This window comes from Pelotomaculum terephthalicicum JT, assembly GCF_022410535.1.
Classification (GTDB): domain Bacteria; phylum Bacillota; class Desulfotomaculia; order Desulfotomaculales; family Pelotomaculaceae; genus Pelotomaculum_D; species Pelotomaculum_D terephthalicicum.
Genome location: NZ_JAKNBL010000017.1, coordinates 1 through 56,209, shown reverse-complemented (window position 1 = coordinate 56,209; position 56,209 = coordinate 1). Strand labels below are relative to the sequence as shown.

62 protein-coding genes and 2 pseudogenes are annotated in these 56,209 nt (G+C 44.9%); 44 read left to right on the top strand and 20 right to left on the bottom strand.

Annotated elements, in window-relative coordinates:
• The first annotated feature begins 148 nt into the window (after window positions 1-148).
• Window positions 149-349 (top strand): heavy-metal-associated domain-containing protein, encoded by a 201-nt coding sequence (locus L9W92_RS11160; RefSeq protein WP_240083835.1) that lies wholly within the window; start codon window positions 149-151, stop codon window positions 347-349.
• Window positions 350-438: 89 nt separating this feature from the next.
• On the opposite strand, the gene L9W92_RS11155 is transcribed toward L9W92_RS11160, so the two are convergent.
• Window positions 439-693, bottom strand: coding sequence for a zinc ribbon domain-containing protein (locus tag L9W92_RS11155; RefSeq protein ID WP_240083842.1), 255 nt, complete (start codon window positions 691-693; stop codon window positions 439-441).
• A 220-nt stretch (window positions 694-913) separates the two neighbouring features.
• A pseudogene (locus L9W92_RS11150) lies at window positions 914-1,090 on the bottom strand (TetR/AcrR family transcriptional regulator); the annotation flags it as partial.
• Between L9W92_RS11150 and L9W92_RS11145 the strand changes: the two are divergent.
• Window positions 1,079-1,501, top strand: coding sequence for an ASKHA domain-containing protein (locus L9W92_RS11145; RefSeq protein ID WP_240083834.1), 423 nt, complete (start codon window positions 1,079-1,081; stop codon window positions 1,499-1,501). The pseudogene L9W92_RS11150 and the gene L9W92_RS11145 sit on opposite strands and share 12 nt — an antisense overlap.
• A complete protein-coding gene (locus tag L9W92_RS11140; protein ID WP_240083833.1) occupies window positions 1,492-1,731 on the top strand; it encodes a uroporphyrinogen decarboxylase family protein in 240 nt (79 codons plus the stop codon). Before L9W92_RS11145 ends, L9W92_RS11140 begins: the two co-directional genes overlap by 10 nt.
• Before the next feature lie 39 nt (window positions 1,732-1,770).
• Here the strand turns inward: L9W92_RS11140 and L9W92_RS11135 are convergent, their stop codons facing one another.
• The 3 genes from L9W92_RS11135 to L9W92_RS11125 form a co-directional block, all read right to left on the bottom strand.
• A complete protein-coding gene (locus L9W92_RS11135; protein WP_240083832.1) occupies window positions 1,771-2,523 on the bottom strand; it encodes a PP-loop family protein in 753 nt (250 codons plus the stop codon).
• Between the two features lie 119 nt (window positions 2,524-2,642).
• Window positions 2,643-3,014 (bottom strand): SPASM domain-containing protein, encoded by a 372-nt coding sequence (locus tag L9W92_RS11130; protein ID WP_240083831.1) that lies wholly within the window; start codon window positions 3,012-3,014, stop codon window positions 2,643-2,645.
• A 79-nt stretch (window positions 3,015-3,093) separates the two neighbouring features.
• Window positions 3,094-3,276, bottom strand: coding sequence for a hypothetical protein (locus tag L9W92_RS11125; protein WP_240083830.1), 183 nt, complete (start codon window positions 3,274-3,276; stop codon window positions 3,094-3,096).
• Between the two features lie 651 nt (window positions 3,277-3,927).
• On the opposite strand from L9W92_RS11125, the gene bioB reads away from it, so the two are divergent.
• The 8 genes and pseudogenes from bioB (at window position 3,928) to L9W92_RS19160 (ending at window position 9,905) form a co-directional block, all read left to right on the top strand.
• Window positions 3,928-4,920 carry a biotin synthase BioB gene (gene bioB, locus L9W92_RS11120; RefSeq protein ID WP_240083841.1) on the top strand — a complete coding sequence of 331 codons (993 nt, stop codon included), beginning with the start codon at window positions 3,928-3,930 and terminating at the stop codon, window positions 4,918-4,920.
• A gap of 470 nt (window positions 4,921-5,390) precedes the next feature.
• On the top strand, window positions 5,391-6,317 hold the full coding sequence (gene cysK / locus L9W92_RS11115; RefSeq protein WP_240083829.1) for a cysteine synthase A: 927 nt from the start codon (window positions 5,391-5,393) through the stop codon (window positions 6,315-6,317).
• 25 nt (window positions 6,318-6,342) lie between these two features.
• A complete protein-coding gene (gene pdxS / locus L9W92_RS11110; RefSeq protein WP_240083828.1) occupies window positions 6,343-7,233 on the top strand; it encodes a pyridoxal 5'-phosphate synthase lyase subunit PdxS in 891 nt (296 codons plus the stop codon).
• 2 nt (window positions 7,234-7,235) lie between these two features.
• Window positions 7,236-7,664 (top strand): PLP-dependent transferase, encoded by a 429-nt coding sequence (locus L9W92_RS19330; RefSeq protein ID WP_376741804.1) that lies wholly within the window; start codon window positions 7,236-7,238, stop codon window positions 7,662-7,664.
• Window positions 7,665-7,879: 215 nt separating this feature from the next.
• Window positions 7,880-8,083 (top strand): annotated as a pseudogene (locus tag L9W92_RS18885) (nucleotide-binding protein); the annotation flags it as partial.
• Between the two features lie 112 nt (window positions 8,084-8,195).
• Window positions 8,196-8,933, top strand: coding sequence for an N-acyl homoserine lactonase family protein (locus L9W92_RS11095; RefSeq protein ID WP_240083827.1), 738 nt, complete (start codon window positions 8,196-8,198; stop codon window positions 8,931-8,933).
• A 128-nt stretch (window positions 8,934-9,061) separates the two neighbouring features.
• Complete coding sequence (locus L9W92_RS11090; RefSeq protein ID WP_240083826.1) at window positions 9,062-9,628, top strand: pyruvate kinase alpha/beta domain-containing protein; 567 nt, start codon at window positions 9,062-9,064, stop codon at window positions 9,626-9,628.
• Between the two features lie 208 nt (window positions 9,629-9,836).
• Window positions 9,837-9,905, top strand: coding sequence for a DUF2292 domain-containing protein (locus L9W92_RS19160; protein ID WP_286726475.1), 69 nt, complete (start codon window positions 9,837-9,839; stop codon window positions 9,903-9,905).
• A gap of 333 nt (window positions 9,906-10,238) precedes the next feature.
• Here the strand turns inward: L9W92_RS19160 and nifS are convergent, their stop codons facing one another.
• A complete protein-coding gene (nifS, locus tag L9W92_RS11085; protein WP_240083825.1) occupies window positions 10,239-11,432 on the bottom strand; it encodes a cysteine desulfurase NifS in 1,194 nt (397 codons plus the stop codon).
• A 572-nt stretch (window positions 11,433-12,004) separates the two neighbouring features.
• Here nifS and nifU point away from each other — a divergent pair.
• From nifU to hydE, 7 genes are all read left to right on the top strand, one after another.
• Complete coding sequence (gene nifU, locus L9W92_RS11080) at window positions 12,005-12,376, top strand: Fe-S cluster assembly scaffold protein NifU (RefSeq protein WP_240083824.1); 372 nt, start codon at window positions 12,005-12,007, stop codon at window positions 12,374-12,376.
• Between the two features lie 44 nt (window positions 12,377-12,420).
• On the top strand, window positions 12,421-12,876 hold the full coding sequence (locus tag L9W92_RS11075; RefSeq protein ID WP_240083823.1) for an RrF2 family transcriptional regulator: 456 nt from the start codon (window positions 12,421-12,423) through the stop codon (window positions 12,874-12,876).
• Window positions 12,877-12,892: 16 nt separating this feature from the next.
• Window positions 12,893-13,333 (top strand): sulfur carrier protein ThiS, encoded by a 441-nt coding sequence (gene thiS / locus L9W92_RS19155; RefSeq protein ID WP_312038092.1) that lies wholly within the window; start codon window positions 12,893-12,895, stop codon window positions 13,331-13,333.
• A 125-nt stretch (window positions 13,334-13,458) separates the two neighbouring features.
• On the top strand, window positions 13,459-14,586 hold the full coding sequence (locus L9W92_RS11060; RefSeq protein ID WP_312038091.1) for a trans-sulfuration enzyme family protein: 1,128 nt from the start codon (window positions 13,459-13,461) through the stop codon (window positions 14,584-14,586).
• Entirely contained in the window at window positions 14,583-15,719 is a 1,137-nt protein-coding gene (locus L9W92_RS11055) for a trans-sulfuration enzyme family protein (RefSeq protein ID WP_240083822.1), read from the top strand. The genes L9W92_RS11060 and L9W92_RS11055 overlap by 4 nt, the downstream gene beginning before the upstream one ends.
• A gap of 16 nt (window positions 15,720-15,735) precedes the next feature.
• Window positions 15,736-16,053 (top strand): TusE/DsrC/DsvC family sulfur relay protein, encoded by a 318-nt coding sequence (locus tag L9W92_RS11050; RefSeq protein WP_240083821.1) that lies wholly within the window; start codon window positions 15,736-15,738, stop codon window positions 16,051-16,053.
• The gene (gene hydE, locus L9W92_RS11045) at window positions 16,053-17,165 is read left to right on the top strand and encodes a [FeFe] hydrogenase H-cluster radical SAM maturase HydE (protein ID WP_240083820.1); all 1,113 of its coding nucleotides are present in this window, start codon (window positions 16,053-16,055) and stop codon (window positions 17,163-17,165) included. Before L9W92_RS11050 ends, hydE begins: the two co-directional genes overlap by 1 nt.
• A 17-nt stretch (window positions 17,166-17,182) precedes the next feature.
• On the opposite strand, the gene L9W92_RS11040 is transcribed toward hydE, so the two are convergent.
• Window positions 17,183-18,493 carry a S8 family peptidase gene (locus L9W92_RS11040; RefSeq protein ID WP_240083819.1) on the bottom strand — a complete coding sequence of 437 codons (1,311 nt, stop codon included), beginning with the start codon at window positions 18,491-18,493 and terminating at the stop codon, window positions 17,183-17,185.
• 574 nt (window positions 18,494-19,067) lie between these two features.
• Between L9W92_RS11040 and L9W92_RS11035 the strand changes: the two genes are divergently transcribed.
• Window positions 19,068-19,286, top strand: a complete 219-nt coding sequence (locus L9W92_RS11035) for a hypothetical protein (protein ID WP_240083818.1) — start codon at window positions 19,068-19,070, stop codon at window positions 19,284-19,286.
• Window positions 19,261-19,740 (top strand): hypothetical protein, encoded by a 480-nt coding sequence (locus tag L9W92_RS11030; RefSeq protein ID WP_240083817.1) that lies wholly within the window; start codon window positions 19,261-19,263, stop codon window positions 19,738-19,740. Before L9W92_RS11035 ends, L9W92_RS11030 begins: the two co-directional genes overlap by 26 nt.
• On the opposite strand, the gene L9W92_RS11025 is transcribed toward L9W92_RS11030, so the two are convergent.
• Window positions 19,737-20,759, bottom strand: coding sequence for an HD domain-containing protein (locus L9W92_RS11025; RefSeq protein WP_240083816.1), 1,023 nt, complete (start codon window positions 20,757-20,759; stop codon window positions 19,737-19,739). The two genes, L9W92_RS11030 and L9W92_RS11025, sit on opposite strands and share 4 nt — an antisense overlap.
• A gap of 282 nt (window positions 20,760-21,041) precedes the next feature.
• On the opposite strand from L9W92_RS11025, the gene phnG reads away from it, so the two are divergent.
• From phnG to L9W92_RS10940, 17 genes are all read left to right on the top strand, one after another.
• Window positions 21,042-21,464, top strand: a complete 423-nt coding sequence (gene phnG, locus L9W92_RS11020) for a phosphonate C-P lyase system protein PhnG (protein ID WP_240083815.1) — start codon at window positions 21,042-21,044, stop codon at window positions 21,462-21,464.
• A 19-nt stretch (window positions 21,465-21,483) separates the two neighbouring features.
• Complete coding sequence (phnH, locus tag L9W92_RS11015) at window positions 21,484-22,080, top strand: phosphonate C-P lyase system protein PhnH (RefSeq protein WP_240083814.1); 597 nt, start codon at window positions 21,484-21,486, stop codon at window positions 22,078-22,080.
• Complete coding sequence (locus L9W92_RS11010; RefSeq protein WP_240083813.1) at window positions 22,081-23,205, top strand: carbon-phosphorus lyase complex subunit PhnI; 1,125 nt, start codon at window positions 22,081-22,083, stop codon at window positions 23,203-23,205.
• Window positions 23,202-24,044, top strand: a complete 843-nt coding sequence (locus L9W92_RS11005; protein WP_240083812.1) for an alpha-D-ribose 1-methylphosphonate 5-phosphate C-P-lyase PhnJ — start codon at window positions 23,202-23,204, stop codon at window positions 24,042-24,044. Before L9W92_RS11010 ends, L9W92_RS11005 begins: the two co-directional genes overlap by 4 nt.
• A gap of 11 nt (window positions 24,045-24,055) precedes the next feature.
• The gene (locus L9W92_RS11000; RefSeq protein ID WP_240083838.1) at window positions 24,056-24,904 is read left to right on the top strand and encodes an ATP-binding cassette domain-containing protein; all 849 of its coding nucleotides are present in this window, start codon (window positions 24,056-24,058) and stop codon (window positions 24,902-24,904) included.
• An 89-nt stretch (window positions 24,905-24,993) separates the two neighbouring features.
• Window positions 24,994-25,620: a DapH/DapD/GlmU-related protein gene (locus L9W92_RS10995; protein ID WP_240083811.1), complete on the top strand. Its 627-nt coding sequence runs from the start codon at window positions 24,994-24,996 to the stop codon at window positions 25,618-25,620.
• A 145-nt stretch (window positions 25,621-25,765) separates the two neighbouring features.
• A complete protein-coding gene (locus tag L9W92_RS10990; protein WP_240083810.1) occupies window positions 25,766-26,485 on the top strand; it encodes a phosphonate C-P lyase system protein PhnL in 720 nt (239 codons plus the stop codon).
• Between the two features lie 162 nt (window positions 26,486-26,647).
• Window positions 26,648-27,679 carry a PhnD/SsuA/transferrin family substrate-binding protein gene (locus L9W92_RS10985; protein ID WP_240083809.1) on the top strand — a complete coding sequence of 344 codons (1,032 nt, stop codon included), beginning with the start codon at window positions 26,648-26,650 and terminating at the stop codon, window positions 27,677-27,679.
• A 63-nt stretch (window positions 27,680-27,742) separates the two neighbouring features.
• The gene (phnC, locus tag L9W92_RS10980) at window positions 27,743-28,528 is read left to right on the top strand and encodes a phosphonate ABC transporter ATP-binding protein (RefSeq protein ID WP_240083808.1); all 786 of its coding nucleotides are present in this window, start codon (window positions 27,743-27,745) and stop codon (window positions 28,526-28,528) included.
• Window positions 28,518-29,303, top strand: coding sequence for a PhnE/PtxC family ABC transporter permease (locus L9W92_RS10975; protein ID WP_240083807.1), 786 nt, complete (start codon window positions 28,518-28,520; stop codon window positions 29,301-29,303). Before phnC ends, L9W92_RS10975 begins: the two co-directional genes overlap by 11 nt.
• Window positions 29,300-30,175, top strand: a complete 876-nt coding sequence (locus tag L9W92_RS10970; protein WP_240083806.1) for a PhnE/PtxC family ABC transporter permease — start codon at window positions 29,300-29,302, stop codon at window positions 30,173-30,175. The genes L9W92_RS10975 and L9W92_RS10970 overlap by 4 nt, the downstream gene beginning before the upstream one ends.
• Before the next feature lie 53 nt (window positions 30,176-30,228).
• Window positions 30,229-31,434: an alpha-D-ribose 1-methylphosphonate 5-triphosphate diphosphatase gene (locus L9W92_RS10965; RefSeq protein WP_240083805.1), complete on the top strand. Its 1,206-nt coding sequence runs from the start codon at window positions 30,229-30,231 to the stop codon at window positions 31,432-31,434.
• Entirely contained in the window at window positions 31,428-31,871 is a 444-nt protein-coding gene (locus tag L9W92_RS10960) for a GNAT family N-acetyltransferase (RefSeq protein WP_240083804.1), read from the top strand. The genes L9W92_RS10965 and L9W92_RS10960 overlap by 7 nt, the downstream gene beginning before the upstream one ends.
• Before the next feature lie 110 nt (window positions 31,872-31,981).
• Window positions 31,982-32,812: an inositol monophosphatase family protein gene (locus tag L9W92_RS10955; protein WP_240083803.1), complete on the top strand. Its 831-nt coding sequence runs from the start codon at window positions 31,982-31,984 to the stop codon at window positions 32,810-32,812.
• A gap of 15 nt (window positions 32,813-32,827) precedes the next feature.
• The gene (locus L9W92_RS10950; RefSeq protein ID WP_240083802.1) at window positions 32,828-33,541 is read left to right on the top strand and encodes a GntR family transcriptional regulator; all 714 of its coding nucleotides are present in this window, start codon (window positions 32,828-32,830) and stop codon (window positions 33,539-33,541) included.
• A 176-nt stretch (window positions 33,542-33,717) separates the two neighbouring features.
• A complete protein-coding gene (locus L9W92_RS10945; protein ID WP_240083801.1) occupies window positions 33,718-34,812 on the top strand; it encodes a sensor domain-containing diguanylate cyclase in 1,095 nt (364 codons plus the stop codon).
• Window positions 34,813-35,087: 275 nt separating this feature from the next.
• Window positions 35,088-36,659 carry a class I adenylate-forming enzyme family protein gene (locus L9W92_RS10940; protein ID WP_240083800.1) on the top strand — a complete coding sequence of 524 codons (1,572 nt, stop codon included), beginning with the start codon at window positions 35,088-35,090 and terminating at the stop codon, window positions 36,657-36,659.
• Window positions 36,660-36,715: 56 nt separating this feature from the next.
• Here L9W92_RS10940 and L9W92_RS10935 read toward each other — a convergent pair whose 3' ends face one another.
• The 11 genes from L9W92_RS10935 to L9W92_RS10885 form a co-directional block, all read right to left on the bottom strand.
• On the bottom strand, window positions 36,716-38,023 hold the full coding sequence (locus tag L9W92_RS10935) for a TRAP transporter large permease (RefSeq protein WP_240083799.1): 1,308 nt from the start codon (window positions 38,021-38,023) through the stop codon (window positions 36,716-36,718).
• The gene (locus L9W92_RS10930; RefSeq protein ID WP_240083798.1) at window positions 38,020-38,568 is read right to left on the bottom strand and encodes a TRAP transporter small permease; all 549 of its coding nucleotides are present in this window, start codon (window positions 38,566-38,568) and stop codon (window positions 38,020-38,022) included. The genes L9W92_RS10935 and L9W92_RS10930 overlap by 4 nt, the downstream gene beginning before the upstream one ends.
• A 21-nt stretch (window positions 38,569-38,589) precedes the next feature.
• Entirely contained in the window at window positions 38,590-39,678 is a 1,089-nt protein-coding gene (locus L9W92_RS10925; RefSeq protein ID WP_240083837.1) for a TRAP transporter substrate-binding protein, read from the bottom strand.
• Window positions 39,679-40,066: 388 nt separating this feature from the next.
• The gene (locus tag L9W92_RS10920) at window positions 40,067-40,228 is read right to left on the bottom strand and encodes a hypothetical protein (protein ID WP_240083797.1); all 162 of its coding nucleotides are present in this window, start codon (window positions 40,226-40,228) and stop codon (window positions 40,067-40,069) included.
• Between the two features lie 137 nt (window positions 40,229-40,365).
• Window positions 40,366-41,082 carry a LytR/AlgR family response regulator transcription factor gene (locus L9W92_RS10915; RefSeq protein ID WP_240083796.1) on the bottom strand — a complete coding sequence of 239 codons (717 nt, stop codon included), beginning with the start codon at window positions 41,080-41,082 and terminating at the stop codon, window positions 40,366-40,368.
• Window positions 41,075-41,710 carry a sensor histidine kinase gene (locus L9W92_RS10910; RefSeq protein WP_240083795.1) on the bottom strand — a complete coding sequence of 212 codons (636 nt, stop codon included), beginning with the start codon at window positions 41,708-41,710 and terminating at the stop codon, window positions 41,075-41,077. Before L9W92_RS10910 ends, L9W92_RS10915 begins: the two co-directional genes overlap by 8 nt.
• Window positions 41,711-42,009: 299 nt before the next feature.
• The gene (locus L9W92_RS10905) at window positions 42,010-42,129 is read right to left on the bottom strand and encodes a cyclic lactone autoinducer peptide (protein WP_240083794.1); all 120 of its coding nucleotides are present in this window, start codon (window positions 42,127-42,129) and stop codon (window positions 42,010-42,012) included.
• 1 nt (window position 42,130) lies between these two features.
• Window positions 42,131-42,745 carry an accessory gene regulator ArgB-like protein gene (locus L9W92_RS10900; protein ID WP_240083793.1) on the bottom strand — a complete coding sequence of 205 codons (615 nt, stop codon included), beginning with the start codon at window positions 42,743-42,745 and terminating at the stop codon, window positions 42,131-42,133.
• A 2-nt stretch (window positions 42,746-42,747) separates the two neighbouring features.
• The gene (locus tag L9W92_RS10895; RefSeq protein WP_240083792.1) at window positions 42,748-43,452 is read right to left on the bottom strand and encodes a hypothetical protein; all 705 of its coding nucleotides are present in this window, start codon (window positions 43,450-43,452) and stop codon (window positions 42,748-42,750) included.
• 51 nt (window positions 43,453-43,503) lie between these two features.
• The gene (locus tag L9W92_RS10890; protein WP_240083791.1) at window positions 43,504-44,172 is read right to left on the bottom strand and encodes a hypothetical protein; all 669 of its coding nucleotides are present in this window, start codon (window positions 44,170-44,172) and stop codon (window positions 43,504-43,506) included.
• A 117-nt stretch (window positions 44,173-44,289) separates the two neighbouring features.
• Window positions 44,290-47,076, bottom strand: a complete 2,787-nt coding sequence (locus L9W92_RS10885) for an MEDS domain-containing protein (RefSeq protein WP_240083790.1) — start codon at window positions 47,074-47,076, stop codon at window positions 44,290-44,292.
• A gap of 285 nt (window positions 47,077-47,361) precedes the next feature.
• Here L9W92_RS10885 and L9W92_RS10880 point away from each other — a divergent pair, with 285 nt between their 5' ends.
• The 7 genes from L9W92_RS10880 (at window position 47,362) to L9W92_RS10850 (ending at window position 55,287) form a co-directional block, all read left to right on the top strand.
• Window positions 47,362-50,265, top strand: coding sequence for a CHASE4 domain-containing protein (locus L9W92_RS10880; RefSeq protein WP_240083789.1), 2,904 nt, complete (start codon window positions 47,362-47,364; stop codon window positions 50,263-50,265).
• Between the two features lie 117 nt (window positions 50,266-50,382).
• Window positions 50,383-51,093, top strand: a complete 711-nt coding sequence (locus L9W92_RS10875; protein WP_240083788.1) for a ferredoxin-like domain-containing protein — start codon at window positions 50,383-50,385, stop codon at window positions 51,091-51,093.
• A 12-nt stretch (window positions 51,094-51,105) separates the two neighbouring features.
• Complete coding sequence (locus tag L9W92_RS10870) at window positions 51,106-51,552, top strand: hypothetical protein (protein ID WP_240083787.1); 447 nt, start codon at window positions 51,106-51,108, stop codon at window positions 51,550-51,552.
• 145 nt (window positions 51,553-51,697) lie between these two features.
• A complete protein-coding gene (locus tag L9W92_RS10865; RefSeq protein WP_240083786.1) occupies window positions 51,698-52,939 on the top strand; it encodes an HD domain-containing phosphohydrolase in 1,242 nt (413 codons plus the stop codon).
• 114 nt (window positions 52,940-53,053) lie between these two features.
• Window positions 53,054-53,326 (top strand): transcriptional regulator, encoded by a 273-nt coding sequence (locus tag L9W92_RS10860; RefSeq protein WP_240083785.1) that lies wholly within the window; start codon window positions 53,054-53,056, stop codon window positions 53,324-53,326.
• Between the two features lie 73 nt (window positions 53,327-53,399).
• Window positions 53,400-54,929, top strand: coding sequence for a spore germination protein (locus L9W92_RS10855; RefSeq protein WP_240083836.1), 1,530 nt, complete (start codon window positions 53,400-53,402; stop codon window positions 54,927-54,929).
• 109 nt (window positions 54,930-55,038) lie between these two features.
• Complete coding sequence (locus L9W92_RS10850) at window positions 55,039-55,287, top strand: DUF896 domain-containing protein (protein ID WP_240083784.1); 249 nt, start codon at window positions 55,039-55,041, stop codon at window positions 55,285-55,287.
• Between the two features lie 132 nt (window positions 55,288-55,419).
• Here the strand turns inward: L9W92_RS10850 and L9W92_RS10845 are convergent, their stop codons facing one another.
• On the bottom strand, window positions 55,420-55,590 hold the full coding sequence (locus tag L9W92_RS10845) for a hypothetical protein (protein ID WP_240083783.1): 171 nt from the start codon (window positions 55,588-55,590) through the stop codon (window positions 55,420-55,422).
• Between the last annotated feature and the right edge of the window lie 619 nt (window positions 55,591-56,209).

Genomic DNA, 56,209 nt, shown 5'->3' with positions numbered 1-56,209 from the left:
TCCGAATTCCCAATTGGATGCGGATTTAAAAAAAATTCCTCTATGGTAAGTAGGAGGAATTCAATAACGATGGTTCAAGCAAAGCCTTGTGCCATCTGCCTCGGCGAATGCCGAGAGGCTATTTAATTTTCAAGGAGGAATCAGGAATATGGAAACAATTAAAGTTCTAAATGTAGACTGCAACAATTGTGCGGCACATGTGCGCGGCGCGCTGAAAGGGGTAAATGGGGTCAAGGACATTGATATCCGGCTTCCCGAAAAGATTGCCCTGGTGACGTTTGACCCGGGCCAAGTGACCAAAAAAGAAATCGCTGAAAAAGTAGAAGACGTTGGTTACGACGTTGAATAATTGACGTATGTGCTGCCTCCGATTAAATTCCCCAAGCCGTATGCAAAAAGACCTGCCGGGATATTTCTCAGCAGATCTTATAATAAGGTTTATTCTATGTTATTTTCTTTGCCTTTCCACGCAGGAAGCTTTGCTAAAGTACGAATGGCGATCTGATGCGCAGCGTCTTTATCAAGCCCCTGGGTGCGGATGAGAAATTCTGTAGTACCTTCCAGCTTTTCCGGATAGGACTGCATAGAACCATCCGGCCTCGCGCAATAGATGCAGTAATCTTTACTTTCATCCGCCAGTGGATAATCCGGGGGCTTTGTCATTGGCATACCACAGGAAATACATGTTTTCAAGATAAATACCTTCTTTCTTCTTATCAATTTCCATAAGCTTCCAGCGCGGGAAAGACAGTGCGTAATGCCCTGAAACGCTTGCTTGCCAAAATATACCGTTGTCTTGTCTCCGTCCTGCTCAAACCAGCCCTGCTCCAGCGGAGGCTCAAAAAGTCTGCCTCCCAGCATGCCGCCAAGATGTCCATAGCACGCTTTTGCTTTTAGTATACGTAGTGTTTTCTCACTCATCCCTGCCGCCCCTAGTCCGGTGATCTGTTTGAATCAATTTTATATAATTCTCAACCAGAGTATCGCCATACCGTTTGATTACATTTCCTTCCGGAGCAAACAAATCCCCGTTCGCAAGATAATAATGTACCAGTCCCACCCATATATTGAAAAGTAAATGCGTGGGGAGATTTACTGGGAATTCTTTTGGGAAGCTTTGATTCAAGAGAAAAATCTCTCTGCGGAAATTACGGCTGACTATTGTGTTTTGAGAAAAATAGCGTTAACCGGCATCATCGCCAAGAGCGGGCGCTTTAACAAGCACCTGCCGTCGCGCAGGCTGCGCAAAAACGAGTCCGGGAAAACCGAATTTGTCCTGGCCTGGGCGCGTGAAACGGCTATTGACCAGGATATCGTGCTTACTCAGGGGGACGTGAGAGCGGTGCAGTTGGCCAAAGCCGCTCTCTACACAGGGGCGAGATACCTGGTGGAGAAGTTGGATCAGATGACCGCTGCGGAAAGGCTTCAGGCGCTGGCCAAAGGTGAAGCGATTGACCGGCTGCCGTGTGTCCCCATTGTGGGGAACGGCGCGTGCGGGTAATCAGTGTAAAAATATCTTCCCTGCGGGGAAACGGAGATCTTATCGCCAAGGCCCAAATAGAATCATACAAGTATTTCAAGTACGACATTATCAGGATTTTTACCGACCTGTACCAGCAGGCGGAGGCAATGGGGGCAACCGTTTATTATCCGGAGGACGAGACGGCCTACCTGCAAGCTCCGGCAATTAAGGATCTATCTGAAATTGACCGCCTGGAACAACTAACTTGATGGTTTGACTCGCTGCCGCCGCTTGTAAATAATACTCCATCAATTTTTCTTCTTACTCCTGGAACGGACGTCAGGCCATAAATTGCGCTGATCGAACGTTTGTAGTGAGGTAAGAAAGCGCGCTTTTAAATCAGGGAAGCGCTTGACCAGGTCAAATATAAGCTTTTTCACTACCTCTCTGTTAGTAAAACCGTTAGCCGGACAGGGGTTTACAATAAAAGGCAATTCTTCCAGCTTTACAAAGGAAACAATCTCCTCCGCCGGAAGATATACCATTGGTCTGATCATGGTAAGCCCGGTGCGGTCAAGAAATGTAAACGGAGAAAACACACGGATCTGGCCGGTATAAATCATACTCATGAAAAATGTTTCGATCACATCGTCCAAGTGGTGACCAAGGGCAACTTTATTGAAGCCGAGTTCCAGGACTTTACTATGCAAAGCACCGCGGCGCAGATGTGAACAAATGGCACAGGGGTTGTCATCCTGCCTGTCCTCAAAGACAATCTTTGCTATTTCCGTTTCTACTATATGAAAAGGTACATTTAAAGATCGGCAAAAGTTCTCCAGTACAGGTAGATCCATCGGCCAACCGGTTTTAATAAAAACCGCTGCCAGGTCGAACTTAACCGGAAAGGAACGGCCGAGCAGGTAAAGCGAATATAGTAGAGCAACACTGTCTTTGCCTCCGGAAAATCCCACCACTATCCGGTCACCGTCTTCAATCATACCGAAATCATAAATAGCCCGTTTAGTTTTAGCCAAAAACCATTTACGATGATTTTTTATCAATCTTGTCCCTCTTTATCTTAATTTTGGGGGGCCGTATTAATTGCTTTTTCATATATAATAATCGCCTTTTCTGATTAAAACAAGCACATCGGAATTTTCCATATTATTATCAAATGGTTTTATTTATATCGTTTTTTAATTGATCCAAATGTCTTAATCATTGGAATGATTTTTTTATGGACATCGCATTCGACAGATTTTCCTGACGTGGTACCGGTCAATAACAATTTATCGTGCGGACATCCTCCATGACAGGCAGTTCTGGATTCACATTCCCTGCATTCATCCGGGATTTCTGGTTTGGAAATATCATAATGAAATGCGTCACATTGTATTATGCTTAAGGGATCTGCGTCAAATATAGTTCCTGTTTTAAATGAATGGTCCCTAATACATGGTCCAACCGTTCCATCCGGATATACCGCAGCTAGTCTCTTTCCGCAAAGATATGGTGAAGTTTCCACATCCCATGCGGGAATTAATGTATCCAACAAAAAAGTAGTACGAACAAAAATAGAACCACCCATTTTTTAATAATAAACAGAATCGACATTACCTTTACACAAATTTTTATTTATGGGGCAAACAGCCTTTCCTTATCTCCTCCTTTTTCACGTAGTCGAGTCTCACCTCATGCGAACCCGTATTCATGTCCTGGAAGTTTTGCCCGACGAAGCCGAGATGCTTGCCCTTGCCATGGGTGTGGCCGGGCTCCTTGCTCGCTTGTTCTATGACATTGCGGCCGTCGAGCATAGCTCCTTTTTATACAGACCTCTGCACAGAGCATGAGGATGAATTTCTCCTTCCTGCGAAATATCTTTTATCCAGCGGGGATATAACGGACGTTCTGTGGATTAGTTCCACGAGACTCTCTTTAGAAGATTCGTCTGGAGAATGCCTTTTTTGAGGAGTGTTTTGATTTCGTTTGATTATGGCAGTGATGTATCTTATGGCAGGGACTCTATCAGGGGCTTTTGAGCATGCACTTGTCTTCCAAAAGAATAAACTCGATAAACACTGAAGGATTAACTGACTGATCGTCTTGTTATGAGCTGTGAGATCAAAAGCTAACTATAAGCATATGTATACTATGATTATAAGTTTACTATAGCATCTATTTGATGTCAACATACTTATTAGTTTATAACGTGCGGGTGAGTCTGTTTTCCGAATGGACAAAGCAGGGGGCGAAGTATGTATTTTTATAGCTTATGGTGAGAAATAAAGGCTGTTATGACTTGAAAGATAATATACAAGTAGTATAATATTATTGTTAACTTTTCATGTCTTAAGGGTTGACATATAATTATAATAATTTCCTTAGGAAATATCAGTAAATTATTGTCTTAAGATTGTTAACCTGTATAAAATAATTAGTTAACAAAGGAGTGGGTTTCATTGCTAATGAATGGTTATGATTTGGTTTTTTCGTTGGGGAAAAAGGTGTTAGGCGGTGGCGGCATAGTCTTTGATGAAGCAATGGCCCTAGCTGCTCTTGATGACGCTGACACTCCCATATTGCTGGGTGTAGCCAATAAGGTCCGGGAAACCTTTACGGGTAGTCAAATTGATACTTGTGAAATCGTTAACGCCCGTGCAGGCGGCTGTTCGGAAAACTGCAAGTTTTGCGCCCAATCGGCACATCATGAGGCTGAAATTGAGGTTTATCCGTTAATGGGTGAGGAACAGATACTTAACGCCGCTAAAAAGGCGGAAACCGACGGCGCCTACCGTTTTTGCATCGTTACCGCGGGCCGCGGTATGGAGGACGACCCGGATTTTGACGCTATCATCAACGCAATCAAACTTGTCGGCAAGGAAACCGGCCTTAATCAATGCTGTTCACTGGGTACGCTTGGTGATGAGCAAGTTGCGGCGATAAAGGAAGCGGGGATCACTCGTTACCACCATAATCTGGAGGCTGGTCAAAGCTTCTTCGATGAAATATGTACCACGCATACTTATGAGGAACGCGTGACTACAATCAAAAGAATAAAAGCGGCTGGTCTTGAAGTATGCTCGGGTGGGATCATCGGGCTGGGTGAGACATGGCAACACCGCATAGAGATGGCGTTTGCTTTAAAGGAACTGGATGTGGATTCGATTCCCGTCAACGTCCTCAATCCCATCAAAGGAACGGCCCTTGAAAATCAGGAAAGGCTGAGTCCCATGGAAATACTAAAGACCTTCGCCATATTCCGTCTAATTTTACCTGATAAAATAATTCGTTATGCCGGGGGGCGCGAACAGAACCTGGGAGAACTAATGCCTCTCGGTTTGTTGTCGGGTGTCAACGGTATGCTGATTGGAAATTATTTAACTACGGCCGGACGTGGCGTGGCGGAAGACATGGCCACATTAACAGGCCTTGGCCTCAACCCTATGAGTCTAAGATAATTTGCTTATCCTGTTTTTTGTGAGAAAGCCCCCTTGTTATAAACAACAGGAATGCCTTTTAATTTGGTTTGCCGTTTAATGTTAGCAATATAACTATAACGGTTAACGGAGTATTGGACGGAGAAATAATTAAGGTTTCCTCAATCTCAGAAAATTAAACAATCCTTAATCATACCGGGCCAAAACATCCTTGCCATATGTGCGGGGATGTTTTATTTATTTTTTAAATTTCTAGTTGACAAAATGGTTAACGGATTATAAAATTTAATAAACTTATAAAATTACTATCCATTAAATTAGACTATATTACTAAACATTTAAATTTTATTTGGGAGGTGAGATAGAAAGATACATAATATTTTCAACTATGTCCAGTGTTGCCGGGACTAAGTGAATGCCCGATATAAGGCAATGAATAAGACAATGATTTTACAGGGACCAAAATTTAAAAAAACAGGAGGTAAGTAGTAATGGCAAAGATCGCAAACAACCTGACGGGTTTAATCGGGAAAACACCTTTGCTGAGATTGACTAGGATCAACGCCGGATTGGAGGCTGAGGTGGTTGTAAAGTTGGAAGCGTTTAATCCCGGCGGCAGTGTAAAAGACCGTATCGGTCTGAGCATGATCAAGGATGCTGAAGAAAAAGGGTTAATAAACAAAGACACCGTAATTATTGAACCTACTAGCGGCAATACCGGCATAGCTCTGGCTTTTGTCACCGCGGCCAGGGGGTATAAGCTAATCCTGACCATGCCGGACACCATGAGTGTTGAGCGCCGCAACCTGTTGAGCGCTTATGGGGCGGAACTTGTATTGACGCCCGGCGCGGAGGGTATGAAAGGGGCTATCCGGAAAGCGGAAGAACTCGCGGCCCAGGTGCCGAATTCCTTTGTTCCCCAGCAGTTTAAAAACCAGGCCAACCCGGAGATTCACCGGGCCACCACGGCAGAAGAAATCTGGGAAGACACCGACGGCAAAGTTGATATTCTGATCGGCGGGATTGGCACAGGCGGGACGATAACGGGTGTCGGTGAAGTGATCAAAAAACGCAAGCCGGAATTCAAAGTAATTGCGGTGGAGCCCTTTGATTCCCCGGTATTGTCGGGAGGTACACCCGGGCCGCACAAGATTCAGGGGATTGGCGCCGGATTTGTGCCTGACGTGCTGAACCTCCAAGTTGTCGATGAGATCTTCAAAGTTAAAAATGAAGAGGCTTTTGAGACCGGACGGAGGCTGGCCCGGGAAGAAGGCATATTAGTCGGAATTTCATCCGGCGCCGCCGCTTTTACCGCTCTGCAGATTGCCAAGAGACCGGAAAACAAAGGTAAATTGATTGTGGCGGTATTGCCTGATACCGGCGAAAGATATTTAAGCACGGCGCTATTTCAGGAATAGGAGGGGCATAATTAACGCGGGAGGAATGGACGTGACCCAACATGCGACAATTACTGTAAAAAAAGGATTCGCCGAAATGATGAAAGGCGGGGTAATCATGGATGTTACCACGCCGGAGCAGGCAAGGATCGCTGAAGAGGCCGGGGCATGCGCTGTCATGGCGTTAGAGAGGGTTCCCGCGGATATCCGGGCTACCGGTGGGGTAGCCCGGATGGCCGACCCTTCCGTGATTTTACGCATTATAGAGGCTGTAACCATCCCGGTAATGGCCAAAGCCCGCATCGGGCATTTTGTTGAGGCGCAGATACTTGAAGCCCTTGGAGTTGATTATGTCGATGAAAGTGAGGTCCTGACACCGGCGGATAACCTGCATCATATTGATAAACGCCAGTTTAAGGTTCCTTTTGTTTGCGGGGCGCGCAATCTCGGTGAAGCCCTACGCCGGGTCGGCGAAGGCGCGGCGATGATCAGGACGAAAGGAGAAGCCGGCACAGGCAATGTGGTGGAAGCGGTTATTCATATGCGTGCCATCTTGGGGGAAATCCGGCGGTTGCAGTTGCTTCCCAAAGAGGAGCTGATGGCGGCGGCCAAGGAAATGGGTGCCCCCTATGACTTAGTGACTGAGGTTGCCCGGACCGGTCAATTGCCTGTTGTTAATTTCGCTGCGGGGGGAGTGGCAACCCCCGCGGACGCGGCGTTGATGATGCAGTTAGGCGCGGATGGAGCTTTTGTGGGCTCCGGCATCTTCAAGTCGGCTAACGCGCCGGCCAGGGCGAAGGCCATTGTTATCGCCACCACCCATTACAATGACCCGCGGATACTGGCCGATGTCTCCCGTGACCTGGGCGAAGCGATGCCGGGCTTGGAGATCGCGTCTATACCGGCATTGGCCCGGATGCAGGAACGGGGCTGGTAAAAATGCCTGCAGGAAGAATACCTGCCGGTGATTGTTTTTTGGGTGGCAATGTAATAAAGTCACGTTTGTTGACCCCCAAGATCCGGAAAATTTCCGGAAGGCCCTTACCGCTAAGAGACATCGGCACCGCATTAAGCCCTTTCAACGCTTTCTTATTCCTGCAAGGGTTGGAAACTTTACATCTCCGGGTCCAGCGGCACAGCGGAAACGCTCTCGCGGTGGCGCGCTTTCTGGAGACTCACCCCGCAGTAACCTGGGTGAATTATCCGGGCTTGCCCAACCATCCCTCTCACGCCACGGCGAAAAAATACTTAAAAAGCGGTTATGGTGCCATTTTGGCTTTCGGTATTAAGGGTGGGAAAGAGGCCGGCCGGAAGCGGGTCCCGGCGACACCCTGGCTACTGATCATGCGCTGGCGGCCTTTGAATTGATTCATAAGAGATTCCCCCACCTGATCAATTGCTCCCCCAGCATGACATGGAAAGCTACCCTCGATAGAAGCGTTGGCTGCCCGGGGAATCCAGCCATACGTACTTCCCGATTTCATAGAAGATGTTCTAAAACGGCTGATTCGTATAAGGAAGCGTTAAAGAGATTGCCTCCTTTAACATAATAAGAATGACGCTATAATTAGGAGTGATATAATATGCCTAAGAAGATCAAACAAATCGCGATATACGGAAAGGGGGGGATTGGCAAGTCAACTACTACTTCTAATATCAGCGCGGCGCTGGCTAAGGCCGGCTACAAGGTAATGCAGTTCGGCTGCGACCCCAAGAGCGATTCCACCAGGCTGGCTGAAAAGATTGCCCGGCATGAGCATTCCATTTCCCCCTCACCGCTCGGTGTGGCGGAATTAAGAGAATGGGGCAGCGCCTGGGCGGACCATCTGCTGGCCATGGAAACCGGCGAAGTCCGCAGCGCGGCGGCGCATATTTAAAGGCGCCGGCGGCAGCGGCAAAGTGGAGGTTAAGATGAATTACGTTATTAAGCCAATTGCACTGTGTGAAGGTATCCGGGATATGTCGCAATGGACCTATCGGTGGAACATCGGGAAAAAAGTAAAAAGCGCCTGTTATATTTGGTACATTCAAGGTTCAGACCCAGTCACCATAGTTGATGCCGGAGCACAGGGAGAACATTATAACAAAGAGTTTCCCACCACTTCAATTTTTTCCTTGGAACAAGGGTTGCAAAGTGTTGGGCTTAAAGCGGAGGAAATTGAACAAGTAATTGTTACGCATTTACATTTTGATCATATTGCCTTAGCAAGCAAGTATAAAAATGCTACCTTTATCGTTCAAAAAAGAGAGCTGGAATATGCCTGTAATCCGCATGTATTTAACGCTGTGGATTATAACAGAGAGTATTTTGAAAATCTAAAATTTAGGATTATTGATGGCGATTGCGAAATTTTACCGGATGTGAAGGTTTTTTTGACGCCGGGGCACAGTCCGGGCGGCCAGTCGATACAGATCGAAACTTGGCGGGGGAAAGCGATTATAACAGGTTTTTGTTCTCAAATGAGTACATTTACCCAGACGCCGTCTATGAAGGAAAAAGGATTAGAAGTAGCGGCCTGCGGACTCCATACTGATTGCCGGGAAGTTTATGATAGTGCTTTAAAGGTGAAAAATATGGCGGATATCATTGTTCCGCTGCATGACCCAATGTTCATTGATATTAAATCCATTCCTTAATGGTTTTGATCCATTAGACAAGGCGGGAAACATAGATAGGGCAAAAAGTGTTGCAGCAGCGGCGCGTTGGGAAAGGATGACATATATTGTGTTTAGGCATTATACTTAACAAGAAAGGAGCTGTGTTTATGGAAAGCAAGGTAGTTTATTTTGAAGGTTTAAGCCCGGAAAATACCGGGATCGTTTTCGGCTTGGTTAAAGAAAAATTGGCCGCTCTGGGAATCAGGAAATTAGTCCTGGCTTCCACTACTGGTGAAACAGCCCGGAAAGCGTTGGATTTCTTTAAAGATAATAAAGTGAAATTAATTGTTGTGCCGCATCAGTTTGATTTTAAAAGGAAAGAAAATCTATTTCCTCAAGAGTTGGTAAAAACTTTAAGAGAATCCGGGCACGAAGTTCATTTCGGCACGATGCTCTTCCATACGGATAAACTATATGATTCAAACATTCCCACGTTAATGGCCAATCTGTTACGCTGCTTTTCCCAGGGAGTAAAGGTGTGCTTTGAAATCGTGCTCATGTCAACGGACGCCGGTTTATTGGCAAGCGGGGAAAAAGTAATCGCCGTAGCCGGGACCGGCCGTGGCTCCGATACCGCTTTAGTCATGCAGGCGGCTTCTTCTCAGCAGGTTAGGAACCTGCGTGTTAATGAAATTATTTGTAAACCGCTTAATTATCTGAGTAAAGAAGAATAAATTTCCCTTAGTTTTTCTTGACATCCCCAATTATAATAATAGTATTTTTACTGAGTTACTATTAATTAAATGGTTTTAGAAAGGGGCTCGGCTGTATGAGGGCTTCTAAGTTGTTGTTTAAGGGGGGGAGTAAAAATATGGAATATCCTTCTCAAATACCTTGGCTAAAAGGGCTGCTCATATTATTAAAGGACCTGCGTTATGAAGTGTGACTTTGATCGTTCAGGACGGGAAATTAATTCAAATGGAAAAAAAGGGAAAAATTCGTCTTGGTTGATTCCAACTAGTTGATATATTGAAATGGCTGACCTGAAGAACTAGAGGCCAGGTAAGCACGCTTACCTGGCCTCTAGTTCTTTAAGCAATGACATCGCCGGGCTGTCCTGTTTCCGGTCTGCAGGAGTGAGAAGGCTCGCCGGTGGGTGCGCGGCCGACACCGTTGGTGCAAAATATGGTTACCCGATTAAGCATGGATGCAATTCACATAAGCACATAAGTATACCTAAAGAGATACGCTAACTGAAGTTTTGATGAAATGTCATGTTATTTCTCGTGAATGGCCACTTGGGTAAATCTAAAGGCTGCATTTTAACTTTTGGTTTATACAATACTACTGATCAATATTTTTGTTATAGTTAATTTCCTTGTTTAAAGGTGACATGGACCGAAATTTTTCAACAATCGGCCCCATGGTTTCAAGGAAGTAATCCACGTCCTCTTCGGTATTGCCCGCGCCCAGGGTCAAACGGATAGAACCGTGGGCAATTTCATGTGGAATACCCATTGACAAAAGCACGTGTGAAGGCTCTAATGAACCTGAGGCGCAGGCCGAACCGGTAGAAACCGCAATCCCTTTCATATCCAGGCTCAATAGCACTGACTCGCCTTCGATATATTCAAACACAAAACTGGCATGGTTTGGCAGGCGAATGGCGGGATGCCCTGTTAATCTAACATGGCTGAACCGTTTTGTCACTTCTCTGATTAATTTATCGCGTAAAATCAACAGCCGTTTATTTTCAACTTCCATATTTTCCATAAGCAGTTCCGCCGCCTTACCCAGACCCACGATACCCGGAACATTCTCAGTACCCGCCCGGCGCAGGCGTTCCTGCGCGCCTCCGTGGAAAAGTGTTGGTCTCCATCGCGTTCCTTTGCGGACATAAAGGGCGCCTATACCTTTAGGACCGTATATTTTATGTCCTGAGACAGTCAACAAGTCAGCCCCCAGGTCATCCACATTTACCGGGATTTTTCCAAAACTCTGGACCGCGTCGACATGAAAAATTATTCCACGCTTCCTCACCATTTTACCGATCTCGGCAATGGGCATGATCGTACCGACTTCGTTGTTGGCATGCATGATACTAATTAAAATCGTTTTATCAGTTATGGCTTTCTCTACCTCATCGACATTTACCATCCCGTATTGATCAATGGGAAGCACCGTAACGTTGAAACCTTGTTTGGCCAATGCCTTTACTGCATTAATCACCGCATGATGTTCGACTGCGCTGGTTATTACGTGGTTTCCCCTCTTGATATTAGTTAAAGCCACTCCATGAATCGCCATGTTATCCGATTCTGTGCCGCCGCTTGTAAATATAATTTCGTTTGATTGCGCGCCAATGGCCTTGGCCACTTTTTCACGTGATTCATCCAGGGCTTTGCGGGCGATTTGTCCGAAATAGTGTAGGCTGGAGGGGTTGCCATAATTATGATCAATCATGAAACGGTATATTTCCTCCGCCACCAGAGGATGGACAGGGGTAGTTGCGCTATGGTCAAAATAAACTCTCCTCATAATTGTAGCCTCCTTAAATAGTACCCGATTTCATAGTTGGGTACTATACTTTAAAAATTATCCTAGCACAACGCTAGGATATTGTCAATAAGATTAGAAGGCTTTAAATGGCATGTTTTATATCATCAGCTGACAAAAAAATAATATTGCATATTATTTAAATTAAGCTTATTAATATTATATACTTAACTTATCCGGTACGCTCTTTCGGGTTATGCGCATGCGGCTCGCAGAAGCGCCAAGGCAGATGAATTGAACCGTCCCTGGCACAAAAAAATCGTCCCGGCTGGTGGGACCGGATGATCGGGCCTGGGAAATTCTTCGACAACTATAACAGGACTGTCCGGCACCAAAAGAAATTAAAAAAAGAAATTGAATTAGGGTTATTGACAATCTCTTTTTAGTGAAATAGAATTTATTAAAGGATAGTAATTATATTGGATTTATTATTTTTATTGTGTTATTAACTAAATTGCTTATGTACCGTATATCCAGGATAGTTAACAGCCCGACAGCGCTAATGGAAAAAACTAATTCTCAGTTAATAAGTAAAATGAGTGAGGGATGATCTTATGTATAGTGAGAAGGTTATGGAGCATTTCAGCAATCCGAGGAATGTTGGGGAAATACCAGACGCTTGCGGTATCGGAGAAGTAGGTAATCCCGTCTGCGGCGACATCATGAAATTATCAATCAAGGTTGAAGACAACATCATTACTGATATTAAGTTTAAGACTTTTGGTTGCGGGGCGGCTATCGCGACAAGCAGTATGGTTACAGAAATGGCTAAAGGAAAAACTATAGAAGAAGCGCTAAAAATTACCAAAAAGGCTGTGGCCGACATGCTTGACGGGCTTCCCCCGCAGAAGATGCACTGTTCCAATCTGGCGGCGGACGCTTTGCACAAGGCCATTGAGGACTATAAAAACAGCCAGGTCAAGTAGGTTGCTAATTCCAATAACTTATTTATTTAGAGAAGGTGTTAGGTTTGAAATTCACCACACGGGCACGATACGGTTTGCGAGCCATGGTAGATCTGGCGCAAAACTATGCTCCCCATGAACCAGTTCCTCTCGTCCGGGTAGCGGAACGGCAGGAAATTTCCGAAGGGTATCTTGAGCAGTTGATGACTTTTTTGCGCAAAGGGGGTTTGGTCCGGAGCGTGCGGGGAGCCCAGGGGGGCTATCTGCTGGCCCGGGAGCCTGCCCGGATTACCGCCGGTGAGGTCGTCAGGTGCCTGGAAGGGCCGATTAATCCCACAAGCTGCGTGAGCGAAGATGATCCGGAGATATGTGTACGGGCTGAAACCTGCGCCACGCGGGTGATGTGGGAAAGAATCAGAGAATCAATTGCAGATGTGCTGGATAGCACCACCCTGGAGGATTTATGTAAAGAGGCGGAAAAGATGCGCCTGTCGAGCGAAGCCAACATGTATTACATTTAGTCTCCGGATTGATCACATGAGGCATAAAGATTATTCGGTCAGGGCAACGTTAGACATCACCCATGATGTTTGTCCGGTGACATTTGTCAAGACAAAACTTAAACTGGAACAGCTGCAAAAGGGTGATGTTCTTGAAGTTTTCCTTAACAGCGGAGAAGCTGCCAAAAATGTTCCCAAAAGCGTCAAAGGTGAAGGGCATAAAATAATTTTGATTGAGAAGATAGACACAAAATACCGATTATTAATCGAAAAGGGAGAATATGAAGTATTAATCACACTTAACGGTGAGAAAGAATTACTGAGTAAAGGATATACGGTAAATGAACTGATTAAAGAATATGGACTTGCTCCTGAAATGGTGACTGTATGTTTGAACGGTACAATTCTTTTTAAGGAAGCTTTTGGAAATACCATAATCAAATCGGGCGATTCAGTAGACCTGCTGTTTACGGATTGAACAAGTAAATCTGTAGTAACCCGGGGACAGGGGTTTTGAAAGGATGGTGTATTTGGATTTTACAGAAGAGCAAATCATTAGGTACAGCAGACAAATTGTCCTTCCTTAAAACCTCCACAAAAGCCGTGCAATTGGGTGTAGGACAGGACCTTACGGGCGCTTTGTCGATTCCCATTTACCAGACTGCTACTTTCCGCCATCCCTGTTTTGGAGAAAGCACCGGATATGATTATTCCCGCAGCGGCAACCCCACCCGCCGGGTTCTGGAAACGGGGATCGCCCGGCTTGACGGCGGCGCCGGGGGGTTTGCCTACGCATCGGGTATGGCGGCTTTGACAAATCTATTGTTGCTTTTTAAGCGGGGAGACCATCTTATTGTGACAGAGGATCTGTATGGGGGAACATTCAGATTGCTGGACAAGATTTTTTCTCAGTACGGACTGGCGGCAGCTTTTGTTGATACCAGTGATCCGGAACTGGTTGCCCTGGCGATAAAGGATGAAACAAAGGCCATTCTCCTGGAGACACCGACCAACCCCCTCCTGAAGGTGGCCGACATAGGCAAGATCAGCGCTATGGCCAGGGAGAAGGGCCTGCTGACCATCGTGGATAACACCTTTATGACGCCTTACCTGCAACGGCCCCTATCAATGGGAGCTGATCTTGTTGTTTACAGCGCGACTAAATTCCTCGCGGGGCATAACGATGTAGTCGCGGGATTAATTGTGGCCAAGAGTGAAGAGTTGGCGGAAAGACTATATTTTCTTCAGAATTCCGTAGGGGCGGTATTGGGACCCCAAGATAGCTGGTTAGTTATCCGGGGTATGAAAACCCTGGGAGTCAGGCTGGACCGGCAAACAGAAAATGCGCAGACTATAGCCGGTTGGCTGGCGGGCCATAAAGCGGTCCGCCGGGTGTTTTACCCGGGACTGGAAACTCACCCCGGTCACCTTTTGCTCAAAGAGCAGGCCGGAGGATTTGGCGCCGTGGTTTCTTTTGAGTTATTGGACAAATCCGCGGCCGAACAGATTCTCAACAAGGTGAAACTTATTTCATTCGCCGAGAGCCTGGGAGGAGTGGAGACACTGATTACTTTCCCGGCTTATCAGACCCATGCTGATATAGACCCGTTGGAGCGGGAACGTTTGGGCATAAATGATAGATTATTAAGGCTGTCGGTGGGTATCGAAGATGTCGACGACCTGCTGGCGGATTTGGAACAGGCTCTGATTGGAGAGGAGGTCTATGTATGAAATTTGGCACCAGAATTTTACATACAGGCAACGAAATTGAACAAACTACCGGAGCCGTTAGTATTCCTGTATTCCATGCGTCAACATTTAAACAGAATAAGGTTGATGAATTTGGACCGTATGAATACGCCCGTTCAGGCAATCCTACAAGGGATGCCCTCGAAGCGATAATAGCCAAGTTGGAGGGAGGCGCCGGGGGGTTTGCCTTCTCTTCAGGAATGGCAGCCATCTCCAGCGTTTTATTGCTATTTTCACCGGGTGACCATATTGTGGTTTGCGAAGATGTCTACGGCGGCACATACCGGGTGCTGACAGGACTGTTTAACCGGTTGGGGATGGAAGTGACTTTTGTTGATTTCACTGACCCCGCTAAAATCAAGGCGGCTTTGCGGCGTAACACCAAGGCTGTTTATGCGGAAACACCCTCCAATCCTCTTCTGAAGATTACGGATTTGCGGGCTGTTTCCGCCATCGCCAAAGAAAATGGCTTGTTGAGTATGGTGGATAATACTTTTCTAACTCCTTATTTGCAGCGTCCCATTGAACTTGGCATAGATATTGTCATTCACAGCGCCACTAAATATTTGGGTGGTCATAGTGATCTGCTTGCCGGATTGGTGGTGGCGGCGGATAAGCAAACCGCCGGACGCATTAATTATATTCAATCTTCTTTCGGGGCGGTGCTGGGACCGCAGGACTGCTGGCTTTTGATGCGCGGCATCAAGACTTTGAAAGCGCGCATGGACATGCACCAGAATGGCGCGAGAAAATTGGCGGAATGGCTTAGTCAGCGCCCGGAGGTAAAAGAAGTATACTTTCCGGGCTTGCCGGATCATCCCGGCAAGAAAATCCACGACAGCCAGGCCGACGGGCCCGGAGGGATTGTGTCATTTCGCATGCAGTCAGAAGAGATGACCAAAAGGTTGCTTGAAAATGTGAAATTATCTGCCTTGGCGGTAAGCCTCGGCACCGTGGAAAGCATTATCTCCTACCCCGTTACCATGTCTCACGCGGGGATGCATCCCGACCACAGGGCGCGTACCGGGGTGACCGGCGAGTTGATCAGGCTGTCGGTTGGACTGGAAGATCCCGGTGACTTGATTGAAGATTTGGCGGCTGCAATATCCAAGTAGCGGAGGTGTTTATTTAATGCCTGAGTTTGAGTTGAACAACTTGGAAGTGGAAGTTGACGAGGAAGGTTTTATCATAGAGCCGGAATGCTGGAATGAAGATGTAGCCGGGGCTTTTGCCGCGGCCGAGGGTATCAAAGAGCTTAATGACGAGCACTGGCGGGTAATCAACTACCTGCGTGATTATTATCAGCAATTCCAGGTTGCTCCGATGATCTCAAAGTTATGCAAAGAGACCGGCTGCAGTTTGAAGCGCATTTATGAATTGTTTCCCGCCGGTCCGGCGAAGGGCGCCTGCAAAGTGGCAGGGCTTCCGAAACCGAGGGGTTGTGTGTAATGTTGCTAAAGCGGGAAGATAGTTTGCTTAATGATATTTTCAGCAAGATTGATCATGAACAGGAACTCAGTAAAGAAGATTTGGTTTGCCTTATTGCCCTGGAGAATGCTGCAGATCTGACCAGGCTGTATAATTTGGCCGACAGAGTAAGGCAAAAATATGTGGGTGATGAAGTTCACCTGCGGGGTCTAATCGAGTTTTCGAACTATTGCCGGAAAAACTGCGACTATTGCGGTATCCGCAGGGGCAACCGCAAGATTGAACGTTACCGCATGACTATCGAGGAAATCCTGGATACTGTTTATGAAGCGGCAGAGTTGGGATACAGGACAGTAGTATTGCAGTCAGGCGAAGATATGCGTTACACTGCGGATAATCTGGCTGAACTGGTAAGGCGGATCAAGCGTGAGACGGATGTAGCCGTTACTCTCAGCATTGGGGAGCGCTCCCGGGAAGAATATGAGCGGCTGTACGAGGCGGGCGCGGATAGATTTCTCCTGCGTTTCGAGACCTCCAACCGTGAACTGTACCACCGCCTGCATCCTGATTCCAACTATGATGAGCGGATGAAAATACTTGTCTGGCTAAGAGAAATTGGCTATCAGGTAGGTTCCGGGGTGATGATCGGGCTTCCCGGCCAAACAATCGAGGATCTGGCTTTGGATATATTAAAATTTAAAGAACTTGATCTGGATATGGTGGGGGTGGGACCTTATATATGTCATGAGGAGACCCCCCTGGCAGGGCATGCGAACGGGACCGTGGAGATGACTTACAAAGTTATCGCTCTCACCAGGATCGTTACCCGTTATGCTCATATTCCCGCTACTACCGCTCTGGCTACTCTCAGGCCGGATGACGGTCGGGAAGAGGCCCTCCAGTTGGGAGCGAATGTCGTCATGCCTAACGTCACCCCCGTGAAATACCGAGCGCTGTATGAACTGTACCCGTCCAAAGTCTGTATCCGGGAGAAAGCCACGCAATGCCGCGGCTGTATAGGCGGGCGTATATTATCATTGGGCCGTCCGATAAGTCAGGGGTACGGTCATTCTTTATATAAAAAGCTGAATGCCTTAGGTACTGCTAAATTTCTGAAAGAGGATAAAAAATAGCCTGCACAGGATAGGAGTTAATTTCTTTCTTTATTATTCACTAATCCAATTGCTTTTTGGGCATCTATGACACCTGCTCCCTGAATATTTGGATCAAGGTTATCAAAAGCTTTTGCAGTATCCATAAGCCTTTTTTTAACCTGGTCTGGTGTAAGTGAACCGTCAGACTGTAGTATTTGGGTAACCACACCGGAACACACCGGCGTGGCCATTGATGTACCAGACAATGAAAAATACCAGTCGCCAACCCTCGATTCCTTATCTTGCTTGTCAAGCGTTGAACCAGGTGAACGTAATGATATAATATTGACTCCCGGCGATAATATATCAGGTTTTATCAGCCCGTCAATTGTTGGACCACGACTGGAAAAACTGGCCACTTGATCGTCATCCGGGGAAATACTATCATTATCGTCAATTGCCCCCACAGTAATTACCAGGGGATCAATGCCAGGTGAAATAATTGTATTTGATTGTGGTCCTTCGTTCCCCGCTGCAACACAAACCACAATTCCGTTTGACCAAGCCTTCTCCACCGCTTGACAGGCCGGGTCGTCGATATAAGACTCTGTAGCCGTACTTCCAAGGGACATGCTAAGCACCCTAATACCTAAGGACTCTTTGTTGTCGATACACCACTGTATACCTTCAATAACAGTCGAAAGCTGGCCTGCTCCCATTTTATTTAGAACCTTTATTCCTACAAGACTGGCTTCGGAAGCAGGACCCCGGTATTCATAACTGGATTGGCTCCCGTTGGAGCCGATATTTCCGGCAACGTGGGTGCCGTGCCCATTATCATCATAAGGTTGTGTTTTTTGGTTAATAAAATCTTTAAATCCCACGATTCGCCCGGATAGATCGGGATGTTCATAAATTCCTGTATCCAACACTGCCACTATAATTCCCTTACCTGTAATGCCTTTCTCCCATAATGGTGGGGACTGCACTGTTGGAGAAGCCACGTCAAGCACAGCTTTTACTTCACGGTCATACCAAATTTTCTTGACGAGTTTGTTTTGGGCTAACAATTCCATTTGACTTGCACATATTTTGGTTGAAAACGAGTTAATTAGCGGAAGTTCCCGGTGAACAGAGCATTTTGCTGTATTTGCCAGTTCTTTAACGGAAAAAGTTTTATCCCGAGTTTCTTCCACCTGAACTATAACGGGTATTTTACGCCAGCGCTGTTTTATATATTTGAATAGTTTTTGCAAAAAATATGGTACATATTTAAATGGGCGATACCATTCCAGGGCAGCTTTTTTTACTTGCGGGCAAAACTTGTCGATGTTGGAGCGAATCCAATTAACTTCATGGAATATCATTAAATTTCCCTCCATCTAATTAAACCAAGTTACTTAGAATGGTTTGATATTCCATGATATGTATTTTTATCAAAAATGGTTCTCTCTGTAAAGAAGAGGAAGAGAAGAGGAAGGGGTCAGCCCTTGACATTGGACATCTTTGGAGCTTTGCGGGGCATTATTGGACAGACATTATATTTAATCATAAGACTGTTGAATTATTACCCTATTAAAAATGGATCTATGTCATTGTCCAATGTCAAGGGCTGACCCCAATACCACCCAATACCACCAATACCATAATAAAAAGTGTATGGTGGAAAGAAGGCGATGGGCATAGGTAGAAATAATTATTTGTACGATTATTCTCATGAGGATGGATTGACATTATTTGTTGTAAATATTTATTGTAAATTTATAGTATAATAGGGTAGCATTATGGTATAATGCAATTGTTTGGTTATTCTTAGGTTTTAAAAAAAAATATTTTGACTATTAAGAAATGTTTAGTATTTTGATTTTTTAGATTTGCTGACAATTTTCTAAAAAGGAGGGTTGTTGTTATTAAAATCAATCGTAAGAGGAGAGGATGCTTATGACTTTAGAAGATAAAGAAAATATATTGTTAAGAAAGCTAATCGAAGTGAGGGATAGAGAAAGTACCAAGGATTTTTTAGATTGGAGACTAGAGAATAATAGCAATAAAGCTGATATTGACGCCTGGAAACATGGTATTAAGAAATTCATAGCAACTAATCGTTCTTTAATTATTGATGGGGTGTTAAATATTGGAAAAAACCAAAAGTATAAATGATACATTAATAGCTTTGGTTACCGGTTATTATTCTCTGCTAGATTTATTCAATCTGTCAGAAGAAGACATTGCCATGGATTTGGAAAAAGCTAACGAAGTTATTGAAAGGTATTGGAGAGATGTAGACAGACTAAAGAGGTTTCACAAAATACAAGCAATTGATTGTCATAAAATAGCTGGTTACCTAACCTATTGGATATGCAAGATAAAGCCATTGCAAACTAAAGACACATCCAATATAGAGTCAAACGCTGTTAGGGAAGCTAATGAGCTGTTAGCATTAATTGTTGCTGTTGGAAGAATAAATTGCTCAGAAATGTATTTAGATAATGACAAAGAAGTATTGCTGAGAAGCGAATTCCTGGAAGCTTTTCTTTATACATTAAGATATAGACCGCTAAATGGTGATTTATTGTCTATTATTTATTATTTTGTTGATAAATTTAGCAATTAGTAGCAAGTATTGCCCTTAAAAAGGGCTTTTTTATTTTCAATATATTCTTTTAGCGCGTCGTCAATAGGTTTTGGGGTATTGTGAAAAACTTGTTTTTTGAGTTCTTTTAATAGCTCTGCGGGAAATGATCTATTTGAGATATATTGATTAATAGAAATTGTAATTTCTATTTTATTTTTAAAAGAGAGCAACCCATTTGTTGAATCAGCCAGGATTGTATTAATCCTATCTAATTGTTCTTCAATTTTTTTTCTGATCATCTTTTCAAATAGCGATTTGTAATCATTAGATTTATCCGGAAATACTAATTGGACATAAATTGTTTTATTGCTTATATATATCTTTTGAGTGTAATAGTGTTTAAACCAATGAATTTTACTCAGAGAAGACAGGTTGATTTGTTCAAGTAAAGTCATGTCAACCCTGTTTCTGGTTAGGTCTAATTCATCCGCTAACATCAACAGGGATGTTAATAATTTACCTCTAATATCCCTATTTTTTATTGTGTTGTATTCCTCGAATTGAAATAAATAGATTACATCATTAAAATAATCCGTTGAATGACCTTTTGAAATTAATGCAAGATATGGTATATAATCAGCATCAATCTTGGGCAAGCGAATTTCATCTCTGCTAATAGAATCCATGATGCTTCTGATTATTATATTATAGCTTTCTTCTGCATGTTTTTTTCTTATATATTTATAATGTTCTGTTGTTAACTGATCTATTGATATATTATTAATTTTTAGATTTTGCATGCCTATATCGTGCAAATATGCTGATGATAAAAGAATAAATAACTCATGCTCATTGAGGAATTCTCTTTGATAGGGCTCTAAGGGTTTTAATATTTGTTCTAAGATATATATAATTTCCTCGGAATGTTTGTAGTCATGATTCGTAAACCATATCATAAGTTTTTGTTTCCATAATTCTTTGCAAAACATTTGTATTTTTTGCAAATCTTCAAACAAGCTGGGAAAAGGTTTTAACTTAGAAAATAAAAAATCGGACATCGCGAGCACCTCTCGCTAAAAATTTTTGGGTACATCTTATATATTTTACCATTAATAGAAAATTCCTTCTTGTTAGAAAAGTTTTATATTTTGTTTAATAACTGCCGCTCGTTATAAAGCCATCCGGCGGAGGTTCGTTCGTATTGACTCAGGGTATGCTTTAGTTCTCGGCAATGTTCGCGTAAAAAATGGCCTACAAAAATTTAACAGAATAATAATATCCGTTAACATGGCAACAAGTTAAGATTATTTACGCGGAGAAAAGATAAGGAAGTAAGTTAGATGGACAGAAAAAAGAGAACCGAGATATTGCTCAAAGGCTCATTTGAAGTCGTGGCAAAGTTAGCGCAAGAAATATTGCACAAGTATGATATCAAGACTGTTCAGGAACCGAATCATGGTTTAGTAATGGTCAAGGTGAGGGAAACCTCCAGGAGAAGCATGTTTTATTTAGGCGAAGTTTTGATTACAGAATGCAAAGTGCTGATCAACGGGTCCTTGGGAATCGGCATCGTCAAGGGGCAAGCACCGGAGCTTGCCTACTATCTGGCAATTATAGATGCGGCTTATAACGCCGGTCTGCCGGAGACGAAAGACTGGACAACAGCTTTGTTGGTTGAAGAAGACAGAATCAAACAGAGTCATGAATCTTTTAAAAGTAAGGTCTTAAAGACGAAAGTAAGCTTTCAAACTATGGATGTCTAATATGAGCGAGGGATAAAACATGGCATTGGATTTGGTCCATGATCTGCAAAGAGCTTATAGAAAGACGGTAGACTCTATGTCCAGACCCGGGCTGATCACTAACATTAAAGCTCAGGCGGACAAGGTTGATCTGGAGATTGGCTGTTTTAAATCTACAGTGGTGCTGGTGCAGATGCTGTTTGATACCGAAGTAACATTTAAAGTTGTTTCTAAACGTGAAGCCGAAATTACCAAGCTATTAAACCAGCTAACATACGCTAAAGCCGCGGAAGCGCAAACCGCTGATTTCATTCTCGTTTTGCGTGACGCCGGACCATTCGGCTTAGAAAAAGCGCTTATTGCAGCATGTCCTGGAGATTTAACGGATCCCCATAAATCATCGACTATTATCGTTGAAGCGGACGCTCTGAGCAATGAGCGGGATTTAGCTTTGGCCGGTCCCGGGATAGACGCGGAAAGCCATATAAAAGTACAGACAACAGGCAATTGGGTTGGGTTACGGGCTGAAAAAAACTCTGAATATCCATTGGGAATAGAGATTATCTTTACAGATTCTGACCATAATCTTTTGTGTATTCCAAGAACAACGCAAATTGTGAAACAGGTGGTCGGATAGATGGGCTATGTTGCCGTAAAGGGCGGAACAGCCGCCATTGAGGAATCAATCAGACGACTAAAGTATGAACGGTTAAAAAAGCGCCGAATATTAGATTTTCATAATATTGAAGGCGGTATGCGCTGCCTGATCGATCAGGTCATGTCGGAGAGCAGCCTCTACAGTGAAACCCTGGCGGCGATCTCGATCAAACAGGCGGAGGGAAGCCCTGAGGAAGCGGTTTTTTTAATGAGGGCGTACCGTTCCACCTTGCCCAGGAAACATTATACGCGTGCGGTTCACTCGGAAAACATGCTGGTTGAGCGAAGAATATCGGCAAGTTTTAAGGACATTCCCGGCGGGCAGATCCTGGGGGCCGCCTATGATTATACTCATCGCTTGATAGATTTTGATCTGAGTGAAGAAACCGAAGAAGAAATCATCAACTGGCTTGATGATTTCTCCAGGGAGTATGGAAATGGCAATGACAGTACCGATTTGGCCAATCTGCCCAAGGTGCTCGATTACTTGCGGGAGGAAGGCCTGATTGCGGCTTGTGAAAACAATGATAGTGAACCGGACGATGTTACCAGGGATAGTGTGCGTTTTCCGGCCAGCCGCAGTGCCAGGCTGCAGATTCTAACCAGGGGGCAGACAGGCGCCGTTATATCATTGGGGTATGCGGCTCTGCGCAGTTATGGAGCTCTGCATCCAACGGTCGGAGAATTACGTATCGGAAATTTGCCTTTGTATGTGGACAACCCGTTCAATGAAGCAAAAGAGGACGATGATGCTTATTTTATTGGTGAGATTAAAGTCACGGAAGTAGAAACCTTGTTTCCGGTACCCGCGCCAAAGGAGAATGGCTTAAAAACGATTGAATTCGGCCTCGGTTATGGCATCTGTTATGGACAAAATGAAACCAAAGCCATTGCCATGAGCATCCTCGACCATTGTCTGGAAGCAGGTAATGCAGAGTACCCGACCCACAACGAGGAGTTTGTCCTACTGCATATCGATTCGGTTGAATCCGCCGGGTTTATCTCCCACTTGAAATTGCCTCACTATGTGACTTTCCAGTCGGAGCTTGACAGTGTCCGCAAGTCAAAAAAGATGAGAGAAAACAATAAGGAGTTCAAACCATGAAAATCAACTATAATTTCGCTTTTTTTGATGAAGGCTCCAAAAGGGAGATCAGGCGAGCCACCCTTAAAGCGATTGCCATTCCGGGTTACCAGGTCCCCTTCGCTTCCCGCGAGATGCCCATCGCCAGAGGCTGGGGAACAGGCGGTCTGCAGTTGACGCTTTCCCTGATCGGGAAGGAAGACGTTTTGAAAGTAATCGATCAGGGCTCTGATGAGTCAGTTAATGCGGTCAACATCAAAAAGCTGGTCAAAGCAACAACCGGCATCACCATTACCGGCATCACGACGGAGGCAACCATCATCCAATCGCGGCACCGGATACCGGAAACGCCCTTAAAAGAAGGTCAGATTCTGGTTCTTCAGGTGCCGCTGCCGGAACCATTGAGATATTACGAACCCAGTGAATACGAGACGAAAAAGCTGCATGCCGAAAAAGAATACAGCGGCGCCTGGCTTATGCTGTTTGAGCAAATCATGAACTACGGCCATATGTCGACAGGCGCGGATCACCCGGTTATGGTGCATGACAGATATGTTATGGCCCCCAGCCCCATCCCGAGATTCGATAATCCCAAGATGAATTGTGCCAAAGCTTTGATTTTGCTTGGGGCAGGCCGTGAAAAGAAAATCTATGCCGTGCCCCCGTATACCAGGGTGAGATCGCTGGATTTTGAAGATTTCCTTTTCGAGGCGGAATCCTTTCAGGGCAAGTCTTGCCGGCAATGCGGCGCAACGGGAGTATACCTGGATGAAATACTGGATGATGCGACGGGAAAAACCTTTTATCAATGCAACGATACCGGCTTTTGCATGCAGAGATTAAACGGAAAGCCTTGCTGAGGTATTGTGAGATGAGCGACTTTGAACAACCCGTCTTGTCGGTCAGCCTTTTAAACAAACAATATGGAAACGGTTGTGCCAGCTGCAGGAGCAGCCGTAGGGACCGCCTGATTAAAAACTATTGTCCTGTCTGCGGTACGGTTTATGCGTGCCGGGATATCACCTTTGAGGTGCATGCGGGAGAAATATTAGGAGTGGTCGGGGAAAGCGGCAGCGGTAAATCTACCTTGATGCAGTGCCTGTATTTTGATCAGGATGTCAGTGGCGGCGGGGCTTATATCAGTGCTTACAAAAACGGTCAGGCAAATATTTTTGCGGAATCGTCCCAGCAGAAAAGGTACATCCGCAACCACATCATGGGGAAAGTCTACCAGAACCCGGTTATGGGCTTAAAAATGGATTTTACAGCGATTGGTAATATCGCCGAGAAATTGATTGCCGCCGGCAACCGGAATGTGGGCCGGATGGAAGCTCGCGGGATGGGACTGCTGGAGCACGTCAATATACCGGTATATCGGGCTAAGGAAGTACCGAAGAATTTCTCTGGAGGCATGCGGCAGCGGGTGCAAATCGCCAAAGCCTTATCAAACAATCCACCGCTCCTGCTGCTGGATGAAGTAACCACCGGCCTGGATCTGCCGGTGCAGGCCAGTGTCCTGGACTTGATCAAAAAAATTCAGCGCGAGCGGGATATCAGTGTGGTCGTCGTTTCCCACGATTTGGGCGTGATCCGCATGTTGGCGGATCGGACAGTAGTGATGCTGGACGGCCGGATTATTGAACAAGGCCTGACCGATCAAATCCTGGAAGATCCGCAGCACAATTATACCCAACATTTGGTCCAAGCCTTGCTGGGATGAAAGGAAAGAGGACATACCTTTCTTGGTTTGTAAAGACACGTGAAGATACAGGTATGAGGGTGGGGAATATCCCGATTAGGAGGCCGAAGATGAATAAGAGACTTGGTAAGGAACCGTTTATCCATGAGAACTGTCAGTTGATCAACGTGGAATTTGGGGATTATACAGAGGTTGGAATTTATAACTATCTGGAGAATGTAAGTCTTGGTGATTATTCCTATACCAGCAGGTTTTGCTATATCCAAAACGCGGTCATCGGCAAGTTTGCCAACATAGCGGCCATGGTCCGCATTGGTCCGACCAACCATCCGATGGCCAGGCCAACCTTGCACCACTTTACTTACCGCCTGGTGCAGTATGGCTTCGCTGCCGCAGACGATGATAAATTCTTCCAATGGCGGGCGGAGCAAAAAAATTTTACCGGTAATGATACCTGGATTGGCCATGGTGCAGTCATCATGCCCGGGGTGACGATTGGCAACGGTGCGGTAGTAGGAGCCGGTGCGGTTGTGACCAAAGACGTAGAGCCCTATACCATTGTTGTTGGTGTGCCGGCCAAACCAATAAAGCAAAGATTTCCGGCAGATGTCGTCCAAAAGCTGGAGGCGATCAAGTGGTGGGACTGGGCCTATGATACCATCAGGGAAAGACTTGATGATTTTTACTTGCCGCTCCGTGAATTCGTGGATAAGCATTATTCCCCAGCGGTTCAGTGATAAGCGCTATAAGGTAGCTTTTATTAGAAGCCGGAGTCAGAAGTCAGGACTCAGAATGAGAAAATAATTTATCACTTGAAGTATTCTGAATACTGACTCCTGAATACTGAACATCAACAATTTAAAGCAAACAGGTGATTGATTGATGGAAGAGATCCTGGCAGTCGAGCATTTATCGAAATCCTTTACCATACATAATCTGGGCAAACAAATCGAAGTTCTTCGCGATATTAATATCGCCGTAAAAGAAGGTGAATTTATCGGTATAACCGGGAAGAGCGGCAGCGGGAAATCAACTGTTCTCAAGTGTGTTTACCGTACGTATGCTCCGCAGGAAGGAGGAATCTGGTATAATTCCAAAGAATTCGGGCTAATAAATTTAATGAAAGCATCTGATAGACAGGTCATTTATTTAAGAAAACATGAGATTGGCTATGTATCGCAGTTTTTAAACGTCATGCCCCGGACCACCGCGTGGGGACTGATCAAACAGGCGGTTTTGGAGATGGGACATGAAGAAAATTATGCAAAGCGGGAAGCCGAAAAAATGCTGAAGCACTTTGAACTGGACAGCGGATTATGGGACAGTTACCCGGTTACCTTTTCCGGCGGTGAAAAATTACGTCTGAATATTGCCATGGCCATGGTCAAGCACCCCAGGCTGCTGCTTCTGGACGAACCGACCGCGAGTTTGGATTTTGCCTCCAAATTGAAAGTTAAAGAACTGATTGAACAATTGATCAAAGAGGGAACAACAATGATGGGTATTTTCCACGATCTTGAATTCATGGCAAACCTCTGCAACCGCAGATACGAGATGAGTGATGGAAAATTAGTTTATATAATACCCAAGAATCTACAATGATTTAAACATAATCTAACCTAAACCTTGAATTAATTAATTTGACCTTAACAACCGTCCGTTAAAATAAGATGTGGGATTATCTTTATTACCGTCAGGATTAAGGTTCAGTTCTTATTGTTGAAAAAATGAGAGTATTTTTAACAAAATGAAAGGAGTATTTTCGTGAAGAAAATTCATTTGTTAACGCTGGTGGCTGTTCTGATAGCATCCCTGTTGGCAGGGTGCTCATCCGCATCCAATACCTCATCTGTCATAGAGCCCAATACCATCACCATGGCTTGGCTGCCGAATAACGCGTCCGATGATTTTAAGGAGGCCCGGCTTGAGATCGACAAGGTTATTGAAGAAGCGACGGGTAAAAAAGTGGATGACAAATTGACCACCGACTATGCCATTACCATTGAGTCCTTAGTCAGTGGCAACGCTCAATTGGCCTACGTGGGCTCGCAGCAATACATCGAGATGCACAACAAAAACAATAAGGTTCTGCCCTTGGTGGTTAACAGCGGGGATTCGGGAACTTTGAACGATGCCTTGTATTACAGCAGGATCCTGGTTAAAAAAGGCAATGAAGAGCAATATAAATCCGGCGGCGCATATTCCATTGATAATATTGTGGGGAAAAGAATGTCTTTCGTTTCCACCAGCTCGACTTCCGGCTGCAGAGTGCCTTCATCAGCTATTGTGGCTACTTTTTCCAAGCAAGACAAATGGAAAGATCTGAAGCAGGAAGATTTGCTTGAAGGCGGGAACGGCAAGTTTTTCAGCCAGGTGCTCTTTGGCGGATCCCACCAGTTGTCTTTGGTCAACTTGCTTACGGATAAAGCCGACGTCGCGGCGGTTGATGATATCGACCTAGTCAGCTATGTTGATCTCACTTCCGGAAAGGACAACACGCCTGGGGCTGTCTACACGGTCAGGAAGGATGCCGCCGCCCCGTTTGACAAGCTGGCGGGCGCGCAATTCGTGGTGCTCAAGGCGGTCCCGGTTTTGAACCCTCCCATCGTGGTCAATACCGGTGCGTTAAGTCAGAAAACCATTGATGCTTTAACCCAAGCGTTTACCTCCGATGAAGTTGCCCAAAATCCAAAGATTTTCTATCCCAAGGGAGGTAAAGGAATCTTCTTTCAGCCGCAGCGTTTCGTGAAAGTAGAAGATGCCTGGTTTGATCCGATCAGAGATCTGAGCAAATAAGATTAGAGCAAGGGGCGGAGTCTTACCGCAGGCTGGCGGAATAAAAAACGGGGAGGCTGGAGTGTGGCATTATTGGAATTAAAAAATGTCACCAAATATTATAACAACGCGACACCGGCTTTGTCCGAGGTCAGTTTCGAGGTCCGGGAGGGGGAGTTTGTTTCCGTCATCGGTCCTTCCGGAGCCGGCAAGTCAACATTGCTTCGCTGTATTAACAGGATGATTGAGGTGTCCGGCGGGGAAATATATTTCGACGGTGTTATTGCTTCAAAGCTGAGGAAAAGAGATTTAAGAAAACTGAGAACAAAAATCGGCATGATCTTTCAGCATTATAATCTGGTGGACCGGCTAACTGTGCTGGAAAATGTTCTGCACGGCAGGCTTGGCTACAAATCGACGCTGGCGGGTGTTCTAGGCCGCTACAGTGAGGAAGAAAAAAAACAGGCATTGGAAATTATCAAGTTATTGGGCCTGACCGACCAGGTTTACAAGCGGTGTGACCAGCTGAGCGGCGGCCAAAAGCAGCGTGTCGGGATTGCCAGAGCCTTGGTGCAAAACCCGAAAATGATCTTATGTGACGAGCCGATTGCTTCTTTAGATCCTAATGCTTCAAAGATCATCATGGACCACCTGAGGAATATTTCCAGAGAGATGGGCATAACTTTGGTCGTCAACTTGCACCAGTTTAATGTTGCCTTGAAATATTCGGACAGAATTATCGGCGTAAACAAAGGGATGGTTGTTTTTGACGGCGCGCCCGAGGATCTTTCCGCTGAGCAAATTTCTGATATTTATGGCTCAGAGTCAGGAGATTTAATTATTGAGCCGGGAGAGAAAAATGCAAGCTGATATTTTTGCCAAACGGCGGAACGAAAGTCTAATTTTCTTTACCCTGTTAGCTATTTTGACGGTGGGTTCAATCATTATTACTCAGTATGATGTGCTGAAAGGCTTTACCAGTATCGCCAAGGCTTTAATCTGGGGGTGTACCAATTTTTACCCTGATGCCGGGTCGATGCAGAAGTTGGCTGATATTTTGCCTAAACTGTGGGAAACGGTGCTGATGTCGATCGCGTCCACCACGGTGGCTGCGGTTTTTGCCATCCTCCTGGCCTTGGCCGGATCCCGGACGACCAGAATGAACAGTCTTTTTAGCGTTATCAGCAGGGGTATTGCTTCGCTTTTCCGCAACATCCCCCTCGTGGCATGGGCCATGGTCCTGATGCTGGCGTTCAGCCAAAGCCCGCTGACCGGTTACCTGGCCTTGTTCTTTGGTTCGTTCGGGTTTCTTGCCAGGGCGTTTATGGAAACGATCGACGAAGTGAGCAATAACGCGGTGGAAGCTTTGCAGGCTGCGGGCGCCAGTTATTTTCACATTATATTTCAAGCTGTTTTGCCTTCCAGCATGCCGCAGATGATCAGTTGGTTGCTATACATGATTGACACCAATATCCGCGACGCCACTTTGGTGGGAATTCTCACCGGCACAGGTATCGGCTTCTCTTTTGACTTGTTTTACAAAAGACTGGACTATCATGCCGCGAGCCTGGTCGTGCTGCTGGTGGTGATCACGGTTATTGTCATTGAATCCATCTCAAATTACGTGAGAAGGGTGATCTTGTGACGCAAATTGAAGAATCAATTAAAGGTTGGGGGCGATTGAAAGAAAAGGGACACATAAATGATGGCATGGATTTAAGCGCCGTAAAGCCCCTAAACAAGTCGTCTCTTGCGATGCGGATAATCCTGCTGTTTTTGTCGGTACTGACAATATACGCTCTATTCACAATCGATTATAAGTCGATCGACGTGCCGAAAGCGTTCGCCGATACTATCAGCAATTTCAAAACAATATTTCTGCATCCATATTCGCACCGTTTCAGCTTATGGGAGGCTTTCTACGAAGTTGTGGTGACTATCGGGCTGGCATTTTTGACCACATTGTTTGGCGCCGTGATTGCCTTGCTTTTTGGGCTGCTGGCCGCTCAGAATCTAGCTCCCAAACAAGTTACCAATATGATCAAGGCGTTTGTCGCTTTTATCCGGGCGGTGCCCACGATCTTATGGGTGCTGATTTTTGCCGTGGCCGCCGGGTTGGGCAGCGCCGCGGCGGTAATCGGCATGACTTTTCATTCCGTCAGTTATTTGACTAAGGCATATTCCGAGTCTTTTGAGGACCTGGACAGAAATGTGCTTGAAGCTTTGACGGCCAGCGGCGCCAATTGGTGGCAAATTGTTTTTCAGGCGGTTATCCCGTCCTCTGCCACCTATCTGCTGTCCTGGACTTTTTTAAGATTTGAAATAAACTTCGCCAACGCCGTTGCCATGGGTGCCGCCGCGGGCGCGGCCGGAATAGGTTTTGATTTGTTCATGGCCAGCGAATTTTATTTCGATCTAAGGGAAATAGGGTTGATTACCTATCTTATTCTTGCCTTTGCCATTGCCCTGGAGACGATTTCTTTGCGTATGAAAGGGAGATTGCATAAAAGGACTTGAGCCGCGGTTGGCGATAATCGGGATATAACTTATAAAACGCGGGGAGTAAATAAATGAAAATGAAAAAGACATGCATCTATAACGCAAATATCGTTTTGCCGAACCAGGTCATCAAGGGCTATATACTAATTGAAGGCAGCAGAATAGCCGAGGTGGGAGAAAGCGGTTTTGCCGGTGATTATAACCAGCCGGATATGGCGGTAGTTGATGCCGGAGGTTGTTACGTTATGCCGGGCATGATCGATATCCATAGCGACGCAATTGAAAAAGAAATGCAGCCGAGACCTAATACGCTGTTTCCTATCCATATGGCCTTCTACGAACTGGAAAAAAAGCTGGCCGTCAGCGGTATCACTACCATGTATCATTCTCTTTGTTTGAGCGACGAATGGGGTGTGCGGGATAAAGATATGGTTTTGCGCGTTATCAGCAGCATAGATAGATTCAGAAAAACACGATCAATGATCAATCACAGAATACATCTTAGATATGAGTTGACTTTTCTTGATGGTCTAAGAATCCTTGAAAGCATGATCAGAGAAAAGAGAATAGACTTAATGTCATACATGGACCATACTCCCGGCCAAGGGCAGTTTAAGGATGTGGAAGCCCTAAAGGACTTCAGGAGCCAATCATATGGAAGAAAAGAGAAGGAGATTAATGCTTTTTTAGACAAAACCATGGAGCGACGGGCCATGATCGATTGGTCCAGGCTTGTTGATCTGGCTAAATTTGCTAGGGACAAGGGGATTAGACTGGCGTCCCATGATGATGACACAAAAGAGAAAATTAATACACTGCTTGCATGTGAAGGAGTCATCAGTGAATTTCCCGTTAACCTTGATATCGCCGTCTACGCCAGGGCAAAAGGCATCCATGTATGTGTAGGAGCGCCCAATATCATCCGCGGCAAGTCACACAGCGATAATATGCGGGCTATTGACGCCATTGCCAATAACGCCGCGGACATTGTTTGCTCCGATTACCTGCCCGGCGCCATGCTGCCGGCGCTTTTTTACCTCACCGGGGAAGGAATTAAACTAACAGAAGCGGTTAAGCTGGTGACACTAAACCCGGCCGAAGCTTTAGGCATCGAATGTCAGGTGGGAACGATAGATGTTGGGAAATACGCTGATTTAATCATAGTTGATTTACATGAGGACTATCCCTTGGTTCGTCAAACCCTTGTTAGCGGAAGCACGGTTTTTCAATCTGATTTCCATAAATTTAACAATGAGAGGTTTGATCAGATATGCTGATCAGAGAGGCGATAGAGGCCGACCTGCCGGAAATATTAGAGGTTTTAAAAGGCTTGGATGAAGAAGACGAGGTTGCTCCATTCGACGCGCTGTCGTTATGGCGTAAAATCAATGAATATCCGTACTATAAGATCATTGTAATGGAAGATGCCAATACTATTATCGCCACATGCAGCCTGATCATCATTGATAGCTTGGGTCATCAGGGCGCCAAGCTGGCTGTGGCGGAGAATGTGATCGTAAGTCCAAAATTCAGAGGGCGTGGTATCGGCAGCCAAATGATGCTGTTTATCATGGAAAAAGCTAAAGAGCAAAATTGTTACAAGCTAATGCTTTCCAGCAGCAAAAAGAGGGTTCCGGCGCACAGGTTTTATGAAAAGCTGGGTTTTAAGCAACATGGGCTCAGTTTCTTGACCGAGGCCGGTAAAAATGTGTGAGATGAATTTTATGGATTATGTCAGACATGTTGAAAATGTTCTAGAAGCGTTTATGAGTTTGCCTGAAATAGTGGCTGGATTACTGTCCTTGAAGGAGGGGGTATGATTAGATGAATGAGCAAGAAAGAGAAATGTATGATTTTGCTTATGATTTAACCCGGTCCGCAGGGTGCAAATTAAAGCAGGAACGCCTGCATTCCGTCATTGAAGTCAAAGAAAAGACATCCCAGATGGATCTTGTTACTGAACATGATCTATTAATAGAACGAATTCTTATCGCGGCGATTGTGGCAAAATACCCCGGCCATGGCATACTGGCCGAAGAAAGCCAGGGAAGGGTAAACGCGGATAGTGATGGTTATACGTGGGTGATTGATCCAATCGACGGTACTGTCAATTACTACCGATTTGGCAGGGATTACGCGATTTCACTGGCATTGTACAGGGATGGAAATCCAGTCTTCGGTCTGATCAATGATGTCGCGAGCGGGGTTATGTTCTGTGCTAAGCATGGTGAGGGCGCAATAATTGATAACTGCCGCTTAAATATCCTGCCTGAACGGAGAGAGAAGATGCACAAGGCGATTGTCGCTATGAGTTTGAGAACAATGATGGAGTTGGCCAGTTTGGATATGGATGTTGTAGGGATGCTGTCAAGGGTGCAGGCATACAGATATTTAGGATGCGCGTCTCTTGAATTATGCAGGGTTGCCAATGGCGAATACGACTTGTTTATTTCATCGAACACTTATGAATGGGATGTTGCCGCTGCCAGAATTTACCTGGAACAGCGTGGCGGGTTTTTTCTTTATCGCAGGAAGGATAAAGATAATTCACGTTATGGTAAAATTTTTGTAATCGCATATCGCTCGCCGTTAATATGGGAAGAAGTATTGGAATACTTTCCAAAATGCATTAGGAATGAGTTTGGTTATAAATGATAATGGGGTATGGCTATGCCGGATGAAATACGAATAATAGACAAGCTAATTTTTCGAATTATTTCAGGCGCCTACAATGCCCATGATCGACTACCGTCTGAAAATGTGATCGCTGATAAGTACAAGGTGCCGAGAATGACAGCCAGGAAAGCTTATGAAAGACTGGAGGAATTGGGCTATATTTATAAAAGACAGGGAAAAGGAAGTTATGTAAAAAAAAGACAAAAACAAATTGAACTTGTGCTTTCCGGCGATGTGAGTTTTAGCCAGAAAATGATCGAAAAAGGGTATGATTTTTATTCAAAAAATATTTTTTGCAAAGAGATTAAATATAATAAAAAAATTTATGATTTCTTAGAAACAGACCGAGATGACCGAGTCTTTAAAGTAGGCAGATTGAGGTTTATCAATCAGCAGCCTATTGCTATGCATATCTCTTATGTTGCCAAATCGGTATTTAATGATATTGATACGGTGGGTATGGATATCACATCCATGTTTAAATATTACAACAGTAAAGGATATCGGGATTATTGTTCAAAATCCAGCGTCTTGAGCGTTTCGTTTCCGACGAAATACCAGCGGGATATGTTGAATTGCGCATTTTTAATACCACTATTGGTCTTGGAATCCGGCTGTATGGAGCAAAGGAGCGGTAAAGTGCTGGAGTACACCAGGATTCTATATCGAAGCGATTGCTTTTCATTCTATGTCAGTCCAAAGGGATAGGATTGTTATGAGCTAATTGCGGTCCTATAAATAGGACATATGTCCTATGTCAATATAGGACCACATTGACTATAATTAGTATTGAAAGATTTGATAGTGATTATTAGCAATTTAGTATTATATTGTTTCGTAATAATATTAATCCTTTTAACTATCATTAGAAAGAACGGATATTTATGGAAGACTATAAGAATGAATTGAAATATTTGCTGGAGCGGGAAAGAACAGCGAAAATTATTTGCGCTGAACTCAATAACTTTATGGACTTGAAGTCAACCTTAATCACCATCATAGATCACGTTAAGAAGCTGACTAAATGCGGGGCTATAGGCATTAGGCTGCAAGACAACGGAGATTATCCATATTATGTCTACAACGGTTTTCCAGAGTCTTTTATCATACAAGAAAACAGTTTGTGCGATAAAGGCAAGGACGCGGACAATACCTTGGAGTGCATGTGCGGAAAAATAATCAGCGGCAGATATGAGCCCTACTTGCCTTTCTTTACGAAAGGCGGCAGCTTTTGGTCAAATAATACGTCTGATTTAACAGCCACCACAAGTGAGCATGATCGCCGGGGAAAAACATTGTACTATTGCAACTCTTGCGGTTATGAATCTGTGGCGCTAATTCCTATTAAAGCCAGAGGTAAGCGTATTGGGCTGATTCAATTAAACGATATTAGCACAGGCATGTTTACTATAGAGTTGATTGAATACTTGGAAATGATTGCTGAGCAAGTTGGTTTGGCTGTTCAGAATAGCTTGGCTTATGACAAATTAAGGGAATTATCAATTAAAGATTCCTTAACCGGACTCTATAACCGCCGGGGGTTTTTTGAATTTGTTAATAAAGAACTGTCCAGGGCACGGCGGGACGGAACTACGTTTGGTATTTTGTCCATGGATATCGATAATTTCAAGGAGGTAAACGATCAGTTCGGACACTTGATTGGAGACCAGGTATTGAAAAATTTTGCCCAGACACTCAATTCGACGATTAGAGACTATGATCTGGCTTGCCGCTTTGGCGGAGATGAGTTTATAGTGATAGTTAACACCAGCCTGAAAGGCCTTGATTTTACACAGAAACGGATACAAGACAGATTAATAGAGTGGATTTCTTCCGAGAAGGTAACAAGCAACCTGGGGATAAGTATCGGTAGTGTTATATGGGAACCAGGTAGGACGGAGAATATTGACGAACTGCTGAAAGTTGCTGATCAGTCCATGTATAAGAATAAGATGTATAAAAAACATCCTGAAAAATGAACAATGCAAACCCGGCCGCCCGGCCTGGTTTGCTGAACGAGGCTACCTTTTGTGCCTGCTGCCGGTTTGTAAAAAGCCCCGCCGGTTCTACTATTCCTTCTTCCCCGATACCTCATTTTCATAAATCTCAATCGAGTGAAAAGCCGTTAAGTGTAATAGCTCAAAGAAGGAAATAAAACGGTTTTATAGAATTTTAAATTTATATTTATTTTGTCCGAATAGGGTGAGTAGTAGTATGGAAGGACGATGTTTGTATGATTGGGAGGTTTAATTTTATGCCGATAACAGAAATGCTTTCCCGCAATGCACGGATGTATCCTGATGAAATTGCGTTAATAGAACGCGAACCGGCGATTTGCCGGAGGAGGGCAATAACGTGGCTGGGATTTGAAAATTCGGCCAACAAGTTTGCAAATGCGCTGCTGGCAAGCGGTGTAGGACGGGGGGACAAAGTTGTTTTATTAATGATGAACTGCCTGGAATGGCTGCCTGTTTATTTTGGCATATTGAAGACCGGAGCACTGGCTGTTCCTCTGAATTTCCGTTTTACCGCGGAAGAAATCAGAAATTGTATTGATGTTGCAGAGGCGAAAGTGCTTGTTTACGGGCCCGAGTTTCAGGAAAGAATTGACGAGATCAGTGAGCGAATCCGCCGCGTCGAGAAATTAATTTTTGTCGGGGAGAACTGCCCCGGTCAAGCTGAAAGCTATGATGAGCTTATGGGGCAATTTCCCGCGGAGGCTCCCGTCGCGGCGTTTTCCGATTGCGATATGGCCGCTATTTACTTTACGTCGGGTACTACCGGGAATCCTAAACCGATTCTTTTGACTCATGATAATCTGGTCTCCGCGTGCATTACGGAAAACCGCCATCACCTTCAGGAGCACCAGGACAATTTTGTTTGCATCCCTCCGCTGTATCATACCGGAGCTAAAATGCACTGGTTCGGCAGTCTTATTGTCGGTTCAAAGGCCGTAATCCTGCGCGGCGTAAACCCGCGGTGGATTCTTGAAACAGTATCTGAAGAAAGGGCGACAATTGTGTGGCTTCTTGTGCCGTGGGCGCAGGATATCCTTGACGCTATTGAAAGCGGGGAAGTTGATTTGCAGAACTATAACCTCGAACAGTGGCGGCTTATGCATATCGGAGCCCAGCCAGTGCCTCCGAGCCTGATCAGGAGATGGAAGAAATATTTCCCTGAGCAAATGTACGACACCAATTATGGCCTGAGTGAATCAACCGGACCAGGCTGCGTTCACCTTGGCATGGAAAATATACACAAGGTTGGGGCCATCGGCCTGCCGGGATTTAACTGGGAGGCAATGATTGTGGATGACAGCGGTACTCCTGTTCCGCAAGGCAAGGTTGGCGAATTGATCGTCAGAGGGCCGGGAGTTATGAAAGGTTATTATGAAAACCCGGAAGCCACCGCCCAAATACTGAAAAATGGCTGGCTCTATACCGGTGACATGGCGCAGCGGGATGAAGACGGGTTCATTTACCTGGTGGACCGGAAGAAAGACGTTGTCATATCAGGCGGAGAGAATATCTTTCCCGTGGAAATAGAAGATTTCCTGCAGGCTCACGATGATATTAAGGATGTGGCCGTAATAGGGATGCCGGACAATCGCCTGGGGGAAATACCCGTGGCCATTTTGGAGGTCAAACCAGGAAGGGAACTGAGTCAGGCCATGGTTATTGAATTCTGCATGAAGCTGCCCAGGTACAAAAGGCCGCGTATGGTTTTTTTCGATAAAATTCCACGGAACCCGACCGGCAAGATTGAAAAGTCAAAACTTCGTGAGAAATATTGCGGCAAGCGCGAGGTATTAAATATAGAAGGTTGAGCAGTAATAAAAAGAAAGCCAGTCACAGCAGTTCATGACTGGTTTCTTTTTTTGTGTTAAGAAATCAGACCGGGCAGGAAAGTGGCAAGCTGCGGGAAGGCCATCAAAATGGCCAGACAGATGATAATTGCCAACAGGAAAGGCCAGATGCCCTTGAAAATCACTTCAAGCGGTATATCGGGAGCTATTCCTTTGATTATATATACGTTCATGCCCACCGGCGGCGTAATCACGCCCATGGCCACGGTCAGAACAATAATTACCCCGAACCAGATTGGGTCGTAGCCAAGCATGTTAACCGCTATCGGGTAGAATATCGGTACAGTCAGTAAAATCATTGCCAGCGCGTCGATGAAACAGCCAAGGACTAAATAAATAAGCAATATCACCGCCATGACGGCAAACGGAGGCAATGGCAGGCTGCCGGCCAGCTGGGCCAGTTCGAGAGGAACTCTGCTGATAGCCATGAGGCGTCCGAAAATCATCGCCCCGGCGATTAGCAGCATAATCATGGCGGTGGTCCGGGTGGCGTCCAGGAGGGATTTGTTGAAGCCTTCCCAACTGATGCTCCTCTTAAAGAGAGCCACCCCCAAAACGCCTGCGGCCCCGACAGCCCCTGCTTCCGTAGGGGTAAACCATCCAATAAACAAGCCGCCCATGGAAATGAGAAATATAACCAAAACTTCTCCCAGTCCCCCGCGCAGCGCGCTGAACCTTTCCTGCCAATCCGCTTTCGCTCCGGGGGGTCCCAGTTCCTTCTTGCGGGAGGTAATAATGTATATGGCGGCTATATAAAGCAGCATCAGGACAATTCCCGGTATAATGCCGGCGATGAAGAGCTTGCCTACCGACTGTTCCGTGGCAATGCCGTAAACGATAAAGATCACGCTGGGCGGGATCAGCACGCCCAGGACTCCGCCGGCGGCGACGCTGGCGGTGGCCAGCGAAACGTCATATTTATACTTGTTCATTTCCGGCAGGGCGATGGCCCCGATAGTTGCCGCCGTGGCCGTGTTGGACCCGCAAATGGCTCCAAAGACGGCACACGCGGCCTGAGTGGCTATCGCCAGTCCGCCGGGGTAGTGTCCGATTAATTTGTAGGCGAAAACATACAGCTTGGTGCCGATGCCGGAATAAAAGGCGAGAAACCCCATCCAGACAAACATGGCGATGACACCCAGCGAATATGAAGAGAAGTTGGTAAATATCTCATTGGCCACCATGCTGAATGCCGCGGCCGGCGAGGTCAGGTAGGCAAAACCGGCAAACCCGACCAAAGCCATCGCGTAGGCGATGGGCATCCGCAGCATCAACAGGACCATAAAGGCTATAATGCTGATTAAACCAACGTGGAGTGGACTCATTTACTGACTGCCGCCTTCTGTATGGATTCGACGTTAGGCGCCGGCATGGAGATAGACGATAAAGAAAACACCTTCCGCAAGGATTCAATTGTTTTAACCAGCAGCACGAGGGAAAGCGCCAGCAGGCCGAAGGCCACCAGGTAAATAAAGGGTGCGACCGGGATTTGAGTTGTCGGGGAAACTAAGCCGTTCGCCGTCATTCTTTGGGCATGCATGCAAGTTTGCCAGGCACAAGCAGCCCAGAATAACAAAGCCGTGGCATTTATCAAGGTGTCAATAATTGCCTGTGCTTTCAGCGGCAGTCTTTCCACAACAAAGTCGACCGCGATATGGCCGTTTTGTACCGCGCAATAGCCTAAAGTCAGGCCGATCATCACCGCGGTTGTATAAACAACATATTCATAAGCCCCCAATATGGGATGTTTGAACAGCACGCGCAGTAGAATGTTGGCTACAACCAGCGCCATGACCAATACCATGCAAAAGCCCGCAATATTGTTCAGTATCCGGCTTAGTCCCGTAACTAATCCTTCAAGCTTTTTCATATCAGGATACCTCCGGCGATACTATTTATATTCTTTATTGTACTTATCGGCAAGCGACTTGACTGTATCCATAATTTGTTGTCCTTGGTAGCCCTTTTCATTCATTTTCTTCACGAAATCATCCTGCATTGGCTTTACCAGGTTTACCCACCGGCTTATTTCCTGGTCTGAAAGCTTGATCTCTTTCATGCCTTTTTCATCAAAAGCATATTTCAGCGCAGTCTCGGCCTGTTTATCCCATAAACTAATTGCCACCTCTTCAAAGTATTCCTTGCTGACTTCCTCAATGGCTTTCTGGTTTTCCGGAGACAGCGAGTTCCACTTGTCGAGGTTCATTGTGATAAAAAACAAAGTGTTGTAAAGAAACGGGGTTCTGGTCAGATATTGCGTTACTTCGGCGTGCTTCCAGCCCTTCAGCACCTCCACGGTAGAGAGGTTGCCCTTGACAACTCCCTTGGATAAAGCTTCATAGGCGTCGGACTGAGGCATGGGCACAGGGTTGGCTCCCAGCGCTTTAAGAGTATCTGCGCTCAGTCCCGTCGCCCTGATTCCGAGCCCCTGCAAATCTTCCAGGCTGTTGACCGGAATTTTTGTGAACAAATCGCCAGGGCCGGTGCAAAAAACCATCATCAGCTTGGTATCCTGGATTTCTTGGGGATTAAGCTGTTTAATTCCCTCCCAGGCGACCTTGCTGGCTACCTTGGAGTTGTTGTATGTGGTGCCGGGTAATTCGAATGCTTCAAGCACCGGGAAGCGGCCCCGAGTATAAGAGAAGCAGGAAAGACCAATGTCGGCGACCCCGTTGACCACGCCCTCATAAATACCGTCTGCTTTCAGCAGGGTCTCGCCGGGGTTGCTTTTAATTATTACCTGACCGTCGGTGGCTTCAGAAATAGCTTTCGCCCACGGTTGAATCAGTTCAGTTTCAGCCGGGTGGGTGGCGGGAAAGAAATGCGCTAAATTCAGCTCCACGGCCCCTTGCTTTTTAGCCTGCCCCGGTGAAGAACCGGAAGAACAACCGGCCAAAGCGAAAATCATAAGCAACACCAATAAGACGGACACTCTTTTGTCCACCCGTGAAAACACACTTCCGCCTCTGGCACACGACATCCTTTTCAATACATGACCTCCTTTTAATCTTATGCAAAATAAAAAACTCCCGTAGGAGTTTTGTTCAAAGAAAAGCAGACTATCCTTTATTCCAAGATGGAATACCCATAACCAGGCAACCTCATCTACTTACCTGCCGTCCTACTGTTCTACTTAATTAAATTTTGATAAATAATAGCTTCGACATGCTGAGCATTTTTCCTGCCCGGCGGGAAACTTTTATCAATAATTTTGCTTAGACTGCAAAAACCTCCACTTCAATAAGTGGGGGTTACCAACTAAGACTGCGGTAGGGGTATAATCCCCCGCCGCAGTCCCGAAATTTAGCGGAAGCTAAACGAGTCACCAGGATTATAACAAGCTTTACCGGCGATTATTACCGCAGTGGTCAATCTAAGCTTGTTTGATCTTTTAAAGCCATACTGCCGACCGCTTTCGCGATCTCAAGCAAGTGCTTTATAAGAACGTCTTTCACCTTGGGATCTTCTTCTTTCTCATAAAGCTGACTGAATACATCAAACTCATTGGTTAATTCATCAATATTACTCATTTTTAACACCGTTTTCCTATAGTATTCAAAGCTACCGCCAATAAGGTTAGCACCAAAATGTCATTCCTGCAATAGCTTTGCCGTGAAAACCGTGTTTGGGGGATCGACGCCCATTTTGTCGAATTTTGAAAAGCAATTTATTTTGAGATTAAGTTCAATTCATGGGCCGTTTCTTTGCCAATGTAGGCTTCGCATGTGGAATTCTTGAACTGGACGACATAAGAGCTCTTGCTGAATATGGACACCTGATCTATTTTAGTAATGTTGATAATATATGACCTGCTGATTCTCAACAGTTTTTTAGAGCCTGTAAGCATTTTTTCTATTGCAGTCAACGATATGGAGGTGTTAATTTCCTTGTTGTCGCAATGCACTATGGTATTCTTTGCGTTTTTTTCCCGTTCGCACATCACAATTTCGCCCGGGCTGAGATAATGCAATATGTTGTTTTTGTCTTTAATTTCAATACGGTCATAAGATATATAATTGGCAATTTTTAACAATACCCGCTCGACTTTCATCTTGCTAAAGGGCTTGTCAATATAACCCAGGATTACCGCTTTTCTTTCCCATGCGTCCGACTTGAATTCATGGTGCGCGGAGATATAAATGATCATGGCGGCCGGGAAATGCTCATAAATTTTATCTGCGAGTATTAAACCGTCTATGTCCTCCCTGTTAAAGTCAATATCAAGGAATATTATGTCAGGGTGTTTTTCCGCGACCATGGGAAAGACTTGTTCAGGGGCGGCAACTTCGCCGATGATTTCGATATTGGAGCGCAGTTGGATAAGTATCTTTTTTAAATGCCGTATCGCTACAGGTTCATCGTCCGCAATAATAGCCCTAATCATTTTCCTTCACCCCGCCAACTATTTTTAATTTTAACATAAAAGTTGGCTTTTCCCTACCCAGGAGGAATAAATTGCAATCATCGTATTGCGCTAATATTTCCTTGATAATTAATAGTCCCAGCCCCCGGTCTTCCCCTTTGCTGCTTTTTCCCAGAAACAACTCTTTTTGCCAGTCGGCAGGATTGTCTCCGTGGATAATCTCAATTGGCTTGCCGTCGTTGATCACTTTCAGGTAAAAGTAATTTTGGACAATTTCGGTTTCAACATAGACGCAGCCGTTCTTTTCGCAATTTTCCAGTGAGTTGCTTAACAGATTTGACAGGACTGTCACCGCGTGTGTTGAGGATAGAGGAAATTTCGAAAAGTCGTCAAGTCCGTATAGCTCGAAACGGATTCCTTTCGCCTCAGCCTTCATGGCAAAAGCGCTTAAGACGATACCTATTTGGGTGTTGTTGCACTTATATACCAGGGATTTGTTTTTCACCGAGGCTTCTATTGAACTTAGATAATTAAGAGCTTCATCTATTTCGTCGCAATCGATTAAACCGGATATTACCTGTAAATGTATATAAAAGTCATGCCGTTGTTTTCGCAGGCTTATATTGAATTCCTCTATTTTTTTGATCATTTCTTTTTGACTATCATATTTTAAGTATAAATAAATTATTATAAAAGTGATTAATGGATATAACAAACTTAAAGCGATTATCAAAATTAATAAAAAATTTTCTGCAAAATTTTTATAGGATAGAATGATTGTAATAAAAAAGGTAGCTTGAATTAGAATAAAAAATAACGCGTAGATATATTTCTTGTTTATAGTATCTTGTGACTTCATAATCTATAATCCTCTAAAACATATAAACAAAAGATCACTCCCCATAAAGAGGAGTGCGAAAATACAATAATTAAATTAATATATATATATTATTTAAGTTCTTCTGGCAATTCCGGCTGGTAAAAAGACGATAAACAAGTTGGGTGAATGCCTATGGAAAACACAAACAATGAAAGAGTGGCAATGAAACCCCAAATATGCTTTTTCATTCTAATTCACCTCCTTTGCATTTAGTTTTAACTGAGTAATATATTTATAAATAGTTTTTTCCCAGCCAGTTAAGGTCAGTACCTGGATATAAATAGCCAAAATAATTGAATTTTTAATATCATTTTCAATAGTGTTGCTGGAAATATATATTAATAATAACAGTACAATTACAGATATTATTTTCCTCACATATCTTTGTTGTTTTGTTTTTATTGGTTTTTCGGGTGGATCAACCGGCGCCCTTAATACAACAATTAAAAATGAAGCAACATTTAAAATATAATATAAGTAATCACTAATTACTAAAACTTTTGCCAACATGCCGATGGATACAAATACAGCAGTTGAAACAATTAAACATTTATTAAATGTTTTTAAGTGGATGCCGCCGGAAGCATATCTCATGAATGCAATGGTAAGCATGGCAATTAATGATTGCTTCAACACACCAAACCAAAAGGGTATAGTGGTAAAAACAATTAACTTTATTATTGCTCCTATTACTACTTCTAGGCCATAACTTATTTTGGCTTTCTTAAAGTTATCATACTTCAACTCACGTGCAATGACATTACTTAAATCTATCGCTATTGAATGTAATGAAATTAAATTCATTATTAATACATCTCCGTATTGCGAGTTAATTCATCTACCTCATCTTTTAACGACCAAAAATATTTCAAAAATATAATTGACAGGGAAAAATATATAAGACTTAACAATTTTGTAATTAATGAATATTTATTTATGTAACCAAAATACATATTAAGAATTACTAAAATAATTCCCTGAGAAAGAACAATTGTTGTTAGGATTAAAGGTTCTTTCATTTTCTCTTTTGTATATTCAATGTTGCTTACTCTACTCCCCTTAATTAAAAACCATTTTTTATAATATATAATCCATGTAATTAGGCCAAATACGACTAAGTGAGGATATGTATATGTGATTCGAATAAAATTATTTTGAAATCCTTCTGTTAAAGTGATATGTTTCAGGTTTAATATTGCTTGCAAAATAAAATCGTCTAACAATATTAAAGCTGTTAAACTTAGTAGTGAAGAAATTATCGCTTTCCAGGCTTCCAATCCCAAGTATCTCCAGAAGAGTATAAATAAGATTAGCATGCCAACTATGCTATGAAGACCAAAATAGGGAATGAACCATCTTACAAACATCATTGCAAATGCGGTTATCAAAGCAGCAATAGTAATTTTTTTAATATTGATATATTCTCCAACAACGGCCATGCCAAAGGAGTATACTATTATTTCCTCTGGTACTGATTGAAATAACACTGCAATTAAAGGCATTTTATCCATATCCCGGTTCTCCTTTTATTTAGTTAACATAATTTATGTCTTGTCCCGGTTTTAGGCCTTCTTTTGATCATCACCACCATATAACTTTTTAAGAAAAAAAATAGAAGAAATGAGAAAAATAATATAGAGTGATTTAATAAATAATGAATAATTTCCTTGGAAAAATAGATGTTCATTAATGGCTGCTAAAAATATGCCTTGAAGTAAAATCGTTAATGTTACTAGGTAGCGTGCATTACTATATTTAGTATCGCTGCTGACTCTAACTCCCTTTATTAAATATATTTTCTTGCTATATAGGAACCAAGTTGTCAAGCCGTATATGGTTAAGCTTGGATAAAAATAAATGATTCTTTTTAGATTATCTTTCCATAGTTCTCCAATAGTAAGATTTTGTTCTGTTAAGATAATTGGCATAATAATAGTATCCAGCAGTATAAATGCATTTACACTAATCAGAGAAGATATTAACGCTTTCCATGGATTTATTTTTAATAGCTTCCAAGATAATATAAAAATTATAAAAACACCGATTATGCTATGGATGCCGAAAGGAACATTAGCCCTGATAAACATTGATGAAAAAGCCGATATTACTGCGGCGACAAGGACTCTTTTGAAGTTAATGTATTCCCCCACTATTGTCAGTCCGAAAGAAAACAACAGCACGCTCTCGGGTATGGAATAAAAAATGACGGCTAAAAGAGGCATCTGGTCCATAAACAAATTCTCCTCTTTTAGTGATTATATAGCAATATTTACCTCTTGACAATACTTTTATGAATATTCTAAAATATTGCTTTTAAATAAATATACAGAAAAAAACAGTACATACAGTTATCTGCATTTATGCAGTCGAACAAATTTCTCCACCAGGTAAGGATCAAATTGTATGTCGGCGCACTTTGCAAGTTCAGCCAAGGCTGCCTCGTGGGACATGGCCTTCCGGTAAGGGCGGTTGCTGGTCATGGCGTCATAAGCGTCGGCTATGGCGAGGATGCGGCATTCCAGGGGTATTTCTTCTTTTTTTAGCCCAAGCGGGTAGCCTTGACCGTTCCACCATTCGTGGTGTTTCAGAATCCAGCCGGCTATGGGAACGAGGTCGGGCGACAACATGGCTATGCGGTGGCCGATTTCACAGTGCTGCCGCATCTCGACGACTTCATCAATGGTTAAGAAACCGGGCTTCATGAGAATACTGTCCGGAATGCCGATCTTGCCGATATCATGAAATTGTGCCAAAAGACGCAGGTCGTTGATACTGCGTTCGGAAAGATCGATAGCCGCGGCGAGGTTTGATACCAGGCTTTGGATGCGTTCCGCATGCTCCTCGGTGATAAAATCCCTGGCTTCCAGGGCCTTCATGAGGGTCTGCACTATGGCGCTGCGCGCGCTTTGGTGCCGGTGCAGTTTTTCCCGGTACATTTTGTTGTCCGCTTCTTTAAAAAGGTCGCTCATTTTTACCGACTCGTCGCTTCTCACGGCAAAACCGGCGGATATGCTTAACGGCAGTTCCAGATTGGCCGCGTTGTGCCTGGCAACGCCTTCTTGGATTCTATCGCAGGCGCTTTCAATTATTTTAATTTCACTATTCGGCAACAACACTGCGAATTCATCGCCCCCAATGCGGGCTATCATATCGTTCTCGCGGAAAGAATCCTTAATGACGCTGGCTGCCGCTATGAGCAGCAAGTCTCCGGTATCGTGTCCCAAAGTGTCGTTGACAAGCTTAAGGCCGTCCACGTCACATACGATAATACCGGCTGAAATGTCGCGCCTTTCCTCCAACCGGCGCATCTTTTCTTCAAAATATGCGCGGTTGTGCAGGCCGGTAAGGGAATCATGCATGCTCAGATACTTGAGCTGGTTTTCCATTAATCTTTGTTCGGTTATGTCCCGGATGGATTCAATTGCACCGGCCAGATTTCCATCCCGGTCAAACAGGGGGGAGGCGATTCCCCAGAGGTAAGCCCCCTTCCCCCCGTACATTCTTGGCACAAAAGCTGAACCGTGCACGGAATGGCCGTCTTTTTTATAAGAGTAATACTGTGGTTTCGCATTTTCATTCATTTCAAAAGCAACGTCAATTAAAATATGACGGGTTTCTCCGTAAAAGGGTATTGCGTAAGCGTTACTCTTACCCAGCATTTTTTCTTTCGGTACCCCGGTCATCTCTTCGATGGCCCGGTTCCAGGCGATTACTCTTTTATCATTGTCAACAACAAATATGGCGTCCGGGAGAAATTCGATGATGTCCTGCAGCCGCCGGTTGGCTGACGCCAGGGCTCCCTCGCTTGCCTGCAGCTTTTCGAACTGCAGCTTGAGCTCTTCCTCGGTTGACAGCAACTCCTCGTTAATGGCTATCAGCTCTTCGTTGGCCATTGCCAGCGCTTCATTGGTTTTTTTTAGTTCCACCTCGGCCTGCTTGCGCTCGGAAATTTCCCGTCGCAGCTGCTCGTTGGCCACCGTCAGTTCATTGGTTCGTTCATTAATTGATTTCTCCAGGTGAGCACGGTGATCTCTTAACTCAAATTCGATTTGCTTGTACTTGGTTATATCGCGAAAGGACTCAACAGCGCCAATCAGGTCGCCGTTACTGTCAAAAAGCGGTGACGCTATTCCCCATAAGTACGCTCCCTTTTCTTTGAAGGGAAACGGTACATATGTTTCGGCGTATATCGTGCTCCCTTTTTTTTCAAAGTAATCGTACTGGTGTTCAATTTCCGGAAAATCGCCCAGGATCATGTCAATTAGAAACGGCCTTTTTTCTCCGTACAGGGGTATGGCGTAAGCAAAATCACCTTTGCCAATGATGTCTTCCTTACGCATTCCGGTCATCTCTTCGATTGCCTGATTCCAGGCAACTACTTTCTTATCCCGGTTAACGGCAAAGGTAGCGTCCGGAAAGAGCTTTATCATGTCCTGAAGCTGCTGGTTTAATGTGGTAAAATAATTGCTGTCGCGCTCGCGCTCCAGAACATCAAGCAAATAATCTATTTCATTGTCGCTGCGTTTAGGATCAAAGTATTCTCCCGGAGGAATGTAATAAAAGTTTTTGTGAAAGCGTCTGTCTTTCACCAGAAGGGGGTGGGTCTTGAGCGCCTCTTTAATGAGCGCGGGCGGAATTTTGTTCCGGTTGAACTGGCAGAGGGCGGCGCAGGGGTAACCGGGAAAGAATTCCCGGTTAAGTCGGGCTTCATATGCCAAAGGCTTATCTGAGTCCGGGTGACACTCCGGCATAATCATTTCTCCGGTTACGCGCAAGAGCGGATACCCCCCGGCGACAGCTTTGTTAGTTTCATCGATTAGTAAATCAATAATCCCGGCGTGAACAATAGGGTTTAATTTCGTAAAAATGTCCGCTTTTTGCAGTATTATGAGTTGCCCGGAGGTTTCGGCGGCGGCAACGTCAATCTCTGCCTCGCGTAAATATTGGCGAATTTGGCCGGCGGTGTGCGTGTCGTCCGCAAGATAAAGGCACTTGTCTCCTTTGATCAGCCCGGCGATCAGAAAAGAAACAACGGCGGCGCGCCATTCTTCCGGTGTTCTATAGATCAGGCAAAAATGATCGTGGGGATTGATATTATAAAATGCTTCTTCTATGTCGGCGGGGTTGAAAGACAAGTAGTCACCTCCTGGCGCTTATTCGCATTTTTGTTATTTTAACAATATCTACATTTTTCAGCAAGCATTTCACCTGACAATTCATAAAGCAAAGTTTTTCGCGGTTGATTTTTAAAACATCACGTTATTATGCGCGTTTCTGCTATTATTTAATAGAGGAAAAAACAGGTTTAATGTCGAAAACTCGCGTTAAAATGCCTTAAATGTATTTATTTTGAGTCATTCCTCGCCTTTGGCGAAATATTTGATTAGCAGAATAACTGGTTTCCCGGGGAGGGCAAATTATTGTCTCTGCGTAAGAAAGCTTTGATAATTATCAGTATTACAGTCACTATTTTGGTCATTCTGTTGTACGCTGTGACAAAAAGCATCCTGCTTGGGAGTTTTAACGACCTTGAACAGCGGAGCGGCCGGAGAGACGTGCAGCGAATCTTGAACGCGCTGTCCGATAATGTTATTACATTAAACAGAAAAGCGGGCGACTGGGCAACTTGGGATGATACTTACCGCTTCGTTGAGGACGTTAACGAAAACTATATAAAGGTCAATCTGCCGGATGCAACTTTCGTTGAACTCAATATCAATTTTATTTCGTTTATCAACTCTCAAGGCCGGATTGTTTTCAGTAAAGCTTTTGATTTGGAAAACAGAAAAGAAATTCCTGTTCCAAATGGTCTGTCTCAATACCTTACTATTGATAATCCCCTTTTATCCCACCACGATAAAGACAGCAAGGTACATGGAGTTATTATTTTGCCCGAAGGTCCCATGCTCGTCGCGTCCCGTCCGGTCCTGACCAGTGATAGGCAAGGTCCGGTCAACGGCTCGTTGATCATGGGAATTTATTTAAATGGCACGGTAATAAGAAGACTGGCGGACATAACGGGTTTAACTCTTGATGTAAGCGAGTTTGGTAATATGAACGCGCCGCCTGATTTTCAAACGGCGAGTTCCTTTTTGTCTGAAGACGCGCCGGTTTATATCCAGCCGCTGGATGCGGAAACAATAGTGGGTTATGCCCTTGTACAGGATATATACGAAGAGCCGGGTTTGATTTTAAAAGTGTCCATTCCCAGAGAAATCTATAAGCAGGGCCAGACCAGCGTCCGCTACTTTATTTTGTCAATGCTGGCAGTCTGCCTGGTGCTCACGCTGATGTCCTTGCTGCTGTTAGAGAAAACGATATTGTCAAGGTTGGCCGGACTTAGTAGCAGCGTGGTAAACATCGGCGCCAGCAGCAATCCCGCCGGACGCGTATCGGCAAGTGGCAGCGACGAATTGTCCGTGCTTGCGAGTGAAATCAACAAGATGCTGGAATCGCTGGAATCTTCCAGACGAAGGCTGAGCGAAAGTGAGGACTTGTACCGGACAGTTTTCGAAAACACAAAGAACGCGACAATAATTGTTGAGGAAGATATGACGATATCGTTGGCCAATACGGAATTTGAGAGGATCTCCGGCTACAGTAAAGAGGAAATTGAAGGAAGGAAAAAATGGACGGAATTCGTTGCCGGAGAATACCTGGAGCGGATGGAAGAGAATCACCTGAAGCGCAGAACCGAACCGGATTTTGCCACCAGAAATTATGAGTTTCATCTCATTAATCGCCTGAGTGAAGTTAAAGACATTATTGTGACAGTATCCATTATCCCGGGGACCAGAAAAAGCTTGGCTTCTTTATTAGACATTACCGAGCGCAAACGGGCCGAGGAGGCGCTGCGCATTGCGCACCAGGCTCTCATAGAAAGCGAAGAAAAGTACCGCACCATGGTCGATGACGTCCTGGACAGCTCAGGGGTAGGCATTCTCATTCTTGATAGAGATTTTAAGATCGTTTGGCTGAACCGGGCTTTAAAAAGCTTCATGGGACTTTGCCAAGATGAAGTTGCCGGTAAAGACATACGGATTCTGATTGATCAAAAGATAAAGCATATTTTTGAGGATAAGGAAAGTTTTGCTCAAAGGCTGCTGTCTTTATACGCCGTCAATAAATATGTCGAAAATCTCGAATGTCATGTTCTGCCCGCAGGTGAGCGCCGGGAACGCTGGCTGGAGCATTGGAGCCATCCGGTCAAGTTAGGCCTTTACGCCGGCGGGCGGATCGAGCATTACTATGACATCACCGAACGCAAGCGAATGGAGGAACAGCTCAAATACTTGAGCCTATACGATCCGCTTACCGGCCTGCACAACCGCGCTTACTTTAATGAAGAAATGCGGCGTTTGGAAGGAGAGCGGTATTTGCCTCTTGGGGTTATTGTCTGTGACCTGGACGGACTCAAGCTTGTCAACGATACCATGGGGCACGACGCCGGCAACGACATGCTTGTTTCTGCGGCGGAGATTTTAAAAAATTGCTTCCGCAAAGGTGACATGGTTGCCCGTATCGGCGGTGATGAATATGTGGTTTTGCTCCCCCGTATAGACTTGCGTTCTTTGGAGAAAGCCTGCCAGCGTATACGGGAATCCATTGAAAAATATAATTTGGCCAATCCAGAAATCCCTTTAAGCATGTCCATAGGGTTTGCCATTGGTGAAAAAAGTACGCGAAAACCCGCCGAACTTTTTAAAGAAGCGGACATTAATATGTACCGGGAAAAACTTAGCCACACCCAAAGCACCCGCAGCATCATTGTGCAGGCTCTGAAGAAGATACTCGAAACAAGAGATTTCGCAACAGAGGGACACTCGGAGCGCATGCAGGACTTGGTGGTGCAATTGGCCCTGGCTTGCGGCTTGCCCGAATATAAATTAAATGACCTGCGCCTCTTCGTCCTCTTTCACGATTTGGGCAAAGTCGGCATCCCCGACCGGATCCTTTTCAAACCATGCTCCTTGAATAACGAGGAACTGAATGAAATTAAAAAGCACTGTGAAATTGGCTTCCAAATCGCCAATTCAGTGCCGGATCTGGTCCCTATTGCCGATTGGATCCTGAAGCATCATGAGTCGTTCGACGGAAAAGGTTACCCCTCGGGGCTGAGTGGTGAAAATATTCCGCAAGAGTGTCGTATTTTGGCCATTGTAGACGCATACGACGCGATGACAAGCGACCGTCCTTACCGGAAAGCGATGACGCACGAGGAAGCTGTCGCTGAATTAAAAAGGTGTTCCGGCACACAGTTTGATTCGTGTTTGGTGCAAAAGTTTGTGCAGGTGTTGGATGAAAGGCTTGGAGTAAGCTGTTAAGACGGTAAAATTCCTGAGGATACTATGGATAACAGTAATAATTACGTGTTAAAGGAAATAATCCGTTCATGTTGAATATTAGTGGAATATTAGATAAAAATGGATGGGGTGATAATTATGGGAGAGGCAATATTCAGGCAGAAAAATAAGCAAATCGCTGTCAATGTCATAGCAGCCTGCGGGGTAATGACTCCACGGCAGTTTGCCGGCCTTGGTAAGATAGCCGAAGATCTGGAATCAAGCGGCTTAAAGTTAACTTCCCGGCAAACAGTGATAGTGTTGCTGGAAGAAGATAAACTGCCGGCTTTTAAAGAAGAATTGCAAATTCTTGGCTTAAATATTTCTCCGTTTGGGAATTCCATCAGAGCAGTTAAGGCTTGCTCCGGTAATGCAGAACTTTGCCGTCGGGCAATAACCGACGCGCTCAATATCGGCATTGAAATTCAATCAAAATACCTCGGACAACCTGTCCCGGATGACTTCAAAATAGCGGTGGCCGGATGTCCCCGGGGCTGTACCGACCCTTACTGCGCGGACTTCGGAATAATTGGCTGCAGCAGAAACCTGTATAATATCGCCATAGGCGGCCGGGGCAGCAGCGGGAACCCTTTGCATGGGCGGACAATAGCGAAAAAATGCGATCAGCGTACTGTCTTCCAGGTGTTGGATTTTGTGCTGGATAAATATCGTAAATTTGCGGAACCAGAGGAAAGGCTTTGTAAAACTATCTCGAGGTTGGGTATTGAGGCTTTTACTCCAAATTTTCAGCTTCCGGAAAAAAATGATGTTGACGAGGAATTTGTTGCATTCCTTACTTCAGGTGAATAGGAGGATGTCCTGGTGATTATAAGAAGTTTGAATGAAATAGACCTGCAGAGTATATATAAACATTTGGAAAAGTTATGCGCTAACTGTGACAAGATAAAAAGTCCCGCATGCAAAGAATCCGCTTGTTTGATTGGTTTCAGCAAACGGGCCTTGCGTTTTTCCATGGAGAATGGTGTGCTGGATATTCCCGGCGCCAATAAGCTTATCCCCACCCGGGATTTAAAGACCTATTATCCGGAAACAGTAGCCCCCGGTCTGGCCGAAACTTGCCGCCAATGCCGGCAGTGCCAGGATAACCACTCTCCTAACTGTGTGATTGCTCTTACCCGGACTTGCCTGGAATATACCACCCTGTCCCAGGAGATTGACTACCCCGGCAGCGTTTTTCAATACCTCATCAAAGTCAAGGAACAAAATAAAACACTTTCAGAACTGATTGCCGCAGCGATAAAAACTTGATCGGTAAAATATAATGCGTATTATTAAAAGCTATCCGCTGTTGGCGGATAGCTTTTAATTGGAGCAGCTTTATTGCTTGCGGGTTGTTTAAAAATACCGGACGTGCACAGGATGGATTAATTATTTATCTTGACTGGAGGTTTATATGAAGATATTAATGGATCCGCACCGTCTTCTGTCATCCCTTTCTCTTTGCCTGGACTTTACCAAGGAGGGAATCGCCAGGCACCATCTGCAGGTAGCTTATATCGGGACAGCCCTGGCTGAAGAAATAGGCCTGACGGAGGATGAAAGAGAGATGATCCTTTTAGCTTCGCTTATCCATGATGCCGGTGTCAGTACCTGGGGAGAGAAGGTAAAACTGGCTGAATTTGAAATTTTCGAACCGTGGGAACATTGCAGTAATGGCTATGAAATAATTAGCAAGGTTGACTTTCTAAAACCTGTCGCGGAGATTATCCGGCACCATCACGACCGCTTTGGCGGCGGGAACAGATCGGGGTTCGCCGGAAAAAGGATTCCCCTGGCGGCAAGAATTATCCACCTGGCCGACCGGATTGATGTCTTAATGTCAAAGGAAGAACATGTATTAATAAAGAGGGATGATATTATCCGCGCTATTGAAAGTAAGACCGGTCAGGTTTTCGACCCGGAGCTGGTAGTTACTTTTAGAAGCTTGGCCCGGCGGGAAAGCTTTTGGCTCGACCTAGTTTCACCTTTCGCGCTGAGCAAACAGATTTACCCCGTGCAGAATCAGTTAAAGAGAGTTGGTTTAAACGATTTAAAACAAATTGCTGAAATGTTTGCTGTCATTATTGATAATAAGAGTCCTTTTACGTACCTGCATTCGAAGGGTGTCGCCAATGTCGCCGTACGACTGGCTGAAGCCATGAATTTCGGGAGAGAAGATCTGATAATGATGGAAATTGCCGGGTTTTTGCACGATCTGGGCAAGCTCTCAATACCGGATGAGATACTGGAAAAGCCGGGTTCTCTCAGTGCGGAGGAATTTGCTTTAATTAAACAACACACTTACTACACTTTTCATATCCTAAGAGAAGCAGGCATTCCTTCTACTATTGCTGAGTGGGCCGCGTACCACCACGAAAAACCGAATGGCGGCGGCTATCCCTTTGGCCTGGAAGCCCCGCAACTATCACTTGGCGCTAGAATTATGGCTGTTGCGGATGTGTTTACCGCCCTTCGCGAGGACAGGCCCTACCGCCCTGGCCTGGGTAAAAAAAGTATTGAAGAAATTATGGGTAAAATGGTGTTGAGTAATGCCCTGGACGGGGAAATAGTTGGTAAACTTTTTGATATTTATGATTATCTTCCGGCCGGTTCGCGCCACTCTCTTTTGTACCCGCAGTGGAGAGCTTCTTCGTAACCTGACATCCAGGCTGGCAGTGTTGTCGCCTCTGATTTATCTAATAATTAGGCAGGTTTACTTAACTGATTAATGGCCATAATAAGGTTAAATCATATTTAAAAGGAGCGGCGAATGATGACTACAACACTGGTTGAGTACTTCGGCGGCGTGCAGAACCGTCTCCCGGAAGAAGCGGTAAGAGTGATCAAAACCCTTGAAGAAGAAGGTTCCATGAACAAAGAAGAGCTTTCTCTGACCGCTAAGGTCAAAAGGGCCGTGCTGGACCATATTGTCATGCAGCTTTATGCTCTTGGCCTGGTGGATGTGGCGACTGAAGGCAAAAGCAAAATGTGCAGTCTAACCAAACTTGGACAAGATTTTCTAAATCTGAAGGATGCTGTTTAACAGCCGGCACAGGTATTGTTCTTCAGCATATTAAGTGTGATAGGAGTTGGTTTGGGTGCGCCGGAGCGCGGAGATGAAAAAGGAACAAGAAAAAACAAGGATCAGCAAGGACTTGAAAAAAAATATCAGGCTTTTGGACGCTGAAATAGGGATTGAAAAAAGCTTTGACGTTCTCACCAGGGAACTGGTCATCGGCGGCAAAAATGTCACCTTGCTTTTTGTGGACGGTTTAACTAACGACCAAATTGTGACAATTGTTCTGCAGAACTTGACCCAACTCAGTCATGAGGATATGCGCCCGGAAGGAATAAGAGAGCTGTTCCGGAGCCATCTTGGCTATACTGAAGTGGAAGAAGTACAGTATCTTGAGGATGTTGTCGATAAAGTGCTGGCGGGTCCCCTCGCTATATTGGCGGAGGGCTCGGATAAAGCCTTGATTATGGATGCCAGGATTTACCCCATCCGCAGTCCCGAAGAGCCGGATCTGGAGCGAGTGGTGCGGGGTTCCAGGGACGGCTTTGTTGAAACCCTGGTTTTTAACACCGCCTTAATCCGCAGGCGGATCAGGGACCCCAAGCTGCGTATGGAATACGTCCAGGTGGGGACCCGGTCGAAATCCGACATAATTATTTGCTATATTGAAGATATAGCCAACCCCGATCTGGTGGAAAGCATAAAGGATAAGATAGAATACATCAAGATTGACGGTATCCCGATGGGTGAAAAATCGGTGGAGGAGTTGATTACTCCAGGTTCTTACTGGAACCCTTTCCCCAAGGTGCGTTATACCGAGAGGCCGGACGTGGCCGCCATGCACCTGCTGGAAGGGCACGTGCTGGTGCTGGTGGACACTTCGCCCAGTGTAATTATCGCCCCAGCCACATATTTTCACCACCTGCAGCATGCCGAGGAATACCGCCAGAATCCCACCGTGGGGGCTTACCTGCGCTGGGTGCGGTTCATTGGTGTCGCGGCCTCAATTTTTTTACTGCCGCTATGGTTCCTATTCGCCAACAATCCGGAATTGCTGCCGCCACAGCTGGCTTTTATCGGTGTTAGCCAGCCCGGCGAGGTGGCGCTAATATGGCAGTTTATCCTGGCGGAGATTGCCATAGACATGATCAGGCTGGCCACCATTCATACACCGGCAGCCCTGGCGACGTCAACAGGCATTATCGCGGCGCTGTTAGTCGGGGAGCTGGCCACCAGAGTAGGGCTGTTTTCCCAGGAGGTGGTTTTGTATGTAGCCGTGGTGGCAATCGGCACTTTTCTCACTCCCAGCATTGAAATGGCCAACGCCAACCGGCTGGTGCGGCTGGGATTGATCATCATGACCGCGCTGTTCCGGGTGCCGGGTTTTGTGGTTGGCGTTATTGCCACTTTTGTGGCCCTAGCGCTGAATAAATCCTTCGGGGTGCCTTACCTATGGCCGCTGGTGCCTTTTAACGCAAAGGCCTTAGGCGGGGTCCTGGTGCGGACGCCGGTTTCAATGCGCAACACCAGGCCGAGTGTTTTGCGGCCAATCGACCGTGACCGTCAGGTTGTCTCTGCTCCGGCCCGCAAGCCTTTTAACCGGAGTGAAAGCGAAAAAAAGGAAAGTTGAAATAAAAACCCTTTTATAGGGGCTTTTAGTACGGCGGGCCTATTTCATCGGGTTCTGAAACAAGGGGATTGCGGGTGGTGTATGGTATAATAATGATGAGGTGATTTGATTGATAACCAAAGAATTAATAGATAGAATCAATTTTCTGGCCCGCAAACAGCGTAACGGAGGACTTTCGCCGCAGGAAAAAGAGGAACAAAAAGAACTCCGTGAGATGTACCTGGAAAACATACGCCGGCAGGTGGTTGACGCTCTGGAATCGGCAGGACGTAAGCCTAATGGTGATAAACATGACGTGGCTTGCGGTTGTGAAGCTTGTTTGGGACAGGGAGAGCCTGGACAAGGCAAACTGCATTAAACAACGTGAATACAATACAATATAGAAGTAATTAACAATTAATAATCGATATTTGGGATTAAGTACCTTGTATTAAAACCGCTGCCGGAGACAAAATATAAATAAGGGTTTGTAATGGACGAGCCCAGGCTGTTACAGGGTCAAAAGGCTTTGTAACAGCCGGCCGAAGGTTGATGCCGGGTCTAAAAGGTTCGGTATCAGCCGGAGGGCAGACTGGTAAGTGTTCCGGCAGGCTTTATAACAGTCGAAAACGATTGCTATGAGGTCGTAAGGGATATTTACCGGTCGAGCTAAGATTATCATGGGTGCCGGATACATTTAACTATATTTGTTGATGTGAGGTTTGCAGCAGTCGAAAGATTGCTGCAGGCTTCCTAGGTATTCATGATAGTCGAGCAAAGGTCATTATAGGTTCCGTAATGGTTCTCGGCAGTCGAAAGATTGTTCTGGGCTATGCAGGGATTTATAATGGCTGTAGCGTAGTTCATTACGGGCTCTTTGTAAAAGTAAGAAACCTTTCTCTTAGATGAGGAAGGTTTCTTACTTTTATCGAAGGAGTCAGGGGAAGCAAAGGGATGTTCCGCCTGTTCGTCAGGTTCCCACGGTACCTTCGCATGTGCTGCTGGCCATGGGCGTACCGCCCTGGAAACCGCTCGCGGATCGCTCCGGCTTACTCTTGAAAGAGGGATGTGGAATATTTCCTTGATATTTTGCCGCCTATAATTGATCGCTTGACAGCAGCGCCATTTTCTAATAATTAAGGTGAACATGGTGTTAAGTCTTACTGGAATAGTGTTAATGTTGACAATAATTATTTGCCATGCTAAGATCATCCCATGAAATCCTACTGATTAACTCTGTTTTAGAGTTAATTAAAAATAATTGTCAAAGGTGCGCTATTGTGGCTAAAGAAAAGGTTGTC

Coding starts and splice junctions, on each gene's coding strand:
- L9W92_RS11145 (WP_240083834.1), top strand. CDS start 1,079: ATGCGTGGGGAGATTTACTGGGAATTCTTTTGGGAAGCTTTGATTCAA.
- L9W92_RS11035 (WP_240083818.1), top strand. CDS start 19,068: ATGACTTTAGAAGATAAAGAAAATATATTGTTAAGAAAGCTAATCGAA.
- L9W92_RS10845 (WP_240083783.1), bottom strand. CDS start 55,590: ATGATAATCTTAGCTCGACCGGTAAATATCCCTTACGACCTCATAGCA.
- L9W92_RS10855 (WP_240083836.1), top strand. CDS start 53,400: ATGAAAAAGGAACAAGAAAAAACAAGGATCAGCAAGGACTTGAAAAAA.
- L9W92_RS10875 (WP_240083788.1), top strand. CDS start 50,383: ATGGGAGAGGCAATATTCAGGCAGAAAAATAAGCAAATCGCTGTCAAT.
- L9W92_RS10940 (WP_240083800.1), top strand. CDS start 35,088: ATGCCGATAACAGAAATGCTTTCCCGCAATGCACGGATGTATCCTGAT.
- L9W92_RS11025 (WP_240083816.1), bottom strand. CDS start 20,759: ATGTCCGATTTTTTATTTTCTAAGTTAAAACCTTTTCCCAGCTTGTTT.
- L9W92_RS10990 (WP_240083810.1), top strand. CDS start 25,766: ATGGAAGAGATCCTGGCAGTCGAGCATTTATCGAAATCCTTTACCATA.
- pdxS (WP_240083828.1), top strand. CDS start 6,343: ATGGACGTGACCCAACATGCGACAATTACTGTAAAAAAAGGATTCGCC.
- L9W92_RS10900 (WP_240083793.1), bottom strand. CDS start 42,745: ATGAATTTAATTTCATTACATTCAATAGCGATAGATTTAAGTAATGTC.
- L9W92_RS10860 (WP_240083785.1), top strand. CDS start 53,054: ATGATGACTACAACACTGGTTGAGTACTTCGGCGGCGTGCAGAACCGT.
- L9W92_RS10920 (WP_240083797.1), bottom strand. CDS start 40,228: ATGAGTAATATTGATGAATTAACCAATGAGTTTGATGTATTCAGTCAG.
- L9W92_RS11000 (WP_240083838.1), top strand. CDS start 24,056: ATGAGCGACTTTGAACAACCCGTCTTGTCGGTCAGCCTTTTAAACAAA.
- phnG (WP_240083815.1), top strand. CDS start 21,042: ATGGACAGAAAAAAGAGAACCGAGATATTGCTCAAAGGCTCATTTGAA.
- L9W92_RS11010 (WP_240083813.1), top strand. CDS start 22,081: ATGGGCTATGTTGCCGTAAAGGGCGGAACAGCCGCCATTGAGGAATCA.
- L9W92_RS11005 (WP_240083812.1), top strand. CDS start 23,202: ATGAAAATCAACTATAATTTCGCTTTTTTTGATGAAGGCTCCAAAAGG.
- nifS (WP_240083825.1), bottom strand. CDS start 11,432: ATGAGGAGAGTTTATTTTGACCATAGCGCAACTACCCCTGTCCATCCT.
- L9W92_RS11160 (WP_240083835.1), top strand. CDS start 149: ATGGAAACAATTAAAGTTCTAAATGTAGACTGCAACAATTGTGCGGCA.
- L9W92_RS10925 (WP_240083837.1), bottom strand. CDS start 39,678: ATGTCGTGTGCCAGAGGCGGAAGTGTGTTTTCACGGGTGGACAAAAGA.
- L9W92_RS10915 (WP_240083796.1), bottom strand. CDS start 41,082: ATGATTAGGGCTATTATTGCGGACGATGAACCTGTAGCGATACGGCAT.
- hydE (WP_240083820.1), top strand. CDS start 16,053: ATGTTGCTAAAGCGGGAAGATAGTTTGCTTAATGATATTTTCAGCAAG.
- L9W92_RS10910 (WP_240083795.1), bottom strand. CDS start 41,710: ATGATCAAAAAAATAGAGGAATTCAATATAAGCCTGCGAAAACAACGG.
- L9W92_RS10975 (WP_240083807.1), top strand. CDS start 28,518: ATGCAAGCTGATATTTTTGCCAAACGGCGGAACGAAAGTCTAATTTTC.
- bioB (WP_240083841.1), top strand. CDS start 3,928: ATGAATGGTTATGATTTGGTTTTTTCGTTGGGGAAAAAGGTGTTAGGC.
- L9W92_RS11040 (WP_240083819.1), bottom strand. CDS start 18,493: ATGATATTCCATGAAGTTAATTGGATTCGCTCCAACATCGACAAGTTT.
- L9W92_RS10955 (WP_240083803.1), top strand. CDS start 31,982: ATGAATGAGCAAGAAAGAGAAATGTATGATTTTGCTTATGATTTAACC.
- L9W92_RS10995 (WP_240083811.1), top strand. CDS start 24,994: ATGAATAAGAGACTTGGTAAGGAACCGTTTATCCATGAGAACTGTCAG.
- L9W92_RS10960 (WP_240083804.1), top strand. CDS start 31,428: ATGCTGATCAGAGAGGCGATAGAGGCCGACCTGCCGGAAATATTAGAG.
- L9W92_RS11090 (WP_240083826.1), top strand. CDS start 9,062: ATGGAAAGCAAGGTAGTTTATTTTGAAGGTTTAAGCCCGGAAAATACC.
- thiS (WP_312038092.1), top strand. CDS start 12,893: ATGAGGCATAAAGATTATTCGGTCAGGGCAACGTTAGACATCACCCAT.
- L9W92_RS10905 (WP_240083794.1), bottom strand. CDS start 42,129: ATGAAAAAGCATATTTGGGGTTTCATTGCCACTCTTTCATTGTTTGTG.
- L9W92_RS10950 (WP_240083802.1), top strand. CDS start 32,828: ATGCCGGATGAAATACGAATAATAGACAAGCTAATTTTTCGAATTATT.
- L9W92_RS10890 (WP_240083791.1), bottom strand. CDS start 44,172: ATGGACCAGATGCCTCTTTTAGCCGTCATTTTTTATTCCATACCCGAG.
- L9W92_RS10930 (WP_240083798.1), bottom strand. CDS start 38,568: ATGAAAAAGCTTGAAGGATTAGTTACGGGACTAAGCCGGATACTGAAC.
- L9W92_RS10935 (WP_240083799.1), bottom strand. CDS start 38,023: ATGAGTCCACTCCACGTTGGTTTAATCAGCATTATAGCCTTTATGGTC.
- L9W92_RS11055 (WP_240083822.1), top strand. CDS start 14,583: ATGAAATTTGGCACCAGAATTTTACATACAGGCAACGAAATTGAACAA.
- L9W92_RS10945 (WP_240083801.1), top strand. CDS start 33,718: ATGGAAGACTATAAGAATGAATTGAAATATTTGCTGGAGCGGGAAAGA.
- L9W92_RS10895 (WP_240083792.1), bottom strand. CDS start 43,452: ATGGATAAAATGCCTTTAATTGCAGTGTTATTTCAATCAGTACCAGAG.
- L9W92_RS11050 (WP_240083821.1), top strand. CDS start 15,736: ATGCCTGAGTTTGAGTTGAACAACTTGGAAGTGGAAGTTGACGAGGAA.
- L9W92_RS11125 (WP_240083830.1), bottom strand. CDS start 3,276: ATGCTCGACGGCCGCAATGTCATAGAACAAGCGAGCAAGGAGCCCGGC.
- phnH (WP_240083814.1), top strand. CDS start 21,484: ATGGCATTGGATTTGGTCCATGATCTGCAAAGAGCTTATAGAAAGACG.
- L9W92_RS10865 (WP_240083786.1), top strand. CDS start 51,698: ATGAAGATATTAATGGATCCGCACCGTCTTCTGTCATCCCTTTCTCTT.
- nifU (WP_240083824.1), top strand. CDS start 12,005: ATGTATAGTGAGAAGGTTATGGAGCATTTCAGCAATCCGAGGAATGTT.
- L9W92_RS10965 (WP_240083805.1), top strand. CDS start 30,229: ATGAAAATGAAAAAGACATGCATCTATAACGCAAATATCGTTTTGCCG.
- L9W92_RS19330 (WP_376741804.1), top strand. CDS start 7,236: ATGCCTGCAGGAAGAATACCTGCCGGTGATTGTTTTTTGGGTGGCAAT.
- cysK (WP_240083829.1), top strand. CDS start 5,391: ATGGCAAAGATCGCAAACAACCTGACGGGTTTAATCGGGAAAACACCT.